Here is a 56,981-nt window from a genome sequence, read left to right as displayed (position 1 = left end):
GAGGCGCTCGGCCAGGCTCTGGGCGTAGGTCGTCTTGCCGGCTCCGATGTAGCCGTAGATCAGATGCGCGGTGGCCATCGGAAAAGTGTAGGGAGGACGTGTCCGCACGCGCCCGGGATCACCCCCGCCACGTAGGCCAGGATGGTCGCCATGGCGAACGACACGGTGGCTGTCCTTGGTCCTGGCGGTGTCGGCGGACTGCTCGGCGGGTTGCTCGCCCGTGCCGGGCACCGGGTGGTGTTCCTTGCCCGGCCCGCGACGGCGGCGGCCCTGCGGGAGACCGGCCTCACCGTCACCAGTACGGCATTCGGCGACTTCACCGTGCCGGTCGAGGCCGACACCCAGCTCCGCGAACCTGTCGCCGCCTGCCTCATCACCGTCAAGGCCACCGCACTCGGCGATGCCCTCACCCGCCTGCCCGCCGACGCGTCCGGCGCGGGTCTGCTCGTGCCGTTCCTCAACGGCGTCGACCACATGTCGCTCCTGCGCGAGCGCTACCCGACGGCGTCGACGGTCGCCGGCACCATCGTCGTGGAGTCGACCCGCGTCGCGCCGGGACGCATCGAGCACGCCAGCCCGTTCGCGCGGATCGAGCTGGCGAGCGCCACGGTGGAGCGGCAACGGCTCGACCAGCTTGCCGGTCTGTTCGCCGAGGTCGGCCTCGACGCGTCGGTGCGCGCCGACGAGACGGCGATCCTGTGGAACAAGGCGTCGTTCCTCGCCCCGATGGCGTTGCTGACCACCCACGCCCGCGCACCGATCGGGGTCGTACGCAACGACCGGCGGTCCACCATGCTGGCGGTCATCGACGAGATCAGCGAGGTCGCCCAAGCGTCGGGTGGCACCGTCGACGCGGAGACGGTCGTCGTAGGCCTGGACCGGATGCCGGAGACCCTGAAATCGTCGATGTTGCGCGACGCCGAAGCCGGCCGCGCGATCGAGCTGGACGCGATCGGCGGTGCCGTGCTGCGGGCCGCCGAGCGGCACGGCATCGACGTCTCCGTGACCGCGGGCCTGGTCGACGACCTTCGAGTGCCGCGTCCATGAGAGCGTCACCAGGAACGAGTGTCCTTCCAGGTCTTGAACACATGGATGACTATCCGTCGTCAAACCGGGTAGATCGAGTCGCGAGACACGACCTCAGCGACGAAAACGCCACCACGTCCACCAGCACCAGAGCGCCCGGACCTCGTGCCTTTGGCCGGTACGCATGAGCGGCAGTGATCACGCACGGCGTCGCCCGGCCCTCCGCGCGCCGGTCGCCTGCCCCTTCGCGTTGCCAGGTGCGACTGCGCTGGCGCAGGCGAAAGGGACGAGAGCATGACCGGAGAGCAACCCGTGGCCGAGGCGGCCATCGAGCTTGCCGACTCCGCCGGAATCGATGTGAGCTCACTCGACCCGCTCGGAGCCGTGATCCACCACTGCATGTCGCTGATGGACATCGCCGCCAGCGGTGTGATGCTCGCCGACCGGTACGGCCGACTCCAGACGGCGGCCACCAGTGCCACGTCCGATGCCCTGACCCGCCTCTTCGAGCTGGAGTCAGAAGGCGGACCCTGTACGGAGAGTTACCAGACTCAGGAGCCGGTCAGCGAGACCGATCTCGATGCGGCGCCTACCCGCTGGCCGCAGTACGCACTGTGCGCGCGGGAGGCCGGCGCCCGTGCGGTTCATGCGTTCCCGCTCAAGGTGGGCACGCTGACGGTCGGCGCGCTCGGGTTCGTCAGCGCCGAACCGAAGCCCCTCTCCGACGACGACCAACGGCTCGCCACGGCGCTGGCCGACCTGGCGACGATCGGCGTACTCCACCAGAGCTCCGCGGGACGGGCACACAAGGTCGCCGGCCAACTGCAGGGGGCCCTCGACAGCCGCGTCATCATCGAGCAGGCCAAGGGAATGCTGGCGCAGCGCAGCGGTCTGAGCGTCGACCAGGCGTTCAACGCGCTCCGGCACCACGCCCGCAGCAACCGGCTCCGACTGGCCGAACTCGCCCAGCAGGTCGTCGACGGCACGGGCGATCCCACCGTCATCCTGGACTCCCTGTCGACGACCGCCGCACGGCCGACGCAGGTCACGAGGCCGATCCGTCCCACGGGCTCACCTCGTCCCAGCCGGCCAGACACACCGAGACGAGGGGGCTCCGGCCCACCAGCGGGACACTGACGCGGAAGATTCGGGGGACCATCGTGCGGCAAGCCGGCTGGAAGGCGATCGAATTCGTGCTGTTCGCGGCACTCGGCGTCGTCTGGGTGATGGTGATGCTCGTACGCTGAGCGCCGCTCCCACCGCTCCGATGCCGAGCGCCGCTCACACCTCGGCCAGCAGACCGGCGATAAGCGCGGCGCGGCGCGGCATGCTCTCGATCAGGACGTGCTCATGGTCGGCGTGCGCGCCGCCGCCCTCCGGGCCGAGGCCGTCGAGGGTGGGTACGCCCATGGCGGCGACGAGGTTGGCGTCACTGGCTCCACCGGTCGAGCCCTCCCCGAGGTCGCCGACTCCCATGCCGGCCGCGATCGCGCGGGCGTGGGCGAAGAGCTGTCGGCTGGCGGGAGTCGACTCCATCGGCGGGCGGGATGCCTCGACCCGCACCGTCAGTGTCGTACCGGTCACTGCCGGGATCAGCCCGGTGATCGCCTGTTCGACGCGGCTGGCCTCGGCCGCGGTGGCGACCCGGACGTCGATCTCGGCCTCTGCGTGAGCCGCGACGACGTTGGGACGGCTGCCGCCGCGGACCACGCCGACGTTGACGGTGGTGCCGCGCTCGCGATCGTTCAGCCGGTGGAGCGCCTGCACCTGGTGGGCTAGCTCGACGATCGCGCTCGCTCCCTTGTCGGGTTCGATCCCCGCGTGGGCGGCGCGACCGCCGATCGCCAACCGGTACGTCGCGATGCCCTTCCGCGCGGTCTTGAGCGCGCCACCTGGCAGGGGCGACTCCAGGACGAAGGCGGCAGCGGCACCGGTCGCGGCGGTTTCGATCAACTCCCGTGACGTCCGGCTGCTGACCTCTTCGTCGCAGCTGAGGAGAATCCGCACCTGACGCCGTGGGGCGCGTCCCTGTGCCTTGAGCTCGCGGAGCGCGTACAGCAGCAGCACCAGGCCACTCTTCATGTCGAAACTTCCCGGACCGGTCAGGATGCCGTCCTCGATCCGCAGCGGCATCCGGGACAGCGTGCCGCGTGCCCACACCGTGTCGTAGTGGCCGAGGACGACGACGGGTGCGGCGTCGGGCTCCGCGCCCGGCACCGTGAGCGAGAGGTGCGGCGCCCCGCCCGGCCCGAGCGGGTGACGGGTCAGCGTTCCGAACTCGCCGAACCGCTGCTCGAGCCGGCCGGCCATCTCCGCAAGACCCGCCGGATCGTCCGAACCGGACTCGATGCTGACCCACTCGGCGAGCAGGTCGACCAGCTCCTGGCGCCGCGCCTCCAGCCGCACGCGGATCTCCCCCGCGATCGATCCGCCCATGCCGATCAGTCTGCCAGGACGGGGAGTACGACGTGCGAGGGGTGAGCGGCGCTGTGGTGGACGGTGTTGTCCGCTACCTGGTGCCGGTGGTGACGTCCGATCGGTTCGCCGGTGTTGGGGTTGGGGTCGAACCGCGGGAAGTTGCTCGACGACACGTCGACCCGGATCCGGTGACCCTTGCCGAAGACCGCGCCGGTGCCGTACATCGGGATGCGCAACTGGTAGACCTCCCCGGGGACCATCGGCTCCGGTTGCGCGGGATCGTTGCGGTAACGGCACCGGAAGATCGAGTCGGAGATGTTCACGGCGTACCCGTGCGGGTAGTCCGCCGAAGGCGGAAAGACGTCGACGAGCTTGACCGTGAAGTCGGTGTCAGGCGCGGACGAGGAGACGTACAGCACCGCCGACAGCGGACCGATCACCGTCACGTCGGCGGCGAGCGGCTCGGTCTGGAACACCACCACGTCCCCGCGCGCGCCCAGTGGGAGGTAGGGCGGCCGGGCGCCGAGCACGTCCGGCCCGGTGCGCTGGTCCTGCCCGCCGACCTTGACGATGGACGCCCATCGTTCTTCGTACGGGATGCGGTCCGCGAGCGCGTCCGGCACCGGCACCTGGTCGGAGAGCGAGGAGATGTTCCCGCCGATCGTCGGCACCGGATCGGCCGGGTCGTAGCAGAACGTCGTGCTGTCCGCTGTGGCCGCGATGCCACCGGACGTCGGCTCCGGAGGTTCGGTGCCGAGAGACCCGTCGCCCCGCAGGTGGTACGTGACCTCGGCCACGCCCGCCGGCGGGAACTGTTTCTCGCCACGCCATTCGCCACCGCGGCGGAGCCGCCCCTCGCGCGACCGTGACCCGTCACCCGCGCCCATGACGAACAGGCGGACGGGATCCTCCCGGTCCACGCCGTTGTCGAGGCCCTTCAGCCAGCGGTCGAACCACCGGAGGTGGAGGTGCGGGAAGTCGTCGGCGAGGTTGCCCGCGAGGGAGCCCGCTTCCCCGAACTCGACGTCACCGGCGAACGTCGTGTCCACCGTCGTCGAACCGTGCGTCCACGGGCCCATGACGAGGTGGACGGGACCGTTCTTGCGCTGCGAGAGCCCGGTGAAGTTCTCGATCGTCGCGCGGGTGTAGGAGTCGTACCATGCGCCGCAGAACAGGACCGGCACGTCGGCGAAGTCGTCCCAGTGCTTCATGACGTGGAAGCCGGGCTGCTCCCAGAACTCCTCATAGTCCCCGCGGGTGTAGAGATCCAGCGCCCAGCGCTCGATCGACGGCGAGTGGGCGAGCGGCGTCAGGCCTGGACGCAGCGGCAGTCGACGAAGCCACTCCGCCGCCGAGACCGCCGTCTGCGCGGCTGTCAACTCGGGGTTGCGCGCGTTCGCCGGCGTCGTCGCCGCCTCCATGAACGCCCAACTGAGAAAGCGCAACTCCATTGCGCCGTTGTGGCGTACGGAACTGGTGTAGGCGTTCGACCCGGACTGGTTGACCACCATCGCGGCGAGGTGGGGTGGGTTCAGCGCGGCGGCCGCCGTCTGGGTCCATCCCGAGTACGACGTGCCCATCGTGCCTACCGCGCCGGTCGACCAGGCTTGGACACCGAGCCACTCGATCGTGTCGTACCCGTCCTCGGGTTCCTGGACGAGGAAGTCGAACGTGCCCTCCGAGGCGTACCGTCCCCGGCAGTCCTGGATCGCCGTCACGTAGCCACGGCGGGCGAAGTACTCCCCGAGCTCGCGCATCGCGAGGCTCCGCTTGTTGTACGGCGTACGTACGAGGACAACCGGACAGGCCCCGGCTGCCCGGGAGTCGGGCGCGGCGGGATCCGCCGGAAAGAACAGGTCCGTGGCGAGCCCGACGCCGTCGCGCATCGCCAACCGCACGTCACTCGCCAGCAGTACGCCGAACTCGCTCGGCGACTCCGGTTGCCCTCGCCAGTCAGCCACGTCGACTCCCTCGGGAGATGGGAGGGGTCCAGGTCGGAATGCGGAACCCCTTTCTCCGAACCTATGAGACGAAGGGCACCCTCATCGAGACCAGACCCGGGTGCCGCGGATGACCGCGTTCGGCACCGGCATGCACATCGGCCGGCGGATGCGCCCACGACGCGGCATTCCCCACAAGCCCTCGATGGGTGAACTTTTGCCTCCAGAGCCTGGTCGATAGTGGGACACAAACACCACTGCTCACATTCTGGAACCAACGGCGGAGCAAACTCGTCACAACCCTCGCAAGTGGGCGGCGTTCACCTCGCGATACGGACTCTTGGCCTACGTTGGAGCGGCATGTTACAAGAGACGAACACAGCGTGATCGGACGCCGAGGCAAACCCGGAGGGCGACCCGATGAGACGCCAGCGCCACCACAGTGGCCGGCACGTCGACACGGCGACCACGGACGACGCCCGCGGGCACTTACCAGCCCGCGCACCGTCCGCCCTTTCAGGTGCCGTACGCACGCGTTTCCCCGGCCGTACCCGGCCCACCGCTCGGCTGACGCGACCCACTGCCACGACCGAAGTGACAAGACCGTCTCTCCCTGACGAGGGGGCCGCGCGATGGTGAAACGTTGGCAGCGAACCCAGTCGAAACGCCGGCTCACGGCGCAGGAACGTCACCGCGAAGAACTCCACATCCAGCAGATGAGCGAAGACGCCGTCGTACGCTCGGAGAAGTCCGAGCAACGGGTGCAGCGCCTCAAGATCCTGCTGCACGCCTCGTTGTCCCGTCCGGTCGAACCCGTCGACTTCGAGCAGTTGAAGAAGTCCGTACCGACCGTCGATCTCGGCAGTGACGCCGATCCCCACCCCCTCCCGCACTGGGAGGAGTACGCACCCCGACCGGCGAACTTCCTCACCCGGCTGCTGACCCGCGCGTCCCGGCGGACGACCGAGGCGGAGGCGGAGGCGGCGTACGCCAGCGCACTGGAGCGTTACCGTGCCGACGAGGCGGAGCGGCAACGCCGGATCGAGGAGCTGCAGCGTTCCCACGCCGACACACACGCCACCGTGCTCGAGAAGACCCTTGCCCACAACGCGTCCATCGACGAGTTCCGCGACGCGGTGCTTGCCGGTGACCGTGTCCGGGTGAGCGAGTACTTCTCCCGGGTGTTCGCGACCATCGTGGACCGGTCCAGCTTTCCCCGCGACCGGCGGTTCGCCTACGTTCCCGAATCCAAACTCCTGCTGATCGAGTGGCAGCTTCCGAGCACCGACATCGTGCCGCGGGAGAAGGAGTTCCGCTTCAACAAGGCCACCGACTCGGTGGGTGTCTACAAGTGGCGTTCGGTCGGCGAACTCCGCGATGTCTACCACGACCTGCTGGCCCAGATGGCGCTCCGCGCGGCCAACACCGCATTCGGCGCGGACCCGGCGGGACTCGTGGAGACCGTCGTCTTCAACGGCATGGTGACCACGGAGGACGGCACGAGTGCGTGCCTCATCACCATGAGTACCTCGCGACGACGCTTCAGCCGACTCAATCTCGACAACCTCAGCGACCCGCTGGAGCTCGTCCGCAAGCAGTGCGGGGCAGACGTTTCCCCTTATCCGGAAGAGCTTGCCGGCGTGACGCCGATTCTCACCTACGACCTCGCCGATCCGTCCGTGACTCCGGCGGCGGCCACCCGCGCACCCAACCTCGCGACGGCACCGATCGAGGAGTTCTGGCGCCTCGTCGAACGGCTCCTGGAACGCATGGGCTACTCCGTCGTCGCGCTCGACGGAGCGGCCGGCAGCTACCTCGCGTCCTCCTCGGGCGCCGAAGCCTGCCGCAAGGTCGTGCATGTCCGCCGCGGAGAGGGCCGGTTGGAGACCTCGGAGGTCCGCGGGCTTGCCTCCGCCGTACGCCGCGAGCGGGCCGACGGCGGCATGCTCCTGACGACCGGCGGGCTCGACCCGCAGGCGTACGACTACGCACACCGGCGGCCGTTACGGCTCTACGACGGGCACAACGTCCTCGCCCTGTGCCAGCAGCACGGCCTACCCGTACGGATCGAGCCGGCCGTCTCCTCCGAGGCGGGACCTGCGGAAGGCTCAGGCGTACCCGAGCAGCGCCACGACCGCACTCCGTCCGGCGTCGACCGCTGACGCAGCCGGGGCGCCCTCATCCCACGTCGTCGATACCGGCGAGGATCTCGTCGACGTCGGCGCGGTCGAGCCCCGAGGCATGCAACAGGTCGTGGACGCAGGACCGTACCTGTGCGACCACGACCTTGCCGGAGAACCCGCACGCGTCGACCGCCGACGTCGCCAACTCGGCCGCGTCGACCAGGCCGCGCCTCGCCGCCCGCGGTTCGACTCCCCTGGCGAGTTCGTTGCGGAGCGTACGCACGGACTCGGCGAGCCGGCGTACCGCTGCCACCAGGTTGGGTGGGACCGGCTCGTCGTCCCGGATGACCACGATGACGCGCCGGGCGAGGACCCGGGTGTTGCGTACGGCATGGTCGAGGTCGGTCACGGCATCGACGTACGAGGTGAGATGACCGCGGGCACGCCAGCGCACGGGCGCGATGCGGGCGATCTCCCTCCCGGCGCTGAGCGCCTCGCGAAAGTCCCCGAACGAACCCTCGATGAGACGGGCACGAGCCAGGGCGGCGTTGGCGGCGGACCGGTCCTTCGCGTTGAGCGCCGATGCCAGGTCGTCAAGGGTGCTGGCCAGTTCCTCCAGCATCCGGCCAGCGGCGCGCCGTGCCACGACGACAGGGTTGACGGGCAGCAGGATCGCGTTGACCAGCAGGCCGATGGCACCTCCGACGAGGGCGTCCACGAAGCGGGTCGTGGCGGCCATCGCGGTGCTGGTCGCCGGCACGAGTGCGACGACGAGGATCGCCGACGCGGCGCCCTGGTTGACGAGCAGCGGACCACCTCCGGTGAGGACGGCGGCCGCCATCGCGAGCAGCACCACCAGCCCGATCTGCCAGGCGCCGCGACCGATCGCCCCGATGAGGAGTTCGGCGACGAGGACGCCGAGGGCCACGCCGACCACGAGCTCGAGGGACCGGCGCAGCCGCTGGCCGAGGGACACTCCCAGCGACAGCACGGCCGCGATCGGGGCGAAGAACGGTTGCGGATGACCGACGAAGCGGGTCGCGACGTACCACGCGAGACCGGCCGCCACGGCCGACTGGACGATCGGGAGCAGGGTGCGCCCGAGCCGTCGGACGCGGGTGCCGAGCGACTCACGGGAACGCTGCGCCACGTCGTCGAGGATCGCCTCGCCCCGGCGTACCAGCGCCGCCACCGGCCGTCGGCCCGTCATCACACCCTCGACTCACCCACTGGTTGTCCCGGGCCGCCGGTCGCTCGCAGGACGTACGTACCCAGGCCGGCGGTCCCCTACAGGTAGAGGCCGGTCTGGTCGTCCTCGAGCCGTTCGGAGGCAACCGCGTGGATGTCACGTTCGCGCAGCAGGATGTACTCCTCGGCGTGCAGCTCGATCTCCGCGCGGTCCTCGGGATCGAACAGGACCCGGTCGTCGATGACGACCGACCGGACGTGTGGTCCGATCGCCACGACCTTCGCCCAGGCAAGACGCTTACCCATCTTGGCGGTCGCCGGAATCACGATCCCCGCGGACGAGCGACGCTCACCGCTCTCGGCGTCCAGGACGACGAGGACGCGGTCGTGCAGCATCCGGATCGGCAGCTTGTCGGCGCGGAGCCGGCCGTTCGACGTGTCGGTCACGGTGTGAGAGATTACGGCGCCTTGCCCACCGATCGCCAACGGCCCGGGCTCCGCGTGGACGCCGGCCGCCTGGGCACCTCCCGACGGCGGCCCTCTTCGTTGCCTGGGCCAGCCGGGCAACCACCGGGGCAGAGAGAGCGTCCAGAGATCAATCCGACCCTGGAGGCTCCGATGTCCCGCTTCACCGCGCCCCGGAAGGCTCTCTTCGTACGGACACTGCTCGTACGGACCCTGCTCGTACGGACCCCGCTCCTACGGGCTCTGCTCGTACGGACTCTGGGCGTCGGGATGGTCGCCGCGTTCCTCACTCTCGGCGGTGTGGTCCTCGCGCCCGTACCCGCGTGCGCGTGTTCGTGCGTTCCGACCAACCCGGCCGAGGCGTTCGCGCGCGCCGACGCCGTTTTCGTCGGACGGGTCGTTGACCGGGCCTCGAAAGACCGGTTCCCCTGGGAGAGCACGGGTGTGGAGGTCTGGACGTTCGAGGTGGAAAGGATCTACAAGGGCGAGGTACAGCGGCGGCAGGAGATCGTCACGATGGAGTCCGGCGCGTCCTGCGGCCTGGAGCTGGACGGCTCCGGACCGTTCGTGATCTATGCCACCCACGACAGCTTTGACATCGAACCCCAGCGCGACCAGTACGCCGCCGGCCTGTGTGACGGCAGCCAACCGCTCACCGCCGAGGTCGAGCGTTCGCTGGCCGCGCAGGCACCCGCCGGGCCGATCATGCCGGCCGGCTCGGTGGACGCGTCGGGAGAGAACCGCGACGGGGTGTCCACCCCTCTCGTGGTCGGACTCGGAGCGATCGGTGCCGTCGTCGCGGCGGTCGTCGGCTGGCTGAAGCTGCACGGATGAGCCACCCGCGGGACCCCGTCTGGTCGGTCGACGCTCAGCGACGTCTCCCCTGCCGGCGATGGTGCCGCGGGCCACGTGGCTGCCGGCCACGCGGCTGGCCGAGCCGCTGAGTACGCGGACGGGCGCCACCGGTCGGGCCGTCGTGCAGCCGGCCGCGGAGCAGCTTGAGCGCACCGAACACGGCACCCGCGGCGACCACGGCCGTCACGACCCGGCCGGTACGGAACCGGCCGTCGGGGGTCATGACCACGAGCTTCGCCTTCACCGCACCGCGGGAGACCATCTGCTTCGGCTGCATGCGTTCGGTCAGTGTGTCGATCGTGGTGGCCAGGCGTTCGCGCGTGGCCGTGAGCTCCCGCTCGATCTCGGCAGCGGACCGGTTGCCCGCGGCTTGCCGCTCACCAAGGGACGCCTTCTCGCCGGCGGTTCGCTTCTCGGCAACCTCCCGGCTCGCGCTCGCGCCCGGTTGTTCCTTCTGGGCGGGTAAGCGCTGCCTCGTCCGGTCGCTCACTCTCGGCCCTCCGATCGTCTGGTGATCATGAATGGTTCCCGGCGCCACAGGCGGGCCCGATCGTCACGATCACGTCACCTCGCTCGCATCCGAACCCCACGATCGCGGTGATCACTTCAGTGTGGCAGATCGCTCATGTGCGCCTCAGATCTTCGCGGGGTTACCCCAAACGAGCGCTCTGACCACAAAAGCCCGAGCCATGGCGAAACGTGCGGGCGAGTCAGCGCGCCCGGGCCCAGCCAGCTCAGCGGGTGCGATCCGCCAAGCGCGGGTCGAAGCCGTACGGAAGTTCCAGTCGGTGTGCCGCCATCAGTTGGGCGTCACCGAGGACGAGGGGAGTCGGTCCGTCGGCGACGATCGTGCCGCCGTCGAGGATGACCGAGCGTTCGCAGAGTTCCAGGGCGTACGGAAGATCGTGGGTCACCATGAGCACGGTCACGTCCAACCGGCGGAGGATCTCCGCCAGCTCCCGGCGGCTGGCCGGGTCCAGGTTGCTGGACGGCTCGTCGAGGACGAGGATCGACGGCCGCATCGCGAGGACGGTCGCCACCGCGACCCGACGCCGCTGGCCGAAGGACAGGTGGTGAGGCGGGCGATCGGCGAAGTCGCCCATCCCGACCTGCCGCAGCGCCTCGTCGACCCGGGCGTCGAGCTCTCCGCCGCGCAGGCCGAGGTTGGCCGGGCCGAACGCCACGTCGTCGCGGACACTCGGCATGAACAGCTGGTCGTCGGGGTCCTGGAAGACGACGCCGACCCGCCGGCGTACCTCCCGGATCGTCTCCGCACCGACCTGCATACCGTCGATGCGTACTGATCCCAATCCCGGGATGAGGATGCCGTTGAGGTGCAGAACGAGCGTGGTCTTGCCCGCGCCGTTGGGGCCGAGGACGGCGACCCGCTCGCCGCGGGTGACCGTGAGGTCGACGCCGTAGAGCGCCTGGTGGCCGTCGGGATAGGCGTATGCCAGGCCACGGAGTTCGAGGACGGGCGCGCTCGACCTGGTGTGCTCGGTCTGCGGCGGCGCGGCGGTCATGGTGTCCACCAGGCGACGAACGCCACTGCCAGCGCGGTCGCCGGGAGTGCCAGGGCGAGAAGCCATGCCCGGCGTGAGGGGTACGCCGGGGCTCCGGGCAGGTCCGGCAGCCGACCGGAGTAGCCGCGGGAAAGCATCGCGAGGTGGACACGTTCACCGCGTTCGTAGGACCGGATGAACAACGCTCCGGCCGACTGGGCGAGGACGGGCCACGCACGCGGTCCGCGCGGGGTGAACGCCCGGGCAGCCCTCGCCGTACGCATCCGCCCCATCTGGTCGGTGACCACGTCGAGGTAGCGCACCATGAACGCCATGATCTGGACGAGCTGACCCGGCACCCGCAGCCGCTGCATCCCGACCAGCAGGTCGCGCTGGTCGGTCGTCGCCGCGAACAGGATCGACGTGACAACACCCAGGGTGGCCTTGACCAGGACGTTCCAGCCCGACAGCAGGCCAGCCTCCGACACGGACACGCCGAGCACGTCCATGCGCGGCCCCTGCGCGATGAACGGCAGGAGCACCGCGAACACCACCACCGGCGCCTCGACCACCATGCGCGTGGCGACGAACGGCAGCGGCACCTGGGCGAGCAGGGCGACGGCGATCAGGAGTGCGGCATAGCACCCGAACGCCCAGAACGCGGTGCGCGGCGTCGTGACGACCACGAGGACGAAGGCGACGAGCGCGACGAGCTTGCAGTGCGGCGGGAGCCGGTGCACGACCGAATGGCCGTGGACGTAGAGCCGGTGCGTATGGACCGCGCCCATCTGTCAGCCGTCGGTGGAGCGGCCGGTGGCCCCGACGGTGGACGCGCCGGTGGCACGGTCGGTGGAGGGCGTCGAGGGTTGGGGTGTCCGGGTCCGCCGGCGCACGGCGTAGGCCAGGCCACTTCCCAGGGCGAGAGCGACCAGGACGCCCGCGACTCCCGCGAGCCCACCGGACAGGACCGGATGCTCCACACCCCTGACGCCGTAGTCGGCGAGCGGTGAACCGGCGGTGGCGCTGTCGCGGGCCCGATCGCCGAACCCAAGGTCCTCGGCGACCCGGTTGAGCCCGTCCGGGCTGCCGGAGGCGAAGTAGCTCACCCCGCCCGCGAGCAGGAGCGCGACCACGACGCCGACGAGCACGACCACCTTCGTCCGTGCCCGGGGCGGGCGGGTCGGGCTCGGCTGGGTCGGGCTCGGCTGGGTCGGGCTCGGTTGCGTACCGGCGTCGACGCGTTCGCTCATGAGGCGGCCTCCTTCGACATGGCGCGGGACGTACGGATGAGGAGGGCCTGCCCGGCAAGCAGGCCTCGGGCGCCGTGGACCAGGTCGGGCCGGACCGCCACGATGCTGGCCACGGTCGCGGCGGTGATGGCGGCCTCGCCGATCCCGATCAGGACGTGCCAGCCGAGCATGGCGGCCATGAGCGCGCCGAGCGAGATCTCGGCCGTTCCGCCCACGGCGTAGAGGCCGACGAAACACAGTGCGGAGACCGGCACCGAGACCAGCGCGGCCACGAACGCCGCCGGCGCCGCCGACCCGGGCCGCCTCGGCAGCAGCCGGAGGACGAGCGTGAAGATCACCCACCCGGCAATGACCGTCACGACGCCCATCAGCGTGATGTTGGTGCCCAGCGCCGTGATTCCGCCGTCGGCGAAGAAGAGTGCCTGGACCGCAAGGACGACGGTCAGACACAGCACGGCCGTCCAAGGGCCGACGAGGACCGCGGCGAGTGCGCCGCCGAGCAGGTGCCCGCTGGTGCCGGCGCCGACCGGGAAGTTGAGCATCTGGACCGCGAACACGAACGCCGCGACCAGTCCGGTCAGAGGTGCCGTCCGGTCGTCGAGCTCGCGGCGCGCCCCGCGGAGAGCGACGCCCACGACCGCGGCCGCAGCGACGCCCGTCGCGACCGACGTGGGCGCGTCGAGGAAGCCGTCGGGTACGTGCACTGGTCCTCCTCGGGACTGGGAGGTCTGGGCGGGATGTCTCCGGTCTGGGAGATGCTCCACCTTGAGAGATGATGGCAATCCTGGACTGATCACATTTCGCCGGTCATTCTTACATGCAAACAACTTGCAACAAGACCCCCCGTCTCATTCCGTCCGACCTGGAGGACCAGTGGCCCCCGCACCTCGACTCAGCCCGGGCGACCCGGCACCCGACTTCACCCTCGACGACGCCGACGGCAAGAGCGTCGCCCTCGCCGACCACCGTGGCCAGAAGGTGATCGTCTACGCCTACCCGGCCGCCATGACCCCCGGCTGCACCAAGCAGGCCTGCGACTTCCGCGACTCGCTGGACTCGCTGGCCGCGGCGGGATATGCCGTGCTCGGGATCTCGCCGGACAAGCCGGCGGCCCTCGCGAAGTTCCGCGAGAAGGAGGGTCTGACGTTTCCGCTGCTCTCCGATCCCGACCGGCAGATGCTGACCGCGTGGGGTGCGTACGGCGAGAAGCAGATGTACGGCAAGACGGTCACAGGGGTGATCCGTTCGACGTTCATCGTCGGCGAGGACGGCCGGATCGAGGTCGCGCAGTACGGCGTCCGGGCCACCGGCCACGTCGCCAAGCTGCGCCGCGAACTCGGCGTCTGACGCCCTCGGCGGCGGGTCCCGGCAGGAGGTCGTCGGCGGGTGGCGGCCGAGACCGTAGACTGAGCCGCCGCTGATGGGCTGCCGCAGGCACGCCCGGGCGCGAGAGTGGCGGAATGGCAGACGCGCCGGACTTAGGATTCGGTGCCTTCGGGCGTGAGGGTTCGACTCCCTTCTCTCGCACGCGGCCGACGACGCTGGGCGACGCGGCCGGATCCACCTCCGGTGGTCACGCCGACCCGCTGGCACGGGGACGTCAATCCTCCTGTCAGCCCTCAGTCGGGGCTACTCGCCGGAGCTGATGTCCTCGCTCCTCTTCTCGCACCAACGTCTCGTGGGGGAATGCCCGGTGAAGCTCTCCATCCTCGTACCTGTCTACAACGAGGAAGCGACCTTCAGCCGTGTCCTCAAACGGGTCCTCGACGTCGACTACCCGTGCGAGGTAGAGGTCATCATCGTCGATGACGGCAGCCGCGACGCCACCCCTGAACTCCTCGACCAGATCGACGACCAGCGGGTCGTTGTCCACCGGCACACCGTCAACCGCGGCAAGGGTGCGGCCATCCGTACGGCCGCCAGCATCGCGACCGGCGACTTCTTCGTGGTCTGTGACGCCGACCTCGAATACGACCCGGCCGACATCCCGAGGCTGCTTGCTCCTGTCATCTCCCAAGACGCCGAGGTGGTCTACGGCACCAGGACGTTCTCGAGCCACACCTCGTACTCCTTCTGGTTCGTCCTCGGCAACAGGGCCGTCACGACATTCGCCAACGTGCTCTTCAACTGCTACATCCGCGACCTCGAGACCTGTTTCAAACTGATGCCGCTCACGCTCTACCGCGAACTCGACATCCGTTCGGCAGGCTTCGGCATGGAGGCCGAGATCACCGGCAAGCTGCTGCGTCGGGGCTATCGGCCGTACGAAGTGCCGATCTCCTACCGCGCTCGCACCCGGGCGCAGGGCAAGAAGCTCACCTGGCGCGACGGGGTCGAGGCGTTGTGGATCCTGGCGCGTACCCGACTCTCCGGCGGCCGGCGCTGAGGCTCCGTCCAGGGGAAAGACTCTGGCGGTCCCCGCACCCCGCGACCGCCGCCGTCTCCCTGGCTGTGGCCGCGGGCATCGCGGTACGGCTCGTGTTGTGGTGGCAGGACCGCGCGTTCTGGCGTGACGAACTCGGCCTGGTCCAGAGCCTCGACGCCTACCCGGCTGCGGCACTGCTCGGGCGGCTGGCTGACACGCAGTCCGCGCCGCCGCTGTGGCTCCTCGTGGTCCGCGCGGTGACGGCGGTCGCCGGCGACGGCGAACGCACCTACCGGCTGATGACGCTCGGATCAGGCTGTGCCCTGCTGGTGCTCGTGGCGGTGCTCGGCATCCGTCTGGTCCGCTACCGCTGGGCCGTCGTCGTGCCGCTGATCCTGCTGGCCACCCTCTCGGAGCTGGTCTTCTACACCGTGCAGACGAAGCAGTACGCCACGGACGCGTTGGCCGTGACGTGGCTGGTGCTGCTCGGCGTACTGCTGCTGGCGCGTAGTGCCGAGCCGACCGTCGCTCAGGGCGGGGAGGCCGGTGACGGGGTTGGTGTCAGCGCCCGGCACAGCGGCTTCCGGCGGACCGATCTGTGGTGGTACGCGTCGCTCGTCGTCCTGCCGTGGCTGTCCCACGCCTTCATGCTGGCGGCGCCGTTGGTCGCTGGCTGGGTGACGCTCGTGCGGACGTGGCGTGGCGAACTGACGCTGCGCCGCGCTGCGGGCTGGCTCGTCGCGCCGGCAGTGTCGGTCCTGGCGGCGGCACTCTACGCGCGGCATCTGACGAGCCAGGCGCCCGACTTCCTGACGTACTGGGCGGCGTTTCTCGGACCGAGCGGTCACACGACGCACGGTGGAGGTCTGGCCGGCTGGTGGGACTGGCACGGGTTCGTGTTCGGTGAGTTCGCCGTCCGCGAGCTCGGCTTCCCGACGCCGTGGGGGGCCGCGCTGGTCGTCGTCGGGGCACTGATCGCGTTCCGCCGCGGTGCCGCCGTCGCGATGCTGCTGGTCCTGCCACTGGTGGCGGCGTACACCGTGGGGGTGCTGGGGCTCTATCCGTTCGGGCGGCGGCTGGTGCTCTTCTGCGTTCCTTCGCTACTGCTCTGCCTCGGCATCCTGGTCGACGCCGTGGCGGGACGGGCAGTCCGCGTGGTTCGCGGGTGGACGGCGAGGTCGGGGGGACCGAGTGGCTGGCCGGCGGTCGGTGACCGGATGGTGGCGGCCGTCGCCGGGACCACGACCGCGGCGGCCGTGCTCGCCGTGTGCTGGACGCCGCCGACGCGGCTCGTTCACGACCTGACCTACCTGTACGGCGTCGACGACTACCGCGGTGCGTTGAGCTTCGTGGCCGCGAAGTGGGAACCCGGCGATGTCCTGCTCGTCGGCAACGGCGACCGGGCGGCGGTACGGGTGTATGCCCCACGGCTGCACCTTCCGCTCGACCGGGCGTACCGCGCGATACCGACCGCGACGACCACCCCGCGGGCGGACTGTCCCCTGCCGCGCGAACTGGCGGCCGCGCGGCGGATCTGGCTGGTGACAGGCGATGTCGTCCCGCTGTACGACGGTGTGCCGAGCAGGTACGCCCTCGTGTCACCGCTGCTGCCGCGGTTCCGGGTGGTGTGGTTCCAGGACAAGGGACTGGTCACCGTGCAGGCCGTCATACCGGGCCCGACGCCCGACGCCCGACCGACCAGGTGCCTCGACTACGCCCCCGTCGGCCCCGCAGGCTCCCCCGCCCTCCCGTGATCATGATCGTGATCATGAAGGTGCCGCGGAGCTATGGCCCCGAAAGCCTTCATGGTCCGTTTTCACTTCATGATCTCACTGCAGGCCGGCGAGGGTGCGGGGACAGTGAGCGTCAGCGCTGAGTCAGGGCGGCGGCGATGAGGGGCGCCATGGCGCGGACCGCCTTGCCCCGGTGGCTCAGGGCGTCCTTCTCGGCCGGCGGAAGCTGGGCGGCGGTCCGCGTTTCGCCGTCGGGAACGAACACGGGGTCGTAGCCGAACCCGCCGTCTCCCGCCGGCTCCCGCGCGATCCTCCCTGGCATTCGGCCCTCGACGACGTGCTCTGTGCCGTCGGGCAGGACCAGCACCATGCAGGCCACGAAGTACGCTCCACGGCGCTCGTCAGGCACCTCGGCCAGTTGGTCGAGCAGGAGTTCGTACCCACGGGGTCGGTTCTCTCCCCGACCGGCCCAACGCGCGGAGAGGACGCCCGGCATGCCGTTCAAAGCGTCGACACACAGGCCGCTGTCGTCCGCGACGGACGGCAGACCCGAGTGGGCGATCGCAGCGTGCGCCTTGAGCCTGGCATTTCCTTCGAAGGTCGGCTCGGTCTCGGCGGGCTCGTCGTAGGCAGGAACGTCGTCAAGGCTGAGGACCTCGACAGCGGACACCAGCGGGGTGAGAATCCGGGCCATCTCGACGAGCTTGCCGCGGTTGTGGGTGGCGAGCAGGACCTTCGGCCGGACCGACCGGTCCACCGGCGTACCCGTACTCGTCACCGATCCCGCCTCAACCGTGTCACCCGACCGCACCGCCGACTCCGCCTCAACCGTGTCACCCGACCGCGTCACCGATTCGGCCGCAACCGCGTCGCGGGCGCGCGTCACTGACCGGACCTCGCCGGAAGCTCCTTGGCAAGAACCTCTGCCTGGATGTGCGCCAGCTCCGCGCATCCGACGCCGGCCAGCTCCAGCAGTTCGTCGAGCAGTTTGCGGTCGAACGGGTCGCCCTCGGCCGTCCCCTGCACCTCGACGAAACGCCCGTCGCCGGTCATCACGACGTTCATGTCGGTCTGGGCGCGGACGTCCTCTTCGTAACAGAGGTCGAGCAGGGGCGCGTCGTCGACGATGCCGACCGAGATCGCCGACACCGAGTCGGTGAGGGCGTCGCCCCGGAGCGAGCCGCGGCCATCGAGATAGCGCACGGCGTCGACGAGTGCGACGTAGGCGCCGGTGATCGCCGCGGTCCGGGTGCCGCCGTCGGCCTGCAGGACGTCGCAGTCGAGCACGATGGTGTTCTCGCCGAGCGCCTTGAAGTCGATGACCGCGCGCAGAGACCTGCCGATGAGCCGGGAGATCTCCATCGTGCGTCCACCCAGCCGTCCCTTCACCGACTCGCGGTCGCTTCGGGTGTTGGTCGAACGCGGCAGCATCGAGTACTCGGCGGTGACCCAGCCGAGGCCGGAGTCCCGGCGCCAGCGGGGGACGCTCTCCGTCACGCTGGCCGCACACAGCACGCGGGTACGCCCGAACTCCACCAGAGCCGACCCTTCGGCATGGTCGAGCCACCCGCGGGTGATCTGGACAGGACGCAGCTGATCCGCGGAGCGGTCGTCGACTCTCACCATGCGTACGACCCTACCGGCGGCACCACCGGATCCCGTGCAGCGGCGCCTGCTGCTGCGCCGCCTCCGCGAGGGTACGCGGGCGGCGACAGACCGAAGGGCTGGGCGACGCTCAGGAACGACTCGTCGCGGGCGCGCCGCGGCGGCGCAGCACCGCCGCCACCTCCCCGACGGCAAGCCGGGCCGCCCACGGTGCCAGGTCGCGGGTCCTGCGACCCAACCACGGCACGCCCTTGGTCGCCAGCCAGGCCAGCTCCGCCCTACGGGACAAGGCGATGCCACCGCCGCGTTCGACGCCCGTGGGCGACGACCGCACACCCACAGCGCCGAGCCCCTCGGCACACGTACGCGCGAGCAGCCGGTGCCCCAGCTCCGACGGATGGAGTCGGTCGACGCTCCAGGCCTCGCGCGCGTAGACGGCGGGCGAGGCGGCGAGATCGATGTACGCACCACCGAAGGCGGCGTGGATCTCGTCGTACACCCCGTTCACCGCCTCGATTCGCCGGGCCAACGGTCCGGCCAGCAGCCTCGGCAACCCGAAGACCCGGCTGTGGTCGTGGAACCGCACCATCAGGAGGTCAGCCCCCGCCCGGGTGAGCTTCTCGGCGGTCCCGAAGAGGTCGGCGCGCACCCGGTCCGCGTCGAAGCTCGACCGCATCGTGTCGTTGACGCCGACGATCACCGACGCCAGCTGGGGCCGCAGGGCCAGCGCCTCGGGCAGTTGCCGGTCGCGGACGTGCGTGGTGGTCGCGCCAGCCTGGGCGAGGTTGTGGAACGTGAGGTCGTACGTCGACGTCAGCGACTCCGCAAGGAGCGCCGCCCACCCCCGCCATCCGGAGGTCGTGAGGTCGCCGATCCCGAGGGTCAGGCTGTCGCCGAGGGCGACGTACCGCAGCTCCCGCGTCGCACAGGTCACGGCGACCAGGCTGGGTCAGCCGGTAGGAGGTTGTCCGCACCCGACGTGACCGCCGGTCGAACGTCCCGCAAACTCTTGCCCGGCCGGGCGCTACCGCCTTACAAGGCAATGACCAACGACGCACGGTGAGTTTGCCGCGTGTCGTTGGGAATGATCACGCCTGCGTGATCATTCCCCTTGGGCTCAGATGTCGTACGCCGCGCCAGCGTGGGCGATCTCCACCGGCCCGTCGTAGGCGGCGCGCGCCTCAGCGGCAAGGTCCTCGGGTGCGTACCACGGCGGCACGTGCGTGATCACGAGCCGACCGACGCCGGCGCGATGGGCGTACTCCCCCGCCTGTCGGCCGGTCAGGTGGACGTCCGGCGGGTTCGAGTCGCCGTCACGGAACGTCGCCTCGCTCACCAAAACGTCGGCTCCGCGGGCGAGTTCCACGAGCGCGTCGGTCGGGCCCGTGTCGCCGGTGTAGACGAGCGAACGACCCTGATGCTCCAGCCTGATGAGGTACGCCTCGACCGGGTGGCAGGCCGGCGCCACCGAGACGTCCATCGGCCCGATCTGCCGTGCGCCTCCGGTCAGCCAGGCCCGGAAGTCGAACACGTCCCGCATACCGGGCTCGAGCGGGAGGCCGTAGGCGACGGCCAGCCGGTCGGCCGTACCGAACGGGCCGTAGACCGGAATCACCGTCCGTGGACCACCCGGATGGTACTTCCGAGCGACGTAGTACGAACACAGGTCCAGGCAGTGGTCCGCATGCAGGTGGGAGAGTCCCACCACGTCCACGGTGTACGGGTCGACGTGGCGTTGCAGGGCACCGAACGCGCCGTTGCCGAGATCGAGGACGAGCCGGAAGGTACGCCCACCATGGGGAACCTCGACCAGGTAGCACGACGCCGGCGAATCCGGCCCGGGAAACGACCCGGAGCATCCCACGACGGTGAGCCGCATGCCCACTCCTTTAGGCCACTTCCTCGACGAACGCGATCTCCGGACCGAGGAACCGCCCACCGATCGCCATGAACGCCTCCGGATCCCCGGTGGTGAGGAACCGGTGCTTCGGCGGCGACAGGGCGTCGTCCCGCGCCAGGCCCCCGCCGACCAGCCGTGCGTACACGTCGTTCGCCGTCTCCTCGGCACTCGAGACCAGGGTGACCGCAGAGCCCATGACGTACGAGATCACTCCCGTCAGGAGAGGGTAGTGGGTGCACCCGAGGACCAGCGTGTCGATCTTGGCCGCCGCGAGCGGATCGAGGTAGCGGTGCGCCTCGGCGAGGAGTTCCGGACCGCTGGTCAGGCCGCGTTCGACGAACTCCACGAACCGTGGGCAGGCCCGGGTGTGCAACGTGACGTGGGGTGCCGCCGCAAACGCATCGTCGTAGGCCTGGGAGGTCGCGGTGGCCCGGGTGCAGATGACGCCGACCTGGCCGGTCCTCGTCGCGGACACCGCTCGCCGCGTGGCCGGAAGGATCACCTCCACGACCGGGACCGAGTAGCGTTCCCGCGCGTCACGGAGCACCGCGGCACTTGCCGAGTTACAGGCGATCACGAGCAGCTTGACGCCCTGGTCGACCAGGTGGTCGAGGGATTCGAGGGCGATCTTGCGGACGTCGGCGATGCCCTTCTCGCCGTACGGGTAGCGCGCGGTGTCGGCGAGGTAGAGGACGGATTCGTGCGGGAGCTGGTCCATGACCGCCCGGGCGACGGTGAGGCCGCCGAAACCCGAGTCGAAGATGCCGATCGGCGAGTCTGACACGGCCGCCAGCCTACGGGCACCAACCCTGGCCCGGGGCCGCTATTCGCACCCGTCCAGACTTCGCCGTCGCGGGGAGAAACCCGCACAAGTCTTACGGGGCTCGGCCTAGGCCCGCGAACGCACCTGGGCTGCGTCCGTCGGCCAGGCCGAGCCCCCTCGGCGCCCCACCTGTCGGCGGCTCGTCAGCACGACAGTCGGTTCCTCCCACCAGCCCGCTCCAGGTGACCCTGGGTCGAGCATGTGTCCTCCGTCCGACCGCGCGTGCCTGAGTGTTCCCCCGAACCTCCCCGGTCCGCCGTCCCGGGCGCGTCATGGAATGCAAACCCACGAACCGCTCATGTGGTTGCATCAACTCTCAAGTCTCGACAAACCGGCCAACCTCGGTCATCGAGCCCCTGGGCGTGTTCCGTGACCCGGTGTGTTCGTCAGAGGCCTCACCGTGTCCCGTCACGCCCACAGCTGGCAGTCGAGAGTCTCCTCGGCCTCGTCGAGAGTTCCTTCGTACGCACCTGTGGAGAGGTACTTCCATCCGCCATCGGCGACGATCGCCACGATGTCGGCGCTCCTGCCCGCCTTGACGGCCTGATGGGCCTGGGCGATCGCGGCGTGCAGGACGGCACCGGTGGAGATGCCGGCGAAGATGCCCTCGAGGTCGAGCAGTTCCCTCACCCGACGTACCGCGTCGCGCGGGCCGACCGAGAAGCGGGAGTCGATCATGCGAGCGTCGTACAGCTCCGGAACGAATCCCTCGTCGAGGTTGCGCAGGCCGTAGACCAGCTCGCCGTACCTCGGTTCGGCCGCGACGATCGTGACGTCCGGCTTGTGCTCGTGGAAGAACCTGCCGACGCCCATGAGTGTCCCGGTCGTGCCGAGGCCCGCGACGACGTGGGTGACGCTCGGCAGGTCGGCCAGGATCTCCGGTGCGGTGCCTTCGTAGTGGGCGAGGGCGTTGGCCGGGTTGCCGTACTGGTAGAGCATCACCCAGTCCGGATGCTCCTCAGCGAGCTGCTTGGCGACGCGGACGGCCTCGTTGGACCCCCCGGCCGCTGGCGAGGAGACGATCTCGGCGCCCCACATGCGAAGCAGCTGCCGGCGCTCGGCCGAGGTGTTCTCCGGCATGACGCAGACGAGGCGGTAGCCCTTGAGCTTCGCCGCCATCGCCAGGGAGATGCCGGTGTTGCCCGACGTCGGCTCGAGAATGGTGGCTCCGGGACGCAGGAGTCCGTCCTTCTCGGCCTCGACGATCATCCGCAGGGCCGCGCGGTCCTTGACCGAACCCGTGGGGTTCCGATCCTCGAGCTTGGCCCACAGGCGTACGTCCGAGGTCGGAGACATGCGCGGCAGCCCGACCAGCGGGGTCTGGCCCACGGCGTCGAGATGCGAGGCGTAACGCATGGCTGACGGACCCCCGGCTCAGCCGCCCGCGACGGCGGGAAGGACCGTCACGACATCGCCGTCCTCGACGGACGCGCCGAGGCCACCCCGGAAGCGGACGTCCTCGTCGTTGACGTAGACGTTGACGAACTTGCGAAGATCACCCTCGTCGACCAGTCGGGACTTCAGCCCGGCGTGGCGGGCCTCCAGGTCGTCGAGCAGCTCCTGCAATGTCGCGCCAGCGCCCTCGACGGTCTTGGCGCCCCCGGTGTGGGTACGGAGAATCGTCGGGATACGGACCTCGATAGCCATCGGTGATGTACTCCTTCGCTCGTCGTCATACGCGCCAAGTGCCACAACACGGGCTGCCGCACGGGGATTCCGACAGGGGATTCCGACAGGGGATGGACGGCCGATTCCGGTTTGATCGAGCGTCCGGGACCTCCGGCAGCCGAGCCGGCGATGATCTCGGCAGTCGGGATCAGTGGCCCGAACAGTCGTAGACGACGACGGGGGCCGTGTGCCCGAGGAGGAAGAGCTCCACGCCTTGGAGTCTACGGTCTCACCTCAGGTGGGAGGTCCGGCGGATCGCCTCGTCGCGGGAGCGCTGGCCAACCCGCACAACCACCTGCTGCATCACAGGGTGGTGTCGATCATGATCGGCGCTTCCGAGTACGACCGGTTGGGCGGGAACAACGCCTGCCACTGCGGATTCAAGACCTGAGGTACATCCGGATGGTCCCGGTCGAGCAGCGCCTTCTGGACCCGCCAGAGCAACTCCTCCGGCCGGGCGGTGATGTCGTCGGCTGTGAGGACGATGACGATCCAGCCCAGGTCGCGGAGTTCCTCGCGGGCGCGAACGTCGTTTCGCCACTTCCGCTTGAGCGTGCGGTGGAGGTCACCGTCGTACTCCAGGGCGATCTTCTGCTCTGGGTACTGCAGGTCTGCCGTCGCCACCCACTGGCCGAACTCGTCGTGGATTTCCCATCCTGGTTCAGGGCACGGCAGGCCCGCGAGGAGGAGCAGCAGCCGGGTCCTCGTCTCCATTGGCGAGTCGACCCGTGGCCTGACCAACCTCGCGGTCGCCCGGGCCAGCCGCAGCCCAGGGCGTCGAGGAGAGGCGTCCGCCGACCGGATCAACGCCTCGCGACTCGTCCACCCGTGACGTACCAGGGCGTCGCCGAGGATCAGGAGATCTACCAGCGAGAGATGAGCCGCAAGCTCGGTGAAATTCCGCTCAGGCATCACCACTGCTCGCCCCTCGACGAGCGTGACCGCCTCACCGTCGCTCGTGGCATGGCAGACGATGCCGTGGACCCTGGGACGCGAGGTGGGCGCCGGAACCGTCACATGGACCATCCCGTCGTCCCGGACGGGCACGTCCCGCAAGAGCGCGGCCGTGAAGTGGCTGAACGCCGCTTGGGCGGGGAGCACGAGCCGCGCTGCATCTGCCCTCAGCGCGACCGTGTCGGGCAGGTGCGCCGGCACTCGGACTCCCCGGAATGGCCGCCGGAATCGCCGACCACGTAGGACTGTCCGCGAGATCCCGAGGCTCTCGGCGTACGACACGGTGAACGGCCCGGACAGCAACTCAGAAGGAAGGTCGGACGGAGCGGGCATCCGGACAGCTTGCCCGGGTCACCCACCGGCCCGTCTCAGGTATCCACAGGGGGGACCGGCCGCGTTCATTGCGAAGAAACGGTTAACGGGCCGCCGACCTGGTTCACCACAACTTCGCAATGAACGAGACCCGGACACATCTGGCGGGAGCGAGGCGGGAGATGACCGAAGCGCTAGTTGTTCGCGCGGCCGTCGTAGGCCGGGACCACCTGGACCTTCTCTTCGGTGACCTCGCCGTCGATGATGCGGTAGGACCGGAACTCGACCTCGCCACCCGCATCGGCGCCGTCCCTGGTCGACACGACGACATAGTGGGCATCCGGCTCCGCCGCGTAGGAGATGTCGGTACGCGACGGGTAGGCCTCGGTGGCGGTGTGCGAGTGGTAGATCACGATCGGTTCCTCGTCGCGGTCGTCCATCTCCCGCCACACTCTGAACTGCTCCTGCGGGTCGAACCGGAAGAACGTCGGCGAGCGCTCGGCATTGACCATGGGTACGAAGCGTTCGGGCCGGTTGGAGCCTGCGGGCCCGGCGACCACGCCACACGCCTCGTCGGGATGGTCAGCGCGGGCGTGGGCGACGATCTTGTCGCGGGTGGCCTGGTCGATGGTCAGCACAGCCCGACCCTATCCAGCCGACCCAACCGCACCCTCCCGCCAACCGTGGCCGGCGGCCGGTCGCGGAAGGCAGGCTCAGCTGATCGCCGAGACCAGCGACTCCTGGAGCCACCCCAGCCAGATGTAGACGCCGTACACCTGGCGCCGGCGATCGTCCTCGGGCAGCGCCTCCCAGCGGGCCTCGTCGTCCTGCTCGACCCCCAGCCGGGTGGCGAGGGCGAGCCGGAGATCGGTGAGCGTACGCAGCCAGGCCTGGATCTCGTCGGGGTTGATCGAGACGGTCACCTGGTCGGAGTACGCCGGGTCGCCGAGCGACTCCAGGACGGCTTCGGCGTTCTTGACCTTGCCGTCGCGCAGGCCGTGTTCGGTGAACCGCCGGAACTCCCCCGCCGCTTCCTCGTCATCGGCGTAGGCATTCGGGAAGAGCCGCGCGAGCACCTCGTCGTCGGGCGGTTCGGTCGAGCCCAGATGGCCGACGAGGGCGGCGAGGCTGTCCGCGGGCGGTGTCGACGACGGCGCCTCGTCGCGGATCAACTCCACCAGCTCACCGACCAGTCCACGGAGGATGTGCGCCTCCTCCGCGACGAACGTCGCCGACACCACTCCGTGTCGGGCCCGAAATCCGGTCGTCATGTGTCCCCAGTCGTCGTCTGCCCGGCCGCATTGCCAGCGGCGTCACACCTCATGTGTCACCACTCTTCTGCAGGGTCGCCCACAGACCGTAGGAGTGCATCGCCTCGACATCGCGTTCCATCTCTTCCCGCGTGCCGTTGGAGACGACGGCCTTGCCCCTCTCATGGACGTCCATCATGAGCTTCTCCGCCTTCTTCCGCTGGTAGCCGAAGTAGGACTGGAAGACGTACGTGACGTACGACATGAGGTTGACCGGGTCATTCCAGACAATGGTCACCCACGGCGTGTCCGGGCGGACGACGTCCTCGATGTCCGGCCGTTCGAGCTCCACTGGTGCGGTCCCGCTCACCGTCCCATCGTGGCATCTGTCGGGCGTTCCCCTCTCCTCGCACCCCCCAGAACGGTCCGAACGGCGCGTGGTCCACCACAACGAGCCGCCAGGGCGTGAAGGCTGAACGGCGTTGGCGCGCCGCGGTCTAGGCTCGGCCCTATGGACGAGATGTCCACCGGCACCTCCTCGACGGCGCTGTTCACCGACCGGTACGAGCTCACCATGCTCCGGTCCGCCCTCGCCGACGGCACCGCGCATCGGCGTGCCGTGTTCGAGGTGTTCGCCCGCCGACTTCCGGACGGTCGTCGCTACGGCGTGGTCGGCGGCACGGGGCGGTTCCTCGAGGCGTTGGAGCGGTTCCGGTTCGATGACGACACCCTCGACCACCTCGCCCGCAACGACGTCATCGACGAGCGAACCGCCGACTGGCTGGCGTCGTACCGGTTCTCCGGCGACATCTGGGGCTATGCCGAGGGAGAGTGTTACTTTCCGGGTTCGCCGATCCTGGTGGTGGAGTCGACTTTCGCCGAGGCTGTCCTGCTCGAGACCGTCTCGCTGTCGATCCTGAACCACGACTCGGCGATCGCGTCGGCGGCGTCTCGGATGACGACGGCAGCCGGGTCCCGCCCGATCGTCGAGATGGGTTCGCGACGTACGCATGAGGTGGCGGCGGTGGCGGCCGCCCGCGCCGCCTACCTCGCGGGCTTCGCGGCGACGTCCAACCTCGCGGCCGGTCGCACCTACGGCATCCCCACCAGGGGTACCAGCGCGCACGCGTTCACACTGCTGTTCGACTCGGAGCGCGCGGCGTTCGACGCCCAGGTGGCCGCGCTCGGCGCGAGCACGACGCTGCTCGTCGACACGTTCGACGTCCGTGCCGCCGTGCGAAGGGCCGTCGAGGCGGCCGGCACCCGACTCGGCGCCGTCCGGATCGACTCCGGCGACCTCCCGGTGCTCGCCCACGAGGTACGGGCCCAGCTGGACGAGCTGGGCGCGACGGAGACCCGGATCCTGGTGAGCGGCGACCTGGACGAGTACGCCCTGGCCGGGCTGGCCGCCGCGCCCGCCGATGCGTACGGCGTCGGCACCGCGCTGGTCACCGGCAGCGGCTACCCGACCGCGGAGTTCGTCTACAAGCTGGTCGCCCGTTCCACGACCGCTGACCCGGACGCTCCCCTGATCGGCGTCGCGAAGGCGTCGACCGGAAAGCCGACCCACAAGGGACGCAAGTGGGCCGTACGCCAACTCGACAACGGGATCGCCGTCGCCGAGGTCGTGTCGACACGGCCGGAGGACGAGCGGTTGGGCCGGCCGCTGTTGGTCCCCCTGGTGAAGAACGGCGAGGTTGTCGGCCGCGAACCACTCGACGCCGCCCGCGAGCGTCACCAGCGCAGCCGGGGCGAGTTGCCGCCGGCCGCCCTGCAGCTGTCTCGCGGCGAGCCGGCGATTCCGACGGCGTACGAAGAACACGCGCGGGAATGAGGTCCTGGAAGGAGGAGAGGTGCGATGACACGGGCGCTGATCGTCGTCGATGTCCAGAACGACTTCTGTGAAGGAGGCAGCCTGCCTGTGCACGGCGGGGCTGAGGTGGCCTTCGCGATCGGCGAGGTCCTCCGCGCCTGGCACGAGGCCGAAGAACGCGACAAGGCGTACGACCACGTGGTCGCGACCCGGGACCACCACATCGATCCGGGTGAGCATTTCTCCACCGAGCCCGACTATGTGACGAGCTGGCCGCCGCACTGCGTCGCGGGGACCGACGGAGCCGGCTTCCACCCGAACATCGACCCGCAGCCGTTCGACGCGGTCTTCAACTGTGGCGAGTACTCCCACGGATACTCCGCCTTCGAGGGGAGGTCGATCGAGGGGAAGGGACTGGCCGAGTGGCTCCGGTCCCACGACGTCGACCAGGTGGATCTCGTCGGGATCGCCACCGATCACTGCGTACGGGCCACTGCCGTGGACGCGGCGCGGGAGGGCTTTCGTACCCGCGTACTCCTCGACATGACGGCGGGCGTTCGCGCGGACACGACGGAGGCCGCGGTGCGCGAGATGCGAGAGGCCGGCGTCGAACTCGTCGGCACTCCGGTCGTCCACGAGGGCTATCCGCAGCCGAGCTGACTGTCGTAGGTCGATCAGGCGAGGACGCGGGCAAGCTCGTCGTCGGTCAGTTCCTCCAGCCGGGCGCGGAGTCGGTCCGGTGTGATCGGGAGGGTACGCATCCGGATGCCGACAGCGTCGTCGACCGCGTTGGCGAGGGCGGCCGGTGCCACTGGCGTGGACGCCTCCCCCGCGCCGAGCGGCGGCAGGCCGGGGCGGTCGAGCAGGACGAGATCGAGGGTGGGTACGCCGGAGAACGGAAGTATCGGATAGCTCGTCCAGTCGACGCTCTCGATCCCGTCGGTGCCGTGGCGCACCTCCTCGTGGAGCGCCCGGCTCAGGCCCTGCAGGATGCCGCCCTCGATCTGGTTCGCGAGGCCGTCGGGGTTGACGATGACGCCAGCGTCGCAGGCGGCCACGACGCGGCGTACGGTCACCGCTGCCGTCGTCGTGTTCACGCCCGCGTCGACGACGAGCGCGGCGTAGGCCTTCGACCCCTTGTACCTCGCCACCGCCACGCCCTGACCGCGCCCACTCGGGCCGATCCGCGTCTGCCAGCCGGCGCGTTCGGCGGCAGTCTCCAGTACCGCGCGCGCCCGCGGATCCGAGAGGTGCGCGAGCCGGAACTCCACCGGATCCTTGCCGGCGGCCTCGGCGAGCTCGTCCATGAACGACTCGATCGCGAACGTGTTGAAGTAGGCGCCGAGGCTGCGCAGCGCCGATGTCCGCAACGGTCCCTTCACGTAGTCGCCGACGATCTCGCGGGCGGGGATGTCGTACGCCGGAAGGGCGCTGCGTACTCCCCCTTCCCCGCCGCCCGCCCACGGCCGCGCCGGACCGCCCGCGCGCAGCCACGCCACCATCAGGCGGTCGCCTGTGCCGTGCGGTCGGGAGGTGTGTGCACCGGTACGGATGTGGTGCCGCCAGCCGGTGATCCTTCCGGAGGTGTCGAGACTGGCGTCGAGGTCGGCCTGCATCGCCGGTCCGTACGGCTCCCAGGTGAACTCGTCCCGCACCGAGAACTGGAACCGCACCGGCCTGCCGGGCACCGCCCGGGCTGCCAGCGCCGCGAAGCCGGCCGCGTCGTCGGCGCCGTTGTGCCCGTAGCAGCCAGGACCGTCAACGTGGCGGACGGTGAGGGTGTCGGCGTCGACGCCGAGCAGCGCCGCCAGCTCCCGCCGCAGCGGATAGACGCCCTGGCTGTGCGTCCAGACCGTGAGCGCGGCCGGTTCTGGCACGGGGCCCGGTTCGGCACCGGCGCCCGGCTCAACCTCGGCGCCCGGCTCAACCCCGGCGCCCGGCCCAACAGCGGCGAGGGCGACGGCAGCGGACGGCGCGATGGAGGCGTGCGCCTCGTGCGGTTTGGCATACGACGCGTGGACCTGCCGCCCGGCGGCGAGTGCCTCGGTCACGCCGGGCTCCTCGACAACGGACTGGCGTACGGGCTGCGCTCGCCGTGTGTCATCGGAGGCGTCGCTGCCGTCGACCAGCGGCGCGGGTTCCCAGCGTGCGGACCGGGCGAGACGTCGTACGCCGGCGACGGCCTGCTCCTCGCGGTCGGCCACCACGACGACGAGGCGGCCGTCGTGGACCACGGCCCGCACCCCGGGCATCGTCTGTGCGGCGTGCACGTCCACGCTGGTCAACGCCGCGTCGTAGGTCGGCGGCAGAAGCGCGCGGGCGTGGAGGAGTCCGGGCAGTGCCAGGTCGTGGACGTACGCCGGCGCACCGGTGAGCTTCGCGGTCAGGTCGATGCGGTGGACCGGCTGGCCCACGGCTCCCCCTGGCGCGGTCGCCCCTGTCGCTGGAACACCGACCGCAGGAGCACCGCCCGCACTTGCACCCTCCGCGGATGGGCTGGTCCAGCGCGGGCGGTCGTCCGGGCGGATGGGCCCTAGCGGCGGGCAGCCTTCGGCCCGAAGCCGGCGGAACGCCGCGGCCGCCATCGCCAGCGCCGTACCGCCCTGCTCGAGTGAGGCGCTGCCGGCCGTGTAGCCCTCGTCCGGGGTCGCGTCGGTCGCGGCCTGGCGGACGACGATCCGGTCCACCGGTACGTCGAGCTCGGCGGCGACGACCTGGGCGAGAGCAGTACGTACTCCTTGGCCGAGTTCCGACCGGCCGCTGCGGGCCTCGATCCGGCCGTCGGGGAGTGGTCTGAGCCAGTCTTCGACGTTCGGGGCGCCACGTAGCGCGCCCGGAAGGTCCACGTCGGCGGGCCCGGCGGCCGCGAGTCCGCGTGGATCGGTGAGCAGGGTGGAGTCCGGTCGTACGACGGCAGCGCAGGGCGGGAGCGTCTGACCGGCGAGCTTGCGGACAGCCCGGAGGATCCGGTGATGCGTACCGCACCGGCACAGGTGACCTTCGAGGGCTTCCTGGATGGCGGCCTCGTCGGGACTGGGCTCGCGGGCCAGCAGGCCGGCCGTCGACATGATGATGCCGTTGAGGCAGTAGCCGCACTGGGCCGCCTGTTCGTCGAGGAACGCCTGCTGGATCTCGTGCGGCTCCTCGGGTGTGCCGAGCCCCTCCGGTGTGGTGATCCTCGTCCCCTCAGCGGCGGCGAGAGAGAGCTGGCAGGAACGCTCCGGCCGGCCGTCGACGAGGACGACGCAGGCGCCGCACTCTCCGACCGCGCAGCCGGGGCGGACGCCGTAGAGAGCGAGATCGTGCCGGAGTACGTAGACCAGCGGCGTCTCCCGGTCGGCGTCGACGACGGTGGGGGTCTCGTTGACGACGAACGCGGTCGGTTCCGGGCCAGACATGTGGCTCACCTCTTTCGGCGTCGAACGGGTCCGCGCCTCTGTGGCGACAGGGGCGCCTTCATCCAAGCCCTCTTCGTTGCAGGGCGCCCCTCATCCAACGAAGTGCGCGTCACGGAGTCCACCCCACTGGTTCGGGTCAGCGGAAGGACGCCTGCCACACGAGGCGGCAGTGCCGGAGTTCGAGGGTCCCGCCGTACGCCGTGAAGAGTCGTGTCAGGTCTTCCTTGACAGCCGGCCATGACGGAACACCCCCGCGACGCCCAGCGAGCTTGGCGTAGAGCTCCGCGGGTTCATCGAAGGTCTCCGCCACGTCGAACCACCAGCACCCGTCGAGGTGGATCCGCCCCGCTGCCTGGTCGATGCCGGAGGTCACCCATCCGCGCACCTCGTCGTAGCCGAAGACGCGCTCGATTCGCAGCGGCTCGGGCAGGTCGGCGTTCCATGGCGGGACGGCGCCCGCCGGACCGGTCGGGTGCATGCCGACGGCGACCGCACCGGGACGCGCCGCCCGGAGCGAGGGGTCGAGCCACTTCGTGAGGATCGGCCCGCGCCGGCAGACGAACACGTCCACGCTCGCGTCCGGCACGCCGACGCCCGCGCCACCGTCGCTCAACCCGCTGCCGGCACCGTTCTCACCGGCACCGTTCTCACCGGCACCGTTCTCACCGGCACCGTTCTCACCGGCACCGTTCTCACCGGCACCGTTCTCACCGGCACCGTTCTCACCGGCACCGTTCTCACCGGCACCCTCATCGAGGCGGAGGACGCGAAAGTCGATGTTGGCCACGCCGCGTTCGGTGGCAAGTTGCCGGGCCAGGTCGATGACGCCGGGATCGCCGTCGACCCCGATCACGTGCCGGCACAGCGGGGCCAACGTCTGGGCGTACCCCCCATGTCCACAGCCGATATCGGCCACGACGAAGCTGGGGCTCACCAGTGACCGGACAAGCGCATCGAAGAAGGCCTCGCCGTTGCCCGGCGCCACCTGGGAACGCCAGCCGTGGACGAAGCCGCGACTCACCAGCCGTTCGTCGTCCTGCCACTCGGCGAGGTCGGCGGGATACCTGTCGAGAAACCCGCGGCCCGGCGCCCTCACCGTCCGAGCTGCCGCCGGTCCCGGATCCGGCGAAGCCGCCGGCGCTGCGAGTCGTCGAGCATCAGGTAACCGGCGATCGGCGCGCCGACCACAGCAAGCACGATCAGCAGGGTCGCCCACCAGGGAAGCAGAATCCAGGCGAGCAGGCTGACACCCACGCCACCGACGATCCACCACGTGCGATTCGACATGTCGTCCCTCTCAACCGCTCTGAGGCGTGCACCACCCGGTCGTTCCATTGTCCGTCATGAGAACGGTCGACCGGTCCGTATGGTGTCACCCGTTCCCGACCCAGGCCGGACTTATGGCACCAAACCGACCGCCAAGGGGTGCAGCACCTGGGCTGGCGCCGACCAAAAACCGGGGTGACCCCGCCCATGGTGCGGTGCCATGCTCGGTGATCGTGTCGTCTGAGCGCCAGCAGGACTCGTCCGAACGTCGCCGATCCTCCGCCCGCCGTGCCGCGCTGGGAGTGCTCGTCCGCGCGTTCCCTGGTCGTACGACAATCCTGGCACTCCTCGCCCTGCTCTCCGGGGCACCGGCGGCCGGGTTCGCGCTCCTCGTCGGCCGCCTGGTCGGCCAGCTGCCCGACGTGGTGACGGGCGGATTCGACTCGGCGGAAGGACGCCGTGTCGTCACGACACTTGTGCTGATAGGCACCGTCCTGGTGGTGCAGGAGGCCGTCAATCTGCTGCGGCTGCTCGCGACGACCGATCTCCAGAAGCGGATGGACGAGTACCTCCTGGCTCGCGTGATGACGACCACGATGGCAGTGCCGGGACTCGAGCTCTTCGAGGATCCCGAGCTCGCCGCGGCCACCAACCGTGCGGCGAGTGTCGCCCGCTATGGGCCCGGTGAACTGATCAGCGGCCTTTCGTACCGCTGGACCAGCCTGTCGCGCGGGCTCGCCGCAACCATCCTGGTCGCCACCATCTGGCCGGTGGCGGCGGGATGCCTGCTCATCCTCTGGCTCGTCGTCAGCCGCCACCTGCAGGCCGACTTCTACCGAGCGAACCCGTTCTGGACCGACCCGCTGCGCCGGGCGGTGTATCTCAACCGGCTCACCTACCTGCCCGACTGGGCGAAGGAGCTCCGCATCTTCGGGTTGACCGGTTGGATCGTCGACAAGTTCAGTACGGAGTGGCAGCAGGTGATGGCCGAGCTGTGGCGTACCCGCCGGGTCGGCTACCGCACCACGACGTTGCTCACGGTCGTGATCCTCGCTGCCAACGTCGTGGTGATGGTCCTGGCCGCGCGTGCGGCGCTTCGCGGCGACCTCGAGCTGGCCACGCTGACGGTCCTCGTCCAGGGACTCTTCGCGATGGCGATGCTCGCCTCTCAGGACGGCGACATCTGGATCGAGAACGGCGCGATCCCGGTGCCCGACGTCCTCGCCCACGAACGTGCCGCCGCCGCCATCACGTCGGCGCCCGACCCCACGGCGCGCTCGGCGACCGGCCTTCCAGCGCGGGCGATCTCGTTCGAGGGCGTCCGGTTCGGTTATCCGAGCCGCGACCGGCCGGTGTACGACGGCCTCGACCTCACCATCGAAGCCGGGCGCTCCCTCGCGGTCGTCGGCCTCAACGGCGCCGGCAAGACCACGCTGATCAAACTCCTCACCGGCCTGCTCCATCCGCAGGACGGCCGGATCACCGTCGACGGCATCGACCTGGCCGACCTCGATTCCACCAGCTGGCGGCGGAGCGTCGCGGCGATCTTCCAGGACTTCGTCCACTATCAACTGCCGGCGCGGGACAACGTCGGCTTCGGCGCCGTCGAGGGGCTGCACGTGCCCGACGTCGACGCGCGCGTCCTCGCCGCTGCGGGCAGGGCCGGCGCCGACACGATCATCGAACGTCTCCCGACGGGGCTCGACACCGTGCTGTCCCGGCGCCACGACGGCGGCGTCGACCTGTCCGGCGGCCAGTGGCAGCGGATCGCGCTGGCACGCGCGATGGCCGCGGTGAGCGCCGGCGCCCGCGTGCTCGTCCTGGACGAACCCACGGCGCATCTCGACGTCCGCGCGGAGGCGGACCTGTACGACCGGTTCCTCGACCTCACCCACGGACTCACGTCGATCGTGATCAGCCACCGGTTCTCGACGGTACGCAGGGCCGACCGGATCGTCGTCCTCGACGGCGGACGGATCACCGAGGACGGTACGCACGACGAACTGGTGGCGGCGGGTGGGCGGTATTCCGGCCTCTTCCGTACGCAGGCGATGCGGTATCACGCCGAGGATCGAGACACCGCGGTAGAGGCGGGGGTGCGTGATGCCTGACGCGGCACCCACAGACGTGACCGGCCCGACCGGCTCGACCGGCACGCACGCTCCCGCGAGCCGGCTCCGCGCCGCCCGGGTGATGCTCGGCTTCGCGTGGCGCGCGGACAGACGCCGTTCGGTGCTCGCGTTCGGGATCTTCACGGTGCAGGCGCTCGTCACCGCGGGCTTCGCGTGGTGGTTGAAGCTGCTCCTCGACGGGCTCGCCGACGGCGACTCCACCCGGACCGCGCTGGCAGCCGTCACCATCGGAGTGTCGATCGCGGCCGGGAGCGCTCTCGACTACGCCGGTTCCCGCGTCCGGATGGCCCTGAACGAGCGCGCCCAGCATCTGATCGAGCGCCGGCTCGCCGAAACTGTCGGGCATGTGCCGACACTCGAGATCCACGAGACGCCGGAGCACCTCACGCAGCTGGAACTACTGTCGAACGAGGAGTGGGAGTTCGGAGACGCGATCCCGTCCCTCGTGCAGCTGACGAACGTCATGATCCAGGCCGCCGCGTCGGTGGCCCTGCTGCTGAGCGTGCATCCACTGCTGCTGGCGCTGCCACTGTTCGGGGTGCCGATGCTGGTGTTGAGCCGGCGTACGAACGGGTTGTTCAACCTCGGCATCGAACTCTCCGCGGCACCCGGCCGCCGAGCGGGAGACCTGTGGGATCTCGCCACGACAGCCGGAGCGGCGAAGGAGATTCGGCTCTTCCGGTTGGCCCCCGAGATCCTGCGGCGCTTCCACGCCGCGCACCGCGAGATCCGGCGGACGAACGTACGGCTCCAGCTGCACGGGTCGAGCATCGGGTTCGCCGCGCGACTCGTCTTCCTGGTGGGGTATTTCGGCGCGATCGTCTTCGTCGTCAACGAGGCGGTACGCGGACGGGCGAGCGTGGGTGACGTCCTGCTGACGGCGGTGCTCGCCGGGCAGGTGCTCGGCATCGTGGACGGGTCCGGCGAGATCGTGCTGTGGGTCCTGCGTACCCTCACGGCCGCGAGCCGGTTCGTCTACCTCGAGGATGTGGCGACGCGGGCACGGCAACGGGTGGACGTGAGCGCCGGCGTACCCGAGCGGCTGCACACGGGGATCGTGCTCGACTCCGTCTCGTACCGCTATCCCCTCGGAAGTCGCGACGTCCTGCAGCAGGTCAGCCTCCGACTTCCCGCCGGATCGACGGTCGCGATCGTCGGCGACAACGGTGCGGGGAAGACCACGCTGGTGAAGCTGCTGGCCGGGCTGTACGTGCCGACCGGCGGGCGTATCACCGTCGACGGCACCGACCTTGCGACATTGGATCCCGACCGCTGGCGGGAGCGGGTGTCGGCCGCGTTCCAGGACCATGCGCGGTGGGAGTTCAGCGTGGGTGAGGCGGTCGGGATCGGTGATCTCTCCGCTCTCGGAGCGGGTGTCGACGATCGAGCGGGTGTCGACGATCGAGCGGGTGTCGACGATGGAGCGGGTGTCGACGATGGAGCGGGTGTCGACGATGGAGCGGTGACCGGGGCTCTGGAGCGAGCTGGCGCCGATGACCTGCTCGACTCCCTGCCCGCGGGTCTGCGGACCCAGCTCGGACCGACGTGGCCCGACGGGATCGACCTGTCCGGCGGCCAGTGGCAGAAGCTCGCGATCGGGCGGGCGATGATGCGGACGTCGCCGCTTCTCCTTCTGCTGGACGAACCCACCGCGGCCCTCGACGCCGAGACCGAGCACCGGCTCTTCGAACGCTGGACCGCCGCGGCGGGCGCGGTCCGTCGTTCGACTGGCGGGGTGACGGTGCTGGTGTCGCACCGGTTCTCGACGGTACGCATGGCCGACCTGATCGTCGTCCTCGACCGTGGCCGGGTCGTCGAGACCGGTAGCCATGCCGACCTGGTGACCCGGGAGGGCGGCCTCTACGCCGAACTCTTCGAACTCCAGGCCAAGTCATATCGCTGACCTACGCACCCGCACCCCGGCGACCGCACCCCTACGACCGCACCCCTACGACCGCACCCCTACGACCGCACCCCTACGACCGCACCCCTACGACCGCGACCCAGCGACCCCGCCGCAGCGACCCGCCACAAAATCCCCGCGGCAGCGGGGTAGCGTCACAAGTGCCGCTGCGGTATCAGGAGCTCTGCTGGTCGAGGCGGCGGAGGAGATGGGCGCGGGCGGCGGCGTCGGATCGGCCGCCACGCTCAGCCAGCCGGTCGGCGATCTCCCGGCGATGGTCGGGCTCTTTGGAGCCTGCGTACTTGACCTTCGCGCGTACGCCCGTCACGGTCAGCTCGATCCCGCGGATACCCGGCAGCTGCCGGCGATCGGGGTCGTCGACCGACGAGACCGGGACCCGACCCGATCCGGGCTCCAACTGGCCCAACTGCCGATTGAGCAGCACTGCCTTCTCCGCCGGGTCGTCGATGATGCGGACGTCGCACTCCATCTGGACAGTGGTGTAGTACGACGTCGGGATGCCCAACTCGGGCGGGGTACCCGGCAGCGCCTGCCAGGCCGACGGTGCGTACACATAGTCGTCGATCACGCACAACAGTGCACGGGGATGCTCCTCGAGCAGAGGCCAGATCGGGTTGGGTCTGGCGAGGTGCAGCCAGACGGTCGACGCTCCGTCGAAGACGAAGTGGGTGGCGACGACAATCGGCAGATCACGTCCGTCGCCCTCGTCGCCGCCGCGACTGCCGGGCGCGATGAGTTGACCGAAGTTGTGTTCTGCCAGCCATGTCCGCCACTCCTCGTCAGTCGCCGCGTCCCAGGGATGAACGAGCACAGAGTCCTCCTCGCTGATCGCCTCGCCACCGCAGAGACCGATCGCCGTCCGTCCGCCGCCTTTGCCCCGTGACTACGGTCGGGCGCGTCGCCGCCGCGCCCTTCGAAAGCTGGCCGTCAGGCCGCTGCCAACCGCGCCCGCAGCCGGTCCCGCACGCCGGGCCAGTCGTCGTCGGTCATCGCGTACTGCACAGTGTCGCGCCACGATCCGTCGCGGCGCGGCTTGTGCTTGCGCAACACCCCCTCGCGCTCCGCACCGAGCCGGGCGATCGCCGCCTGCGAACGGTCATTGCGGATGTCGGTGTGCCACACGACCCGCACCGCACCAAGCTCGTCGAACGCGCGCTGCAGGAGCAGCAGCTTCGCTTCGGTGTTGACGCCGGTACGCCACCACCGCTGGCCGAGCCAGGTGTACCCGATCGCGATCGACCGGGTGACCGGTGAGACTTCGTAGTACGAGGTCGTTCCGGCGAGCTCACCGGTTCGCGCATCGATCTGCGTCCACGGCACGAGGACCCGGTCGTCCCTGGCGGCGAAGACCCGCCCGACCCACTGCAGGACATCGTCGCGGGTACGCAGCGGCGGAACCGACAGGTGGCGCAGGACCTCGTCGTCGGCGGCCGCCAGGAAACCGTCCACGTGGTCGAGAGACATGGGTTCGAGGCGTACGAGCGCTCCGGTCAACACCGGCGCGGCGAACCACGCCTCGATGCCCTGGTCCGCGGCACTTCCCTGATCCCCTGCACTCCCCTGGTCCCCGGCACTCCTGTGGTGGGCGGTCGACGGGCTCGTTGCTGAGGCGTTCGTTTTGGTCGGGCCGGCCGCGGTCGGGCTGGCCGCGGTCGGGCTGGCTGCGGTCGGGGTTGCGGGGCTCGCGGTCTCGGACACGGAGGGCACTCCTTCACCGGCATCGCCACGCCGAAGGTCACAGCCCCGAGCCCCCACCACTCGAGAGCGGGTCCGGTCGCGACCCTAGTCAACCCGGGACCTTGCGCGGCAAGTTCGTTATAGTACAAAATAGTTGTTGTGTCTCTACAATATTCCATCGCCGGTACGACGTCGAGCGAGATTGCGACCAGCGTCGAGTCCGGTGTGCGCTCGGGCGCTCTGGAGCCGGGCACCGCACTCCCGCCCGTCCGCGCGCTTGCGACCCACCTCGCCCTGAGTCCGGGCACGATCGCGTCGGCCTATCGCACCCTGCGGCAACGGGGAATCGTCGAGACCGACGGACGCCGGGGCACACGCGTACGCACGAAGCCGCCGATCTCACCGCGCAGCGGCGGCCGCCTACCCACCCCGCCAGGCGCCCGCGACCTCGCCAGCGGCAACCCCGATCCGGCCCTGCTGCCCGCACTCGGCCCGAGACTGCGGCGGCTCGCTCCCGACCCTGTGCTCTACGGGATGGCGGGACCGGTCCCCGAGTTGGCCGTACTGGCAAGAGAGCGGCTGTCCGCCGACGGCGTGCCGGCCGAGTCCGTCACGGTCACCAGCGGCTGCCTCGATGCCGTCGAACGAGTCCTCGGTGCCCATCTGCGTACCGGAGACAGCGTGGCCGTCGAGGATCCCGGCTGGTCGAACCTGCTGGACCTGCTCGCCGCAATGGACCATCCGGTCATCCCCGTGCCCGTCGACGACGACGGCCCGGATCCTGTCAGCGTCGAGGCCGCGATCCGCCACGGTGCACGCGCGATCGTCGTCACCAGCCGGGCCCAGAACCCGTGGGGAGCAAGCGTCAGCGCGGCCCGAGCCACCCGGTTGCGCGCGATCCTCACCGCCCACCCCGACACGCTCGTCGTCGAGGACGACCACGCCGCCGAGCTCGCGACCGAGCCCCTGCACGCCTTGGCCGGCACAACGCGCCACTGGGCGACGGTGCGTTCGGTGTCCAAACCCCTCGGCCCGGATCTACGCTGCGCCATCCTGGCCGGCGACGACGAGACCGTCGGCCGGGTCGAGGGACGGCAGTGGCTCGCCGCCCGCTGGGTCTCGACGGTCCTCCAGGCCCTCGTGGTGGAGCTGTGGCGTGACCCGGCGGTCGAGGCACTGGTTACGCGGGCGGGAGAGCGGTACGACGAACGGCGGACGGCGCTGGTGAGCGCCCTTGGCCGCCGGGGAGTACGCGCCCACGGGCGCTCGGGCCTCAACGTGTGGGTACCCGTCGAGGACGAGACGGCCGTGTGTGCGCGGCTGATGGAGGCGGGGTGGGTGGTGGCTCCGGGCCGGATGTACCGGATCTCGAGTGGCGAGGGCATACGCATCACCGCCAGCACCCTGCAGGTCGGGCGCGACGTCGACGTCCTTGCCGATGCCGTGGCCAGGGCGTTGGCCCCGGGCCGCGCCCCCGCCACGGCTTAACGGTGGCGGTCAGCGAGGCAGCTGCCCCCGACCGCGGAGCCGCGTGATCCGGCGACGCTGCGACTCGTCCAGCATGAAGTAGCCCACGACGGGCGCGGCGACGACGGCGAAGATGATCAGCAGGGCGAGCCAGTTCGGCAGCAGCCACAGGGCGAGGAGTGCGACACCCGCACCGCCCAGCACATATTTCGTACGGTTCGACATGCACCCATGGTTGCTCGTGGAATCCGTCCAGCCCTCGGGCATCACCCCGAGATCCCCCGGATGGCCAGCCCTCAGAGGAGACCGCCGAACGGGCCGCCCTCACCGGAGATCCCGAACGACGGCCCGCCCTCCCGAGCGGACGAGGCGGGCCCATACCGGCCTATACACGGCCTACCCGGGCGGGCTTTGTGCGGCGTCGACGCGGTAGACCCGCACGGCGTTGTCCCTGGTCGCATAGACCTGTCGCCAGCCCGGCGGAATGCGGAGTGGGTCCCCCAGCGCCAACCGCGCTGCGTCCCCGCAGTGCGCGCAGGGAATCTCGCCTTCCGTGCCGTAGAGGACGACGTACTCGCCCGGACCGGGCTGCTCACCCGCCGGTGCGAGGGTCCGCAGCTCGCCGGACCAGATCGTCCGGCCGAACCGCGTGGTCCGGTAGATCGGCAGCACCCGGACGGTACGCCCGTCGGTCCAGAGGACGCGTACGTCCGAGCGGTGGGCGGTGAGCCAGTCCCGGAGGTCACCCAGCGGATCGGATCCCGTCACCCGGTATCCCCGGTCCACCGTCCATCCCGGTGCAGCCGTGGCCAAGGCACCAGTGGCGAGGCACAGCACCACCGCCGCCGCGATGCCCCGCCGCAGGTCCGCCTGGCGCACGCTCGCCCACGGCCTGGTCAGCACCCAGCCGGTGAGCAGCCAGGCGGCGCCAAGACCACCCAGGATGTACGCCGGAAACGCCGGGAACCAGTACCGCATCAGGAACAGCCGCAGCTTCGGAGCCGACGGATCAACCACGCCGCCGAGCAGTACCAGTGGCACGGAGATCAGGGCCAGCCAGCCGAGCAGGACGCCGACCCGCCGGCGGGCGAGGATCCCGCCGGCTACCACACCGGCCAGCGCCGCCAGGAGCCACAGCCCTTCCGGTACGTCGGCGAGGCCGGCGGGGAGCCGGATGAGGTACCACCAGCGCGGCATTTCCTGGTACGTCGCCGCCGCCTCCGGTGGTACCGGGCCGCTGCCGTGCCCAGTCACCGCGCGCAACCGCGCCAGCGGATCGCCGTACGTCAGCTGGCACAGGCCGAGCTCCGTCGCCGCGGTAACCACCAGCGGGACGACAGCCAGGCTCGCCCGTCGCCAGCCCACCCGGGGTACGACGAGGAGCGGGATGAGGGGCCAGGCGAAGACGACGTACTCCCGGGTGAGGTAGCTCCAGCCGAGAAGCGCTCCGATGACCAGGACCGCGATGACCCGGCGCCGGGCGGAGACCGCGACCAGCCGGCGTTCCTGGTGGACTGCCACAGCCAGCACCAGCGCCGCACAGAACAGCGCCGTCGCCAGGACGTCCGGCAACGGCGCGAGCAGGTCGAAGAAGACCAGGTTGTTGGCCACGGTGAGCGCGGCCGCCGCTACTCCGACCGACCTGGCGAAGAGCATCGTTCCGAGCAGGTAGACGGACACCACGAGGAGGAGCCCAGCCAGCATGGGCACGACGTGGTACGCCGCCTCGGAGTAGCCGAGCAGCTCGATCGCGCCGCGGAGCGGCAACGTGAGGCCGAAACGGGTGAACTGGTGCACCGGCGTTCCCGCCGCCGGATGCGGGAAGTCACCCGCCGCGTCGAAGTAGTTGATCTGGTCCGACGGATAGGGCAGCGGCAGGTGAGCCAGCTCGAACGCGGCAGTCACGAGGACGAGCGCACCACCCAGCAGTGCCGTCCCACGCGCTCCGTTGGTCCCTCCTGGCACTCTCACCGGCGGAAGGGCCATCAGCGGAAGGGGCATCGGCGGAAGGGGCGCATCGGCGGAAGCCTAAGGCCGGCGCGGGACGAACGTCTCCGAGCGACGTCCGTGGCCAGACTCTCGACACCCGCCACCAACACGGAGCGTAGGCAAGACTCGGACACGTCGACTGTTCGTAAGACGCTGTTCGCCTGGAAGGAGTAACGTCCGGCAGATATCTGACCGTAGCCGGAAGGCGGCTCTCGGCAACATCGCGTCACGGTTGTCGTAGCCACCCGGCCAGTGATCCGGGAGTTCCAGGGCATGAGCGCGACCGCGCACAGGACATCGACCAGCACCTCCCCATGGGCCGCGACGGCGCCAGGCACCGCGGGCGCGACCGCCACGCAAGCCCCGGTTGCTGTCCGGCCCGACGCCGCGGCCGACGTTCTCGACGTGACCGTCGTCCTGCCCTGCTACAACGAGCAGGACCATGTGATCGCGGAGGTCGAACGGATCACCAAGACGCTGGACGACACGCCCTACAGCTACGAGCTGCTCGCCATCGACGACGCCTCCACCGACCGGACCCGCGAGGTACTCGAGGAAGCAGCACCGCGCTTCCCCCACCTGCGGGTGTTGGCGTTCGACCGCAACGGCGGCTCGGGCACGGCACGCCGGATCGGTACGCAGCAGGCGCGCGGGCGCTTCGTCGTGTGGACCGACGCCGACATGAGCTATCCGAACGACAGGATCCCGGAGTTCATCGAGCTGCTCAACGCCGATTCCGGGCTCGACCAGGTGGTGGGCGCCCGCACCAGTGAACAGGGCTCGCACCGACTCCTGCGCGTGCCGGCGAAGTGGCTGATCCGCAAGATCGCGGAGTACCTCACGAACACGCGGATCCCCGACCTCAACTCCGGGCTCCGGGCGTTCCGCCGGGAGGTCGCGTTGCCCTACCTCCGGCTGCTGCCGCCCGGGTTCTCCTGCGTCACGACGATCACGATCGCGTTCCTGCACAACCAGCACGGCATGCGCTACCTGCCGATCGACTACGCCAAGCGGGCAGGCAGGTCGAAGTTCCACTTCGTGAAGGACGCCTACCGGTACATCCTCCAGGTGCTGCGGATGGTGATGTACTTCAACCCGCTCAAGGTGCTGATGCCGCCGGCGCTGTGGCTGATCGCGATCGGCGCCGGCAAGGCGATCTATGACGTGGTGGCCCATCCGGTACGCCTGGCGACGAACACGGTCCTGATCATCCTCACCGGGATGATCATCACGTCCCTCGCGTTGCTGGCCGACCTGATCGTCCGTTCCCGCAACGACACGCACTAGATGGCCAACCTGACCGCCGGTGGCCGCTTTGACGGCGCGCCGTCCCGCCGTCACACACCCTCACGCACCGTCGCTGCTTGAGCCGCCCGTCGTCCGGGCCGCACAGAACACACAGACCCTCCGTTCCGCAGAGCATCGATGGCAATGCCCTCGACACGCTTGGTGCACTGCTGTCCCGCGACGTTGCCCTCCGTCAGCCATGACGTCACAACTTGGTTGCGGAATGGGCTGGTCAGCCCTCACAGGTTGTTAAACCGCGGGGCAACGCCTACAAAAGCCACGGTCAGGGTGCCCGAGGGAATTCATGCAGGAGGGGTCTATGCACATCCCCGCACGTCAGGCAGCGGTCGCGACTGTCGCGGCGCTCGCGCTTGCTTTATCCGCGTGTGGTGGTCCGGACGACGAGGGTGGCGGGGGTGGCGGTGGCGCCGCATCCACGGGGGGCGAGTTCAGTAGCTACATCGGCGAGCCCGAGAACCCGCTGATTCCCGGCAACACCAACGAAACCGAGGGCGGCCAGGTCGTCGACTCGCTGTGGACCGGACTCGTCCAGTACGACGCCAAGACCAACGAGCCCGAGTTCACCGGGGTCGCCAAGTCGATCGAGTCCGACGACCAACAGACGTGGACCATCACGCTGAATGAGGGCTGGACGTTCCACGACGGGACGCCGGTGGACGCCCAGTCGTTCGTCGACGCCTGGAACTGGAACGCCTACGGCCCCAACGGCGCGGGCAACTCCTACTTCTTCGCCAACATCGACGGCTACGACGCCACGCAGGGCGAGGTCGAGACCGACGACGACGGCAACGTGACGAAGGTCGTCAAGGAACCGGAGTCGGAGAAGCTGTCCGGGCTGCAGGTGGTTGACGACCTGACGTTCACGGTCAAGCTCTCCGGGGCGTTCTCGATCTTCCCGACGACGCTGGGATACACCGCGTTCTTCCCGCTCCCCAAGGTCTTCTTCGACGACCCCGAGGCATTCGGCAAGCAGCCGGTCGGGAACGGCCCGTGGATGGCGAACGAACCGTTCGAGCCAGGCGTCGGCATCACGCTCGACAAGTACAACGACTACGCCGGCCAGGACAAGGCGCAGGCGGACCGGGTGGAGCTACGCGTCTACGCCGACGCGAACACCGGCTACACCGATGTCCAAGCCGGCAACCTCGACATCAGCGACACGCTGCCACAGAGCGCATTGAGCAGCGGCCCCGATGAGTTCGGTGAGCGCTGGGTCGAAGGCCCGCGTGGCGACATGACGCCGCTCGCGTTCCCGCTCTACGACAAGCGATTCGCGGACGTGCGCGTACGGCAGGCGTTCTCCATGGCGATCGACCGTGACGCCATCACGAAGTCGATCTTCCTCGGCTCCCGTCTTCCGGCACACTCCTTCGCGTCCCCTGTGGTCGAGGGATACAACGACAACGCGTGTGCCGAGACCACGGAGTTCAACCCCGAGAAGGCCAAGGCACTCCTTTCCGAGTCGGGCTTCGACACGAGCAAGCCGGTCTCGTTGTGGTTCAACTCCGGTGCGGGGCACGAGGAGTGGATGGAAGCCGTCGGCAACCAGCTGAAGGACAACCTCGGCATCGTCGACTACAAGCTCGAGAGTCTCGACTTCGCGGAGTACCTCCCGCTGCGGGACAGCAAGAAGATCACCGGCCCCTACCGCGCCGGCTGGATCATGGACTACCCACACATCCAGAACTTCCTTGCGCCGATCTTCACCGAGGCGGCCCAGCCTCCGGCCGGGTCCAACGACACGTACTACGCCAACGAGGAGTTCGACGCGCTCGTGGCCGAGGGCGACTCCGCCGGAACACCGGAGGAGGCGATCGCGGCCTACCAGGAAGCGGAACAGATCCTGTGCGAGGACATGCCGCAGGCTCCGCTCTTCTACGGCAAGAACCAGCTCGTGCATTCGGAGAAGGTGGACAACGTGGTCTTCAACGCCTTCGGCCGGATCGAGCTGGCGCAGGTGACGGTCAAGCAGTAGCCCAGCTCCGTGGACAACGGTCGTTGGGGTGTACCGCGGTGGTGTTCGACGCCCGGGCAGGCTGTACGTGCCCGGGCGTCGAACGCCCCACTGTCCGCGGTGCACCCCAACGACCGCTTCGCCGGTAGAGACAGGTGAGGAAGGGACATGGGCCACTACATCGCGCGCCGGATCCTGATGACCGTCCCGGTGTTGATCGGCGCGTCGCTGCTGATCTTCTGGATGGTGTACGCACTACCGGGCGACCCGATCCGCGCCCTCGGCGGTGACCGGCCGATCTCGGATGCCACCCGCGCGGCCATTCAGGACGAGTACAACCTGGGCGACCCACTTCTGGTGCAGTACGGCAAGTACGTCATCGGGCTGTTCCAGGGCGATCTCGGCCAGGACTTCGCCGGCCGACCGGTACTCGACACGATTACCCAGCGACTGCCGATCACCGTACGTCTGGCGATCGTCGCCCTTGTCGTCGAGGTCGTCATCGGGCTCATCGCCGGCATCCTGGCCGGCATTCGCCGGGGGTCCTACATGGACAACCTGGTCCTCGTGTCGACGACAATCGCCGTGTCGATCCCCGTCTTCGTGCTGGGATTCCTGGGGCAGTCGATCTTCGGGCTGCGGCTGGGCTGGCTGCCGATCGCCGGACTCAACGAAGGCCTCCTCAGCTACATCCTCCCCGGGGTGGTCCTCGCCTCCACCTCGCTCGCGTACATCGCGCGGTTGACCCGCACCAGCCTGGCGGAGAATCTCCGCCAGGACTACGTCCGCACCGCGCGTGCCAAGGGACTCAAACCGTCCGTCGTCGTCGGCAAACACACGCTGCGAAACAGCCTGATCCCGGTCGTGACGTTCATCGGCGCCGACCTGGGGAGCCTGCTGGCCGGCGCCATCGTGACGGAGACGGTCTTCAACATTCCGGGCCTGGGCCGTGCTGTCTTCGAGTCCGTCCAACGACAGGAAGGCTTCGTCGTCGTCGGCATCGTCACGATCTTCGTGTTCTTCTACATCTTCTTCAACCTGATCGTCGACATCCTGTACGCCGTCATCGATCCGAGGATCCGCTATGACTGAGCAAGCGCCCGCCCGAGAAACGGCACCGGACCTCGGCGGGGCCCATACCTTCACCGGGGCTGGAACCGTCCAGGACCAGAAGGCGGCCGACACGACGGTGGCCCAGGCTGGCGGCGAGCTACGCCAGGCGACCCTGTGGTCCGACGCGTGGCGGCAGCTGCGTCGCAACCCGGTGTTTCTGCTGGGCGCCGGGCTGTTCGTGGTCTTTGCGGTCATGGCGATCGCGCCCGGGTTGTTCACCGACGCCGACCCGCGCGCGGCCGACCTCTCGTTGTCGACGAAGCCACCCAGCAGCGAAGCATGGTTCGGATACGACATCCAGGGGCGCGACTATTTCGCCAACGTCGTCTACGGCGCACGAGTCTCGATGGCGGTGGGATTCTTCACCACCCTCGGGATTCTCCTCATCGGTGTGGTGATCGGGTCGCTGGCGGGTTACTACGGCGGGTGGCTCGATGCACTGCTGGCCCGGATCACCGACGTCTTCTACGGACTGCCACTGATTCTCGGAGCCACGGTCGTGCTGCTGTCGGCCCTTCGTGACCGCGGCATCGTTCAGGTGTCACTTGCGATCATGATCTTCGCCTGGATGAACCCGATGCGGCTGGTACGCGCGACCATCGTTTCGGTCAAGGACGCAGACTACGTACAGGCGGCGCGGGCCCTTGGAGCGTCCACGTGGCGGATACTGGTGCGCCACATCCTGCCGAACGCCGTGGCACCCGTACTCGTGTACGCGACGATCACCGTCGGCCTGATCATCGCCGCGGAGGCGACGCTGTCGTTCATCGGTATCGGCCTGAAGCTTCCGGAGATCTCCTGGGGTCTGCAGATCAACTCCGGACTACAGCGAATACGGGACTCGGGCTTCCTGGTCTTCTTCCCGAGCTTGTTCCTGTCATTGACCGTTCTTTCGTTCATCTTGATGGGAGACGCACTCCGTGACGCCCTCGACCCGAAGCTGCGCTGATGACTGAGACGACGATCACCTCCCACTTCGCGGCCGGACCCTCGAACACGCCGGTCCTCGAAGTCGACGACCTGCGCGTCGAGTTCCGAACTCCGTACGGCGTGGTCCAAGCGGTCAACGGCATCAGCTACGAGGTCAGCCAAGGCGAGACCCTCGCCATCCTGGGAGAGTCCGGCTCAGGCAAGAGCGTCAACGTCCAGGCGGTCATGGGCATCCTGGACACGCCACCCGGATTCGTCACGGGCGGCTCTATCAGGTTCCACGGCAACGACATGCTGTCCATGACCGCCGAGCAACAACGGCTGGTCCGCGGCCCGGGCATGGCCATGATCTTCCAGGACGCGCTGTCGGCACTGAATCCGGTCTTCACGGTGGGCCACCAGATCGCGGAGATGTACACCGCGCACGTGGGTACGTCCCGGAAGGAAGCCAAGGCCCGGGCCATCGAGCTCATGGAGCGCGTCCGGATTCCGGCGGCCCGGGATCGGGTCAACGACTACCCCCACCAGTTCTCCGGCGGGATGCGGCAACGCGTCATGATCGCGATGGCGCTCGCGCTGGGTCCGGAGATCCTGATCGCCGACGAGCCGACAACCGCGCTGGACGTCACGGTGCAGGCCCAGATCATGGAGCTGCTGAGCGACCTCCAGTCCGAGACGGGAATGGGCCTCATCCTGATCACCCACGACCTCGGTGTGGTCAACGAGGTCGCCGACCGCGTGGTCGTCATGTACGCCGGCAAGATCGTCGAGTCGGGGACGATCGACGAGGTGTTCACCGCGCCCACCCATCCGTACACCAACGGCTTGATGGCGTCGGTCCCCCACGCGGAGTCCAAGGGCGTCCGGTTGCGTCCGATCAGCGGCCAGCCACCGAACCTCGCCGCGATACCTCCTGGCTGTGCGTTCCACCCGCGGTGCCCCCATGCGAGGTTCGACGCCGCGGCACAGGATGACCGCGACTGCCGGGTGGATGTCCCGACGCTGCGGGAGTTCGGTCTGGGCCGGGCGAGCGCGTGCCACTACAGCGAGGAGCTCCACCGTGCCTGATCAACCACAGGGCCCCGAGGCGCGCCACGGCTCCCCGGGTGCCGAGCCGGTTCTGGTGATCAAGGACCTGGTCAAGCACTTCCCGCTGACCCAGGGCATCGTGTTCCATCGGACGATCGGCCAGGTCCAGGCGGTCGATGGTGTCTCGCTGGAACTCCACCCCGGCGAGACAGTGGGCCTCGTTGGCGAGTCGGGCTGCGGGAAGTCCACGGTTGCCAAGCTCGTCATGGCCTTGGAGCGGCCGACATCCGGCCAGATCCTCTTCGAGGGCCAGGACGTCGCCGCCATGAACAATCGCCAACTGCGGCGCTATCGCCGGCAGGTACAGATCGTCTTCCAGGACCCCTACACGTCGCTGAACCCGCGGATGACCGTCGGGAACATCGTGGCCGAGCCGTGGGAGATCCATCCCGATGTGGTTCCGTCCAAGGACCGGCCGCGCCAGGTGCGGGAGCTGCTCGAGCGCGTCGGGTTGAACCCGGACTATGCCAATCGATACCCGCACCAGTTCTCCGGCGGTCAGCGCCAGCGCATCGGCGTGGCGCGCGCGCTGGCGTTGCGGCCGAAGGTCATCGTCTGTGACGAACCGGTGTCCGCCCTGGACGTCTCGGTGCAGGCGCAGGTGATGAACCTGCTCGAGGACCTGCAGGACGACTTCGCGCTGTCGTACCTCTTCATCGCCCACGACCTTTCGGTCGTGCGTCACCTGAGTGACCGGGTGGCCGTGATGTACCTGGGCCGGATCGTGGAGTCGGGCAGTCACGCCGAGGTCTATGACCAGCCGGCCCATCCGTACACGCAGGCATTGTTGTCAGCGGTGCCGGTACGTGACCCGGGGCTGCGTGGCGCCAAGGAACGGATCGTCCTGACCGGAGATGTGCCGTCGCCGGCCAACCCGCCATCCGGCTGCCGGTTCCGTACGCGCTGCTGGAAGGCTCAGGACATCTGCGCCAGTGAGGTCCCCGCACTCATCGACCGGGGCCAAGGCCATCCGTCCGCCTGCCACTTCGCCGAGAGCCTCGAGATCGTGCACGCCCCCACCTCCAGCTGAGCGTCGACCCTGGCGAACGGGTCAGGCCCAAGGGCCTAGGCCGGAAGTTGCGCCCGCGCCACCAGACCCGGCCCGTGCCCGGGGAACCGGCGCTGCAGCCACCGGAAGGGCAGCGTCCCGAACTTCGTGGTGGCCGCCTGTACCCCCGACTTCGGCTGGAGCAGCCGGCCGCTGCCACTGGTCTTGTCGGCCATCGACGCGTCCGCTCTCGCCTGCGCGGCGACCCGTCGCTTCCCGATCTGGTTGCGGCCGGCCTCGAGCACGTAGCCGAGTGGCCCGCCGAACTGGTGGATCTCGACGTTCTCCAACCCGGTCTCGCGCAGGAGCCTGGCCATGATCGCTGGGTCGTACCGCCGGAAGTGTCCGGCCATGACGTCAGCCGGACCGAACCGGTGCTGGAAGGCCGGTGTGCTCAGCACCATCCACCCGCCGGGACGCAGCCGGCCCGCCCACTCGGCCAGTGCCTTGTCGTCGTGCTCGATGTGCTCGATCACCTCGAACGCACACACCACGTCGAAGGTCTCCTCCAGGCGCAGCGCTGACAGGTCGCCGTTGCGTACCTCACCGTCGCCGCCGGCTGCCGCGAGCCGTTCGCACGCCACGCGGTAGGACTCGGGGTCAGGCTCGAGCCCCACGTAGCGGTACCGCTGGGCCAGCCTGGCGCCGAAGCCACCCTGCCCGCAGCCCACTTCCAGCGCGGCGTACGCACCTTCGGGCAGGAGCCGGGAAACGAGGTCCCAGCGCAGCCAGGCGTTCGGGCTGAGAGGAGGCAAGGTCACGATGAGTCCCGCGCTTTCGTCACTGTGTGGAGATGATCCTGGAGGTGGTCAAGGAGGGGTCCGACGATCTGGTCGGGTGCGAAACGCTCCACGGCCAGCCGGGCAGCGGCGGTGCGCATCCGGGTGAGATACCTACTGTCCCAGGCGAGCCGGCGTAGCGCCGAGGCCAGTGCCGCCGAGTCGCCAGGTGGTACGAAAAGGGCGGCGGTGCCGAGGGTCCTCCGCTGGGGAGAGGTGCCCGATGTCACGACGGCGCAGCCGGCAGCGGCCCCCTGGAAGACCTTGTTGGGTACGACGTTCAACGCCTTCATGGTCGTGCCGAACACGCCCAGGCAGACGTCGTGGTCGGCGACGACCTTCGGGAGCTCGTCAGGGGCCACCCAGTCCACCCAGGTCACCCGGTCGTTGGCACGGGCGGCCGCGCGAGTCTCCGCGTCGTCCTGACCGGATCCGATCATGGTGACGTCGATCGACTCACCGGCGAGTTCGGTCAGCGCGTGGCCGATCACTGGCGTGCCGTGCAACGGCGTGTAGACGCCGAAGAACACCACCCGCAGCCGGTCCCCGCTGACCTCGTCCGCCGGGCGTGCCACCTCGAACCACTCGTCGGCGGCGCCCACTGCGGCCACGACCGCCCGGTCGCGATATCGGTCCGGCACGAGCTCGCGGTGTTCCTCGGTGTCGACGACGATCACGTCGGCCGATCGGAGCGCCATCCGGTCGACGACCCGCAACAGGGCCAGCTTGAGGCCACCTGTCTCACCCCGGTCACGGGCCGTGTCAGCGGCGAAGATCAAATGATCGAGAACAATGGGCGTACGCCTGAACAACAGCTTGGCCAGCAGGACGTCGAAATGACCGAGATACCCGACCAGCACCACGTCAGGGCGCGGCTGCCGGCGGGCCTGGCGAGCCAGGGCGTACCAGCAGCGCACGAGCCTGACCAGCAGAGTCGGCAGCAGCGCGGGTCGCTTGAGGATCTCGACGCGCTCGGCGGTGTCGAGCCCGAGCGGCACATTGCACTCGGCCACGTCGAGGCCACGACGCCGCAGGCCATCGGCGAGAATTCCCACCCGCGGATGGCTGCGTACGTCATATGTTCCGAAGACCAACACCCGCACGGACATGGAGCGTAACAGCGCGTTGCCCTGCGTACCGTACGCTTCCGTAACGTGTTGGCGTACCGATCGATAACTACAGCCGTCCTCCGCGTACTTTCCAGTCGCGCGCTGCGGGTCGGGTTCGTCGTCGTGGCTGCGGCACTCGGCGTGGTGGCGATCGCCCGCGAGTGGGACGGGATCAACCAGGCGATGGTCCAGCTACACCCTCCGGTGCTGGGCGCCGCGCTCCTGGTGGTCCTCGCGTCGCTGTTCACCAGCATGGTGCTGTGGCGCCTGCTGCTGGCCGGCCTCGGCTCACCGCTGCCGTACCGGGTGGCGGCGCGGGTGCTCTATGTCGGTCAGCTCGGCAAGTACATTCCGGGGACTGTGTGGCCGATGGTCGCCCAGATGGAGCTCGGGCGTGACCACGGGGTGCCGCGACGACGCTCAGTGACGGTTTTCGTCCTACTGATGCTGTACACGTTCGCCAGCGGTCTGGTCGTGGCAACCGGCACGCTGCCGCTGGCGGGTGGGACGGCGCCACCGGCGTTCCGGTGGGCGTTCGCGCTGACACCGCTCGTCGTCGTCCTGCTCCATCCGAAGGTGCTCAACCCCCTGCTCGACCGGCTGCTGCGGCTGGTCAAGCGGCCCGCACTGGAGACGCCCCTTACGCTCGCGGTCTCGGCGCGCGCGGCGGCCGCCGGCGTGACGCAGTGGCTGATCTACGGGCTGCACGTGTGGATCCTGGGTGTGGCCCTCGGTGCGGATCCGGCGGCCCTGGCGCCGCTCGCGATCGGCGGATTCGCTCTCGCCTGGTGCATCGGCTACCTCGGGGTGATCACACCTGCCGGGCTGGGCGTCCGGGAGGTGGCGCTGGTGGCGATCCTGCTGCCCGTGCTCGACCGAGCCGACGCGATCGTGGTCGCGCTCGCGTCGCGGGTCCTGATCACGGTGGCCGACCTGCTCCTGGCCGGTGCCGGCACGCTGTCGATGCGGACGATCCGCCCGCCGGTCGACGAGGCCCCCGTCCGCTGACCGGTGATCAGGTGTCGGTACGGCGGCCGGCCCAGGTCCAGGCGTACACCCCGTCGTCGCTCGCGAGACCCGCCTCGCCCAGCTCGAGGGGCCGGAACGTGTCGACCATGACGGCCAACTCGTCGACCTCCTGGACACCGAGCGACGCGTCGATCGACGCCGGCTGCGGGCCGTGCGCGTATCCGCCCGGGTGCAGCGAGATCGAGCCGAGCCCGATGCCCGACCCCTTGCGGGCGCCGTAGTCGCCGCCGACGTAGAACATCACCTCGTCGCTGTCGACGTTCGAGTGGTAGTAGGGCACCGGGATCGCCAGCGGGTGGTAGTCGACCTTGCGGGGGCAGAAGGTGCACACCACGAAATTCGTCCCCGCCCACACCTGGTGAACCGGTGGCGGCTGGTGCACACGTCCGGTGATCGGCTCGAAGTCCTCGACGTTGAACGTGTACGGATACAGGCACCCGTCCCAGCCCACCACGTCGAACGGGTGCGTGGCGTAGACCATCCGGGTGCCCACGATGCCCGCCGCGCCGGGCCCGCGGTGCTTGACCAGGACCTCGACATCCGTGCCCGTCTGGACGTACGGCTCGGCCGGGCCGTGCAGGTCCCGCTCGCAGTAGGGCGCGTGCTCGAGGAACTGGCCGTAGCGGGAGAGGTACTTCGCCGGCGGCCCGATGTGGGAGTTGGCCTCGATGCAGTACGCCTGAAGAGGTGCGTCGCCCTGCGGGATCCACCGGTGTGTCATCGCCCGAGGGATCATCACGTAGTCGCCCTGCCGGGCGTCGAGCACGCCGAACACGGTCTCGACGCGGGCTGTCCCCGCCTCGACGTAGACACACTCGTCCCCGACGGCGTTGCGGTACAGCGGAGACTCCTCGCCGGCCCAGACGTAGGAGATCCGGACATCGGCGTTGCCGAGCAGCAACCGACGGCCGGTCACCGGGTCGTACGCCTTCCACTCCTGGTTCTCGAACAGCCCGTGCAGCTTCAGATGCCGCGGGGTCAGGGGATGGTTCGGCTGGGTCGCGAGGTCACCCGGCTCCCACACCTGGGCGTCCACGATCGCGGAGGGCACGCCGGAGTGGTAGAGCAGCGACGAGTCGGAGGAGAAGCCCTCCTCCCCCATCAGCTCCTCGCGGTAGAGGGTGCCGTCGGGCTGCCGGAACTGCGTGTGGCGCTTGGGCGGAACGTCGCCGACGCTGCGGTAGTAGGGCATGTCGTACTCCTCACCATCCTCCACGGGCGGGCGGCGGCCGCGCGGCCAGAGGCCCCCGAACTGGCGTGCCTTTGACCGTACGCCGGACTCCGGACGGTCGGCAGCACGAATCCGGCCGCCGATTTCCCCGTGCGGGCATCCAGGTTTGAGATGACACGAATGACCACGTTGAGCATGCCTGTGGGACCCGGACCATGTGTGGATACCTCGTGTCGGACCACAGGCATGCTCAACGTGGTCATTCACGGACGCAACGCCGGATCTCAGGGTGTCGGGCGCCTGCCTCCCTGGGCAGTGTCCGCCGGCCGGCCCATGTCCGCCGGCTGACCCATGTCCGCCGGCTGACCCATGTCCGCCGGCTGACCCATGTCCGCCGGCTGACCCATCTCTGCTGGCTGGCCCATGTCCGCCCGCTGAGCGGCCACGGCACCGGCGTCCGCGCGTGCCCGGAGGGTCGTGCGTACCGACTCGATGTCTCCAGGCGAACTGCGGGAGGCGAGCCAGTACATCAGACCGGTAGGTAGGAAGAAGAGCTGGAACGCCGCGAGCCCCAGCGCGTAGTTCAGCGGCGGCGGGAACGACACCTGCAGGGCCCGGAACACGAGTCCGACGAGCCCGTTGCCGAGCGCGCGCCCGGCGCCGTTGACGAGGTTGCCCGTGCTGAACACCGTCCCGCGGTGCTCGGGCGGGTTGACGTCGACGAGGAGGGCGTACCAGTTCGGGGCGTTCGCCGAGGTCAGGGCGAGCGCGAGGAAGGCCACCAGGAAGCTGATCCCGACGGTCGGCTCACTCACCACACTCGTCAGGACCGCCGAGACGATGTCGCTGGTGCCGCCCCCTGCCACGACATCGACCCGCAGGGGAAGGAAGAACAGCACGACATAGAACGGGATGCCGCCAAGGATGCCGACCGTGGCGACGAGAGCCCGCCCACGCAACGTACGCCGCTGCAGCCGATCACCGATCAGACCGCCGACGATCGACAGGACCGCGCCGAACTGGAACAGGGTCGCGAACAGCGCGCCGATGACGATCGCGGTCGACTCCGCGTATCCCTCCGCCTCGGCCTTCGCCTGGAACAGCCGCGGCAACCACACCAGCGACCCGAACACGAACTGCGCCGTGAAGCCCTGCATCACCAACCAGAGGTTGGTCCGCCGGACCAGGATGCGGGGTACCTCCGCGAGACCGATCCGGTGGGGGTACTCCTTTCCGGCGGCGAAGATCGCTGCCAGCTCCGGCTCGCTCTGGCCCCGGCGTACGTCGTAGGTGAACAGGTACGCGACCGTGGCGACGACGCCGGCGACGGTCAGCACCCAGAAGGGTCGCCGCCAGTCGTATGCACCGAGGACGCCGGAGAGCAGGGTCCCAAGGAGGGTGCCGACCCCCTGGGAGAGCCCCCAGAAGCTCATCACCAAGCCTCGCCGTCGGGGCGCGATCAGGTCGCTGACGACCGAGAATCCGACCGACGCGACCGCACCGATGCCCACCGCGGCGACCACCTGGGCGGCGAAGAAGCCGAGGAAGCTGCCGGACAGGGCCGTCCCGGCCGTTCCTGCCGCCCAGACGAGCGTGCCGATCATGAGGACCGGTTTGCGTTGCGTCCGGTCGCCGGCGTACGCCCAGGCCACGGCGGCGATCGCGGCGACCAGGAAGCAGATCGCCGTCACGAACCCGACCGCGCCCTCGCGCACGCCGAAGTCCCGAGCGATCGGGCTGTAGAGGGGTGGAACGAGCACGGCTGCCACGTTGTCGACGGAGGCAAGAATGATGAAGACGACGACGCTGTAGACGCGGTGCCCTGCTGTCCCCCGGAGCCGGGAGGTCTGGCCAGCGCTCGTCACGCGCACATCCAACCAGCATCCTCAGCCCGAACCACCCGTCGAGGCCCTGATAGGCCGGGATCTTCGCCATCCTGCCCCGCCTGCCCCGTCAGCCCTCCGGTGCCGCCGGACCCTCGTGATCATGATCGTGATCATGAAAAATTTGCGTGCGCATGGCCCGATTTTCCTTCATGGTCCAGTTTTCCTTCATCGTTCGGTTCATGATCATGGTTCGGTCCACCTCGCCGGTTGGTTCATGATCAGGGCCGGGTTCCTTCATGGTCCGGCTCATGATCACCGGGCGGTCTACCAGGCCACCGACGCCGTCGTTGCTGAAGAGCCCACCCGAGGGCCGTCGTTCCCGAGTGTTGCCAGCTTGACCGCGATCGCCGCTCCCTGTGCGGCCGTACGCGGCGGTACGAAGTCGAGGTCCTTGTCCAGGTCCGTGGCGCCTGACGAAACCGACGCCGGTCTACCAGAACTCCGGGACGACGGCCGGTTGATGCAGCTCATCGCGCTGGGCCAGGTGATCGCGGGTCCTACCCGGGTCCGTACGCGACCATCTGCGCCACGACCTTGTCCACGTGCCCGTCATCGACGCTGAGCCAACCACGCTCGTCCTGGCATGGCCGGAGGGCAGCCGCTCTCGGGCCCTCGCCACGCTGGTGCGGGCGGCGGCGCGCGTCGCTGCCTCCCACGACGGCTCCCGCCCGCGTTCCGGGTACGCGGCCTCCCGGTGATTCGACCCTGCGGGAGCGCGGGTTCCTGCAGGATTGACCCGTGTCGCTCTCGAGCTGGGTCCCGGTCGCCCACGGTTCGCCGTTCCCGGTGGAGAACCTCCCCTACGGCGTCTTCTCCCACGGCGAGGAGGACCCGCGGGTCTGCGTGGCCATCGGCCGCTACGTGCTCGACCTCGCACCGCTCGCGGCGAGCGAGGGAGCGGACTTCGCGAGCGTGTTCCAGGAGCCGACGCTCAACCCGTTCATGGCCCTCGGTCGCCGCGCGTGGGGCGCGGTCCGGCACTGGCTGACCGAACGCCTGATCGACGAGAGCTACCGCCCCCTCGTCGAACCCGAACTGGTTCCCCGCGACCAGGTACGCCTGCACATGCCGTTCACTGTGGCCGACTTCGTCGACTTCTACGCCTCCGAACACCACGCCACCCGTCTTGGCCAGATCCTCCGGCCGGGTGAGCCGCCGCTCAACCCCAACTGGAAGTATCTGCCGGTCGGCTACCACGGCCGGGCCGGCACGGTCGCCGTCTCGGGCACTCCGGTGCGGCGCCCGTCCGGGCAGTTCCGCCCCGCCGACGCCGCCGCGCCCGAGTTCGGTCCCACCAGCCGGCTGGACATCGAGGCCGAGGTGGGGTTCGTCATCGGTACGCCGACAGAGCTGGGCACCCAGGTGAGTGTCGATGACGTACGCGACCACGTCTTCGGCGTCGTCCTCGTCAACGACTGGTCCGCCCGCGACCTGCAGGCGTGGGAGGCGCGACCGTTGGGACCGTTCCTCGGCAAGTCGTTCCTGACGTCGATATCGCCCTGGGTCGTCCCCCTCGACGCGCTCGAACCCGCCATGCTCACGCCACCGACCCAGGATCCCGAACCGCTGGCCTACCTACGTGGAACGCATGACTTCGGCCTCGACCTCGAGCTCACCGTCAGCCTCAACGGCACGGTCGTGTCGCGGCCTAGCTATGCCGACATGTACTGGACGCCCGGCCAGAAGCTCGCCCACCTCACCGCCAACGGCGCTGCCTTGCGTACCGGCGATCTCTTCGCGTCCGGCACGGTCTCCGGCCCGTGTGAGGACACCTGCGGCTCCCTCATCGAACTGACCGACGGAGGCACGCGACCGGTCACGCTGGCGGACGGATCGCAGCGGACGTTCCTCCTCGACGGCGACACGGTCACGATCGAAGCGACCGCACCAGCGGGCGAGACCCAGCGGCTCGGGTTCGGTGAGGTGACCGGAACCGTCTGCCCGGCAACGGCACCGGCATACCGCGCCAGCCCGCCTGGTGGAACATAGACCCGACACCTGCCGGAGGACGCGTCAGTACAACGCGACGGCGAAACCCGCGAACACGACGGCCAGGATCGCGGCCAGCAGCCGGTAGCCGCGGGCGAGCCCGTCCCAGGGTCCCTCGAATCTCCTTGTCAGCAAGGCGATTCCGGCGAGGAGGACCGCCATCACCGGGATCCAGGCGAGCCGCGCCAGCACCCATCCCAGATCCTCCGGCGCCGCCGTCAACCCGGGAACCTCACCGCTCACCGCCCCACCCATGGACACGAGCACCATCGGCACCTGGTGCCAGCAGAAGATCGTCATGGCCGCGAGGTTGACGACGGCGACCCCGGCCCAGAGCCCAGGCGCCCGCAACAACCGGTTGAGCCGTCTGTGCAATGCGATCGCCGCCCCGGACTGGATTGCGGCAAGTGCGGGCACGAGCAACGACGGTGGATGGGAGTTCGTCCGTTCGGCACCGGGGACGCCCACCATGCTGAGCGGATAGTCGAACGCAAGAACCAGCACCGCGAACGCCACTGTCCCGCCACCCAGGA

The 56,981-nt window shown here is 69.5% G+C and carries 54 protein-coding genes, 1 tRNA gene and 2 pseudogenes (2 of these 57 cut by a window edge); 23 read left to right on the top strand and 34 right to left on the bottom strand.

Annotated features, from left to right (window positions below; translation table 11 throughout):
* On the bottom strand, positions 1–78 hold the 5' portion of the coding sequence (locus ABN028_RS12610; RefSeq protein WP_349327285.1) for a P-loop nucleotide/nucleoside kinase family protein. Its footprint begins 399 nt before the window's first position; the window shows 78 of its 477 coding nt (coding positions 1–78); its start codon is at positions 76–78; its stop codon lies off the left edge, out of view.
* A gap of 72 nt (positions 79–150) precedes the next feature.
* Between ABN028_RS12610 and ABN028_RS12605 the strand changes: the two genes are divergently transcribed.
* Both ABN028_RS12605 and ABN028_RS12600 read left to right on the top strand, forming a co-directional pair.
* A complete protein-coding gene (locus ABN028_RS12605) occupies positions 151–1,047 on the top strand; it encodes a ketopantoate reductase family protein (protein WP_349696717.1) in 897 nt (298 codons plus the stop codon).
* 273 nt (positions 1,048–1,320) lie between these two features.
* On the top strand, positions 1,321–2,163 hold the full coding sequence (locus tag ABN028_RS12600) for an ANTAR domain-containing protein (RefSeq protein ID WP_349327282.1): 843 nt from the start codon (positions 1,321–1,323) through the stop codon (positions 2,161–2,163).
* 144 nt (positions 2,164–2,307) lie between these two features.
* On the opposite strand, the gene ABN028_RS12595 is transcribed toward ABN028_RS12600, so the two are convergent.
* The gene (locus tag ABN028_RS12595; protein ID WP_349327281.1) at positions 2,308–3,462 is read right to left on the bottom strand and encodes a M20 family metallopeptidase; all 1,155 of its coding nucleotides are present in this window, start codon (positions 3,460–3,462) and stop codon (positions 2,308–2,310) included.
* 5 nt (positions 3,463–3,467) lie between these two features.
* Entirely contained in the window at positions 3,468–5,405 is a 1,938-nt protein-coding gene (locus ABN028_RS12590) for a CocE/NonD family hydrolase (protein WP_349696716.1), read from the bottom strand.
* A gap of 611 nt (positions 5,406–6,016) precedes the next feature.
* Here ABN028_RS12590 and ABN028_RS12585 point away from each other — a divergent pair.
* Positions 6,017–7,546 (top strand): restriction endonuclease, encoded by a 1,530-nt coding sequence (locus ABN028_RS12585; protein ID WP_349327279.1) that lies wholly within the window; start codon positions 6,017–6,019, stop codon positions 7,544–7,546.
* A gap of 16 nt (positions 7,547–7,562) precedes the next feature.
* Here ABN028_RS12585 and ABN028_RS12580 read toward each other — a convergent pair whose 3' ends face one another.
* Together ABN028_RS12580 and ABN028_RS12575 are read right to left on the bottom strand one after the other, a co-directional pair.
* Positions 7,563–8,717, bottom strand: coding sequence for an FUSC family protein (locus ABN028_RS12580; protein ID WP_349696715.1), 1,155 nt, complete (start codon positions 8,715–8,717; stop codon positions 7,563–7,565).
* A gap of 77 nt (positions 8,718–8,794) precedes the next feature.
* Positions 8,795–9,091, bottom strand: a complete 297-nt coding sequence (locus ABN028_RS12575; protein ID WP_349327334.1) for a GroES family chaperonin — start codon at positions 9,089–9,091, stop codon at positions 8,795–8,797.
* A gap of 222 nt (positions 9,092–9,313) precedes the next feature.
* Between ABN028_RS12575 and ABN028_RS12570 the strand changes: the two genes are divergently transcribed.
* The gene (locus ABN028_RS12570) at positions 9,314–9,994 is read left to right on the top strand and encodes a hypothetical protein (RefSeq protein WP_349696714.1); all 681 of its coding nucleotides are present in this window, start codon (positions 9,314–9,316) and stop codon (positions 9,992–9,994) included.
* Between the two features lie 34 nt (positions 9,995–10,028).
* Here the strand turns inward: ABN028_RS12570 and ABN028_RS12565 are convergent, their stop codons facing one another.
* The 5 genes from ABN028_RS12565 to ABN028_RS12545 form a co-directional block, all read right to left on the bottom strand.
* Positions 10,029–10,505, bottom strand: coding sequence for a DUF3618 domain-containing protein (locus ABN028_RS12565; protein ID WP_349696713.1), 477 nt, complete (start codon positions 10,503–10,505; stop codon positions 10,029–10,031).
* 244 nt (positions 10,506–10,749) lie between these two features.
* On the bottom strand, positions 10,750–11,538 hold the full coding sequence (locus ABN028_RS12560) for an energy-coupling factor ABC transporter ATP-binding protein (RefSeq protein ID WP_349327275.1): 789 nt from the start codon (positions 11,536–11,538) through the stop codon (positions 10,750–10,752).
* Positions 11,535–12,305 (bottom strand): cobalt ECF transporter T component CbiQ, encoded by a 771-nt coding sequence (gene cbiQ / locus ABN028_RS12555; protein WP_349696712.1) that lies wholly within the window; start codon positions 12,303–12,305, stop codon positions 11,535–11,537. The genes ABN028_RS12560 and cbiQ overlap by 4 nt, the downstream gene beginning before the upstream one ends.
* A gap of 3 nt (positions 12,306–12,308) precedes the next feature.
* On the bottom strand, positions 12,309–12,767 hold the full coding sequence (locus ABN028_RS12550; protein WP_349696711.1) for a PDGLE domain-containing protein: 459 nt from the start codon (positions 12,765–12,767) through the stop codon (positions 12,309–12,311).
* Complete coding sequence (locus ABN028_RS12545; RefSeq protein WP_349696710.1) at positions 12,764–13,471, bottom strand: energy-coupling factor ABC transporter permease; 708 nt, start codon at positions 13,469–13,471, stop codon at positions 12,764–12,766. The genes ABN028_RS12550 and ABN028_RS12545 overlap by 4 nt, the downstream gene beginning before the upstream one ends.
* Before the next feature lie 169 nt (positions 13,472–13,640).
* Here ABN028_RS12545 and bcp point away from each other — a divergent pair, with 169 nt between their 5' ends.
* From bcp to ABN028_RS12525, 4 genes are all read left to right on the top strand, one after another.
* Positions 13,641–14,114, top strand: coding sequence for a thioredoxin-dependent thiol peroxidase (gene bcp, locus ABN028_RS12540; RefSeq protein WP_349327270.1), 474 nt, complete (start codon positions 13,641–13,643; stop codon positions 14,112–14,114).
* A gap of 99 nt (positions 14,115–14,213) precedes the next feature.
* Positions 14,214–14,294 (top strand) — tRNA-Leu (locus tag ABN028_RS12535).
* A 166-nt stretch (positions 14,295–14,460) separates the two neighbouring features.
* Positions 14,461–15,153: a glycosyltransferase family 2 protein gene (locus ABN028_RS12530; RefSeq protein WP_349696709.1), complete on the top strand. Its 693-nt coding sequence runs from the start codon at positions 14,461–14,463 to the stop codon at positions 15,151–15,153.
* 65 nt (positions 15,154–15,218) lie between these two features.
* Positions 15,219–16,886, top strand: a complete 1,668-nt coding sequence (locus ABN028_RS12525; RefSeq protein WP_349696708.1) for a hypothetical protein — start codon at positions 15,219–15,221, stop codon at positions 16,884–16,886.
* 112 nt (positions 16,887–16,998) lie between these two features.
* On the opposite strand, the gene rdgB is transcribed toward ABN028_RS12525, so the two are convergent.
* From rdgB to clpS, 11 genes are all read right to left on the bottom strand, one after another.
* Positions 16,999–17,751 (bottom strand): RdgB/HAM1 family non-canonical purine NTP pyrophosphatase, encoded by a 753-nt coding sequence (gene rdgB, locus ABN028_RS12520; RefSeq protein WP_349696707.1) that lies wholly within the window; start codon positions 17,749–17,751, stop codon positions 16,999–17,001.
* A complete protein-coding gene (rph, locus tag ABN028_RS12515) occupies positions 17,748–18,491 on the bottom strand; it encodes a ribonuclease PH (protein WP_349696706.1) in 744 nt (247 codons plus the stop codon). Before rph ends, rdgB begins: the two co-directional genes overlap by 4 nt.
* Positions 18,492–18,600: 109 nt before the next feature.
* Positions 18,601–19,404 (bottom strand): SGNH/GDSL hydrolase family protein, encoded by an 804-nt coding sequence (locus ABN028_RS12510; RefSeq protein ID WP_349327264.1) that lies wholly within the window; start codon positions 19,402–19,404, stop codon positions 18,601–18,603.
* A 183-nt stretch (positions 19,405–19,587) separates the two neighbouring features.
* Positions 19,588–20,349: an MBL fold metallo-hydrolase gene (locus ABN028_RS12505; protein ID WP_349693554.1), complete on the bottom strand. Its 762-nt coding sequence runs from the start codon at positions 20,347–20,349 to the stop codon at positions 19,588–19,590.
* 10 nt (positions 20,350–20,359) lie between these two features.
* The gene (gene murI, locus ABN028_RS12500) at positions 20,360–21,154 is read right to left on the bottom strand and encodes a glutamate racemase (protein ID WP_349327261.1); all 795 of its coding nucleotides are present in this window, start codon (positions 21,152–21,154) and stop codon (positions 20,360–20,362) included.
* 447 nt (positions 21,155–21,601) lie between these two features.
* On the bottom strand, positions 21,602–22,549 hold the full coding sequence (locus ABN028_RS12495; RefSeq protein ID WP_349327260.1) for a PLP-dependent cysteine synthase family protein: 948 nt from the start codon (positions 22,547–22,549) through the stop codon (positions 21,602–21,604).
* Positions 22,550–22,567: 18 nt separating this feature from the next.
* Complete coding sequence (locus ABN028_RS12490; protein ID WP_349327259.1) at positions 22,568–22,840, bottom strand: MoaD family protein; 273 nt, start codon at positions 22,838–22,840, stop codon at positions 22,568–22,570.
* A gap of 324 nt (positions 22,841–23,164) precedes the next feature.
* The gene (locus ABN028_RS12485; RefSeq protein WP_349696705.1) at positions 23,165–24,148 is read right to left on the bottom strand and encodes a putative endonuclease domain-containing protein; all 984 of its coding nucleotides are present in this window, start codon (positions 24,146–24,148) and stop codon (positions 23,165–23,167) included.
* A gap of 173 nt (positions 24,149–24,321) precedes the next feature.
* On the bottom strand, positions 24,322–24,765 hold the full coding sequence (locus ABN028_RS12480; protein WP_349327257.1) for a M67 family metallopeptidase: 444 nt from the start codon (positions 24,763–24,765) through the stop codon (positions 24,322–24,324).
* A 75-nt stretch (positions 24,766–24,840) separates the two neighbouring features.
* Positions 24,841–25,398, bottom strand: coding sequence for a DUF2017 domain-containing protein (locus ABN028_RS12475; RefSeq protein ID WP_349327256.1), 558 nt, complete (start codon positions 25,396–25,398; stop codon positions 24,841–24,843).
* 49 nt (positions 25,399–25,447) lie between these two features.
* A complete protein-coding gene (gene clpS / locus ABN028_RS12470; protein WP_349696704.1) occupies positions 25,448–25,747 on the bottom strand; it encodes an ATP-dependent Clp protease adapter ClpS in 300 nt (99 codons plus the stop codon).
* 141 nt (positions 25,748–25,888) lie between these two features.
* Here clpS and ABN028_RS12465 point away from each other — a divergent pair, with 141 nt between their 5' ends.
* Both ABN028_RS12465 and ABN028_RS12460 read left to right on the top strand, forming a co-directional pair.
* Positions 25,889–27,211, top strand: coding sequence for a nicotinate phosphoribosyltransferase (locus ABN028_RS12465; protein WP_349327253.1), 1,323 nt, complete (start codon positions 25,889–25,891; stop codon positions 27,209–27,211).
* Positions 27,212–27,235: 24 nt separating this feature from the next.
* Entirely contained in the window at positions 27,236–27,850 is a 615-nt protein-coding gene (locus ABN028_RS12460; protein WP_349696703.1) for an isochorismatase family protein, read from the top strand.
* A gap of 14 nt (positions 27,851–27,864) precedes the next feature.
* Here the strand turns inward: ABN028_RS12460 and ABN028_RS12455 are convergent, their stop codons facing one another.
* Complete coding sequence (locus tag ABN028_RS12455) at positions 27,865–30,588, bottom strand: molybdopterin cofactor-binding domain-containing protein (RefSeq protein WP_349696702.1); 2,724 nt, start codon at positions 30,586–30,588, stop codon at positions 27,865–27,867.
* Between the two features lie 334 nt (positions 30,589–30,922).
* Here ABN028_RS12455 and ABN028_RS35340 point away from each other — a divergent pair.
* Positions 30,923–31,279 (top strand): annotated as a pseudogene (locus tag ABN028_RS35340) (hypothetical protein); the annotation flags it as partial.
* Positions 31,280–31,354: 75 nt separating this feature from the next.
* On the opposite strand, the pseudogene ABN028_RS35335 reads toward ABN028_RS35340, so the two are convergent.
* Together ABN028_RS35335 and ABN028_RS12445 are read right to left on the bottom strand one after the other, a co-directional pair.
* A pseudogene (locus ABN028_RS35335) lies at positions 31,355–31,504 on the bottom strand (methyltransferase domain-containing protein); the annotation flags it as partial.
* Between the two features lie 176 nt (positions 31,505–31,680).
* Positions 31,681–31,875 carry a tail-anchor membrane protein gene (locus ABN028_RS12445; protein WP_349327248.1) on the bottom strand — a complete coding sequence of 65 codons (195 nt, stop codon included), beginning with the start codon at positions 31,873–31,875 and terminating at the stop codon, positions 31,681–31,683.
* A gap of 212 nt (positions 31,876–32,087) precedes the next feature.
* Between ABN028_RS12445 and ABN028_RS12440 the strand changes: the two genes are divergently transcribed.
* Together ABN028_RS12440 and ABN028_RS12435 are read left to right on the top strand one after the other, a co-directional pair.
* Positions 32,088–33,965 (top strand): ABC transporter ATP-binding protein, encoded by a 1,878-nt coding sequence (locus ABN028_RS12440; protein ID WP_349696700.1) that lies wholly within the window; start codon positions 32,088–32,090, stop codon positions 33,963–33,965.
* Positions 33,958–35,889: an ABC transporter ATP-binding protein gene (locus ABN028_RS12435; RefSeq protein WP_349696699.1), complete on the top strand. Its 1,932-nt coding sequence runs from the start codon at positions 33,958–33,960 to the stop codon at positions 35,887–35,889. Before ABN028_RS12440 ends, ABN028_RS12435 begins: the two co-directional genes overlap by 8 nt.
* 175 nt (positions 35,890–36,064) lie before the next feature.
* On the opposite strand, the gene ABN028_RS12430 is transcribed toward ABN028_RS12435, so the two are convergent.
* On the bottom strand, positions 36,065–36,721 hold the full coding sequence (locus tag ABN028_RS12430; RefSeq protein ID WP_349696698.1) for an FMN-binding negative transcriptional regulator: 657 nt from the start codon (positions 36,719–36,721) through the stop codon (positions 36,065–36,067).
* Positions 36,722–36,837: 116 nt separating this feature from the next.
* Positions 36,838–37,608: a GNAT family N-acetyltransferase gene (locus ABN028_RS12425; RefSeq protein ID WP_349696697.1), complete on the bottom strand. Its 771-nt coding sequence runs from the start codon at positions 37,606–37,608 to the stop codon at positions 36,838–36,840.
* Between the two features lie 138 nt (positions 37,609–37,746).
* Here ABN028_RS12425 and ABN028_RS12420 point away from each other — a divergent pair, with 138 nt between their 5' ends.
* Positions 37,747–39,075 carry an aminotransferase class I/II-fold pyridoxal phosphate-dependent enzyme gene (locus ABN028_RS12420; protein WP_349696696.1) on the top strand — a complete coding sequence of 443 codons (1,329 nt, stop codon included), beginning with the start codon at positions 37,747–37,749 and terminating at the stop codon, positions 39,073–39,075.
* A 9-nt stretch (positions 39,076–39,084) separates the two neighbouring features.
* Here the strand turns inward: ABN028_RS12420 and ABN028_RS12415 are convergent, their stop codons facing one another.
* Together ABN028_RS12415 and ABN028_RS12410 are read right to left on the bottom strand one after the other, a co-directional pair.
* A complete protein-coding gene (locus tag ABN028_RS12415) occupies positions 39,085–39,279 on the bottom strand; it encodes a tail-anchor membrane protein (RefSeq protein ID WP_349327238.1) in 195 nt (64 codons plus the stop codon).
* A gap of 171 nt (positions 39,280–39,450) precedes the next feature.
* Positions 39,451–41,055, bottom strand: a complete 1,605-nt coding sequence (locus ABN028_RS12410) for a glycosyltransferase family 39 protein (protein WP_349696695.1) — start codon at positions 41,053–41,055, stop codon at positions 39,451–39,453.
* A 261-nt stretch (positions 41,056–41,316) separates the two neighbouring features.
* Between ABN028_RS12410 and ABN028_RS12405 the strand changes: the two genes are divergently transcribed.
* The 6 genes from ABN028_RS12405 (at position 41,317) to ABN028_RS12380 (ending at position 48,467) form a co-directional block, all read left to right on the top strand.
* Positions 41,317–42,330 (top strand): glycosyltransferase family 2 protein, encoded by a 1,014-nt coding sequence (locus tag ABN028_RS12405; protein ID WP_349696694.1) that lies wholly within the window; start codon positions 41,317–41,319, stop codon positions 42,328–42,330.
* Between the two features lie 319 nt (positions 42,331–42,649).
* The gene (locus ABN028_RS12400) at positions 42,650–44,326 is read left to right on the top strand and encodes a peptide ABC transporter substrate-binding protein (protein WP_349327235.1); all 1,677 of its coding nucleotides are present in this window, start codon (positions 42,650–42,652) and stop codon (positions 44,324–44,326) included.
* A gap of 147 nt (positions 44,327–44,473) precedes the next feature.
* On the top strand, positions 44,474–45,397 hold the full coding sequence (locus ABN028_RS12395) for an ABC transporter permease (protein ID WP_349327233.1): 924 nt from the start codon (positions 44,474–44,476) through the stop codon (positions 45,395–45,397).
* A complete protein-coding gene (locus ABN028_RS12390) occupies positions 45,390–46,367 on the top strand; it encodes an ABC transporter permease (protein WP_349696693.1) in 978 nt (325 codons plus the stop codon). Before ABN028_RS12395 ends, ABN028_RS12390 begins: the two co-directional genes overlap by 8 nt.
* On the top strand, positions 46,367–47,416 hold the full coding sequence (locus tag ABN028_RS12385) for an ABC transporter ATP-binding protein (RefSeq protein ID WP_349696692.1): 1,050 nt from the start codon (positions 46,367–46,369) through the stop codon (positions 47,414–47,416). Before ABN028_RS12390 ends, ABN028_RS12385 begins: the two co-directional genes overlap by 1 nt.
* Positions 47,409–48,467, top strand: a complete 1,059-nt coding sequence (locus tag ABN028_RS12380) for an ABC transporter ATP-binding protein (protein WP_349696691.1) — start codon at positions 47,409–47,411, stop codon at positions 48,465–48,467. The genes ABN028_RS12385 and ABN028_RS12380 overlap by 8 nt, the downstream gene beginning before the upstream one ends.
* Before the next feature lie 35 nt (positions 48,468–48,502).
* Here ABN028_RS12380 and ABN028_RS12375 read toward each other — a convergent pair whose 3' ends face one another.
* Together ABN028_RS12375 and ABN028_RS12370 are read right to left on the bottom strand one after the other, a co-directional pair.
* Positions 48,503–49,246, bottom strand: coding sequence for a class I SAM-dependent methyltransferase (locus tag ABN028_RS12375; protein ID WP_349327227.1), 744 nt, complete (start codon positions 49,244–49,246; stop codon positions 48,503–48,505).
* The gene (locus tag ABN028_RS12370) at positions 49,243–50,373 is read right to left on the bottom strand and encodes a glycosyltransferase (RefSeq protein ID WP_349696690.1); all 1,131 of its coding nucleotides are present in this window, start codon (positions 50,371–50,373) and stop codon (positions 49,243–49,245) included. Before ABN028_RS12370 ends, ABN028_RS12375 begins: the two co-directional genes overlap by 4 nt.
* Before the next feature lie 45 nt (positions 50,374–50,418).
* Here ABN028_RS12370 and ABN028_RS12365 point away from each other — a divergent pair, with 45 nt between their 5' ends.
* Positions 50,419–51,381, top strand: a complete 963-nt coding sequence (locus ABN028_RS12365; RefSeq protein ID WP_349327224.1) for a lysylphosphatidylglycerol synthase domain-containing protein — start codon at positions 50,419–50,421, stop codon at positions 51,379–51,381.
* A gap of 7 nt (positions 51,382–51,388) precedes the next feature.
* On the opposite strand, the gene ABN028_RS12360 is transcribed toward ABN028_RS12365, so the two are convergent.
* From ABN028_RS12360 to ABN028_RS12350, 3 genes are all read right to left on the bottom strand, one after another.
* Entirely contained in the window at positions 51,389–52,594 is a 1,206-nt protein-coding gene (locus ABN028_RS12360) for a homogentisate 1,2-dioxygenase (RefSeq protein ID WP_349696689.1), read from the bottom strand.
* A gap of 263 nt (positions 52,595–52,857) precedes the next feature.
* Positions 52,858–54,438, bottom strand: coding sequence for an MFS transporter (locus tag ABN028_RS12355; protein WP_349696688.1), 1,581 nt, complete (start codon positions 54,436–54,438; stop codon positions 52,858–52,860).
* An 88-nt stretch (positions 54,439–54,526) separates the two neighbouring features.
* Positions 54,527–54,697, bottom strand: a complete 171-nt coding sequence (locus ABN028_RS12350) for a hypothetical protein (protein WP_349696687.1) — start codon at positions 54,695–54,697, stop codon at positions 54,527–54,529.
* Between the two features lie 304 nt (positions 54,698–55,001).
* Between ABN028_RS12350 and ABN028_RS12345 the strand changes: the two genes are divergently transcribed.
* Together ABN028_RS12345 and fahA are read left to right on the top strand one after the other, a co-directional pair.
* The gene (locus ABN028_RS12345; RefSeq protein WP_349696686.1) at positions 55,002–55,157 is read left to right on the top strand and encodes a hypothetical protein; all 156 of its coding nucleotides are present in this window, start codon (positions 55,002–55,004) and stop codon (positions 55,155–55,157) included.
* Positions 55,158–55,197: 40 nt separating this feature from the next.
* Positions 55,198–56,448, top strand: coding sequence for a fumarylacetoacetase (gene fahA, locus ABN028_RS12340; RefSeq protein WP_349696685.1), 1,251 nt, complete (start codon positions 55,198–55,200; stop codon positions 56,446–56,448).
* A gap of 24 nt (positions 56,449–56,472) precedes the next feature.
* On the opposite strand, the gene ABN028_RS12335 is transcribed toward fahA, so the two are convergent.
* Positions 56,473–56,981, bottom strand: the 3' portion of a protein-coding gene (locus tag ABN028_RS12335) for an acyltransferase family protein (protein WP_349696684.1). The gene runs 772 nt beyond the window's last position; only the last 509 of its 1,281 coding nucleotides appear in the window; the start codon falls outside the window, past its right edge — the gene reads right to left on this strand; its stop codon occupies positions 56,473–56,475.

The sequence above is a fragment of the Actinopolymorpha sp. B17G11 genome, assembly GCF_040196095.1.
In the GTDB taxonomy this organism is placed as follows: Bacteria; Actinomycetota; Actinomycetes; order Propionibacteriales; family Actinopolymorphaceae; genus Thermasporomyces.
Note: the sequence above shows the minus strand (reverse complement) of the source record. Positions and strands in the feature narration are given on the sequence as shown.

Coding starts and splice junctions, on each gene's coding strand:
- ABN028_RS12350 (WP_349696687.1), bottom strand. CDS start 54,697: ATGAAGGAACCCGGCCCTGATCATGAACCAACCGGCGAGGTGGACCGA.
- ABN028_RS12385 (WP_349696692.1), top strand. CDS start 46,367: ATGACTGAGACGACGATCACCTCCCACTTCGCGGCCGGACCCTCGAAC.
- ABN028_RS12600 (WP_349327282.1), top strand. CDS start 1,321: ATGACCGGAGAGCAACCCGTGGCCGAGGCGGCCATCGAGCTTGCCGAC.
- ABN028_RS12400 (WP_349327235.1), top strand. CDS start 42,650: ATGCACATCCCCGCACGTCAGGCAGCGGTCGCGACTGTCGCGGCGCTC.
- ABN028_RS12435 (WP_349696699.1), top strand. CDS start 33,958: ATGCCTGACGCGGCACCCACAGACGTGACCGGCCCGACCGGCTCGACC.
- cbiQ (WP_349696712.1), bottom strand. CDS start 12,305: ATGGGCGCGGTCCATACGCACCGGCTCTACGTCCACGGCCATTCGGTC.
- rph (WP_349696706.1), bottom strand. CDS start 18,491: ATGGTGAGAGTCGACGACCGCTCCGCGGATCAGCTGCGTCCTGTCCAG.
- ABN028_RS12390 (WP_349696693.1), top strand. CDS start 45,390: ATGACTGAGCAAGCGCCCGCCCGAGAAACGGCACCGGACCTCGGCGGG.
- ABN028_RS12550 (WP_349696711.1), bottom strand. CDS start 12,767: ATGAGCGAACGCGTCGACGCCGGTACGCAACCGAGCCCGACCCAGCCG.
- ABN028_RS12460 (WP_349696703.1), top strand. CDS start 27,236: ATGACACGGGCGCTGATCGTCGTCGATGTCCAGAACGACTTCTGTGAA.
- ABN028_RS12560 (WP_349327275.1), bottom strand. CDS start 11,538: ATGACCGCCGCGCCGCCGCAGACCGAGCACACCAGGTCGAGCGCGCCC.
- ABN028_RS12410 (WP_349696695.1), bottom strand. CDS start 41,055: ATGCCCCTTCCGCTGATGGCCCTTCCGCCGGTGAGAGTGCCAGGAGGG.
- ABN028_RS12475 (WP_349327256.1), bottom strand. CDS start 25,398: ATGACGACCGGATTTCGGGCCCGACACGGAGTGGTGTCGGCGACGTTC.
- ABN028_RS12415 (WP_349327238.1), bottom strand. CDS start 39,279: ATGTCGAACCGTACGAAATATGTGCTGGGCGGTGCGGGTGTCGCACTC.
- ABN028_RS12370 (WP_349696690.1), bottom strand. CDS start 50,373: ATGTCCGTGCGGGTGTTGGTCTTCGGAACATATGACGTACGCAGCCAT.
- ABN028_RS12575 (WP_349327334.1), bottom strand. CDS start 9,091: ATGCTGCACGACCGCGTCCTCGTCGTCCTGGACGCCGAGAGCGGTGAG.
- ABN028_RS12605 (WP_349696717.1), top strand. CDS start 151: ATGGCGAACGACACGGTGGCTGTCCTTGGTCCTGGCGGTGTCGGCGGA.
- ABN028_RS12490 (WP_349327259.1), bottom strand. CDS start 22,840: ATGGCTATCGAGGTCCGTATCCCGACGATTCTCCGTACCCACACCGGG.
- ABN028_RS12495 (WP_349327260.1), bottom strand. CDS start 22,549: ATGCGTTACGCCTCGCATCTCGACGCCGTGGGCCAGACCCCGCTGGTC.
- ABN028_RS12595 (WP_349327281.1), bottom strand. CDS start 3,462: ATGGGCGGATCGATCGCGGGGGAGATCCGCGTGCGGCTGGAGGCGCGG.
- ABN028_RS12505 (WP_349693554.1), bottom strand. CDS start 20,349: ATGCGGCTCACCGTCGTGGGATGCTCCGGGTCGTTTCCCGGGCCGGAT.
- ABN028_RS12445 (WP_349327248.1), bottom strand. CDS start 31,875: ATGTCGAATCGCACGTGGTGGATCGTCGGTGGCGTGGGTGTCAGCCTG.
- ABN028_RS12360 (WP_349696689.1), bottom strand. CDS start 52,594: ATGCCCTACTACCGCAGCGTCGGCGACGTTCCGCCCAAGCGCCACACG.
- ABN028_RS12405 (WP_349696694.1), top strand. CDS start 41,317: ATGAGCGCGACCGCGCACAGGACATCGACCAGCACCTCCCCATGGGCC.
- ABN028_RS12465 (WP_349327253.1), top strand. CDS start 25,889: ATGGACGAGATGTCCACCGGCACCTCCTCGACGGCGCTGTTCACCGAC.
- ABN028_RS12485 (WP_349696705.1), bottom strand. CDS start 24,148: ATGCCCGCTCCGTCCGACCTTCCTTCTGAGTTGCTGTCCGGGCCGTTC.
- ABN028_RS12580 (WP_349696715.1), bottom strand. CDS start 8,717: ATGACGGGCCGACGGCCGGTGGCGGCGCTGGTACGCCGGGGCGAGGCG.
- ABN028_RS12395 (WP_349327233.1), top strand. CDS start 44,474: ATGGGCCACTACATCGCGCGCCGGATCCTGATGACCGTCCCGGTGTTG.
- ABN028_RS12455 (WP_349696702.1), bottom strand. CDS start 30,588: ATGTCTGGCCCGGAACCGACCGCGTTCGTCGTCAACGAGACCCCCACC.
- ABN028_RS12570 (WP_349696714.1), top strand. CDS start 9,314: ATGTCCCGCTTCACCGCGCCCCGGAAGGCTCTCTTCGTACGGACACTG.
- ABN028_RS12585 (WP_349327279.1), top strand. CDS start 6,017: ATGGTGAAACGTTGGCAGCGAACCCAGTCGAAACGCCGGCTCACGGCG.